This window comes from Bacillus sp. UNC69MF (assembly GCF_000746035.1).
GTDB classification, from domain to species: Bacteria; Bacillota; Bacilli; order Bacillales; family Bacillaceae; genus Bacillus; species Bacillus velezensis.
Map to the genome: position 1 here is coordinate 56,681 of NZ_JQKM01000009.1, position 57,671 is coordinate 114,351.

Here is a 57,671-nt window from a genome sequence, read left to right on the forward strand (position 1 = left end):
GCGCCTTTTGGCGTCATATGATTTCCGGAGGGATCTATCAGTCCGGATTGAATCAGCGCCCGGTCTGTATCTTTGCCGCCGTCCGCGCGTATAAAGTGTTTCCAGTTATCCACCAGCGGCACTTTCAACTCAGCTGCAACCTGCCTCGTAACGCCGTTATAGGAATTATGCCATTTTCTCGCGCCGCCTTTTTCTTTAAAGGCTGAGGCTTTATATCTCGAATAGTAATAGAGATGATGCGTTCCGTTTCCTTCTATAACCGGGATGCACGTCATTAAAATCGGCTTTATGCCGTGATTTCTGCTTTCGTTTATGAAATAAGTCAGGTTTTCTTTAAACCGTTTCTTTGATACCCGCGGCTGATCGCCCGTCAAAATGCCCGCATCATTTGTTCCGAACATGATAAATAAATATTGGGGCTTACGGTCCAGCACGTCGCTTTGAAAACGCAGGCGCGCATCCTCAGTCGTCTGGCCGCCTATTCCCGCATTTATAACCGTAAGACGGCCGCGTTCCGCTGTTTTTAAAATGTTTACCCACTGCTGCGCCTTCGGATAATCACGATAATCCCAGTTGGAACCGCGCGTATTGCTGTCGCCGAACGCGACAACACTTTTTTCTTTGCCCGCGGCGCATCCTGATAACAGACAGATTATCGTAATAAAAAGAACAGCAAACTTCATTTTCTCTCCCCCCAAACCTTACCTCCTATGGTACACATCTCTTTGGCGGCTTTCAACGCGGCGCTCTCTTTACTGGATATGAAAAGGACCGGAATCCTGTCCGATCAAATCCGAAACCTTAACAAACGTGTAGCCCTGCTTTTTCAGCTTTGGAATGATTTCTTTCAAAGCCTCAACCGTCTGGCGCCGGTTTCCTCCGCCGTCATGCAGAAGAACGATATCTCCATCTCTGGCATGTGAAACAACGTGCCTGACGATTTTTCCTTTCCCTGGCCTTTTCCAGTCCCTCGGATCTTGGTTCCATGACCACATGATGATATGATAGCCCTCTTTTAAGATGCTTTTGAAAGCCGTATGATTCAGCGACCCTCCCGGCGGGCGGAATAACTTGTCCCCTTCCGGCTGCAGCGATGTGATATGATGCGCTGAGCTGTGAAGCTCTTGTAAAATGTCTTTGCGTTTCAGTCGGTGAAAATAAACATGGTTCATCGTATGGTTGCCGATTTCATGCCCTTCTTCAACGATGCGTTTTGCCGTTATGGGGTATTTGTCTATACGGCTCCCGACACAAAAAAAGGTTGCTTTAACATTGTGCTGTTTCAGCACGTCTAACACAGCCTCCGTATAGACAGGATGGGGGCCGTCATCGAAGGTTAAAGATAGTTTCTTTTTTTCAGACCTTTTATCCCAGTACACGTTTCCCGTTTTCTCCATGTCACTTCTTTTTAAAGATTTCGCATCGGCGGACACGGCAGTGAGACTCGTGAGGACGCATATCATGATGATCAGATGAAAGCATCTCAACGTTTACACCTCCAGTAAACACTACTGTTAACGTGTCCCCTTTTATAAAAAATCATTCTCTGCATCAAATGATGCACATCACCCGCTTGTTTTTGTCCAAATCCGGGTGCAGCCGTTTCTCATCAAACGGCAAATGCTGATAAATCAAATACGCTTATCGGACAGCTTATTTTAATAGAAGGAGATAGATTTGTGCTGTATACTAATTGAAAAGAGGTGAACGTGCAGATGATAAAAAAGGGATTCAGTCTTGCCGTCATCATTGCTGTCGTGATGATCGGCTTTTTGCAAAAAGACGTCTGGCTCAGCATGATTCGCGCGGGCGGCATGTACGCCGTGCTTATGAGTATCCTTCTGGTCGCAGCTGACGTATTTTTTCCGATTGTTCCATTCGCCATTATCGCGGCCTTAAACGGAGCGGTTTTCGGGATTGTAAACGGGGTGTGGATTACATTGTCAGGCGCGATGCTCGGAACAATGGCGTTGTTTTTTCTCGTTCGGTACGGATTCAGAGACTGGGCCAGAAAAAAGCTGCTGGCTTACCCGGCAGCGGCCCAATATGAAGATTCATTTCATCAGCACGCGTTTACGGCGGTGCTTTTCGGGCGGCTGATTCCGATTATACCGTCGCTTGCCATGAATACCGTCTGCGGGCTGAGTAATATCCGATGGCCGATCTTTTTTTCTGCGTCGGTGCTCGGCAAAATTCCGAACATTGTGATCGTGACCGTCGCAGGCGCTTCATTTACAAGCAACAAACTGCTGTCTTTCGGGATTTATGGAATGTATATGCTCGTCTTAATGGCGGTCATTTATAAGAAGTTTCCCGGCCTTTTAAAAACAACGAAAAAATGAAGCGCGTACCGCCACTATTCCGGCGGTACGGCTCCTCTCATTCTGAGAACTTTTCCGTTACATTCTGAACCGATCACTTCCATGTTTTTCTTTCTGTAAAATGACAGAGCCGCTTCATTGCCCGGCGAAACTCTCAGGTGATATTCCGAAACACCGTTCGCTCTGAAAAACTGATTCGCGTATTGATGCAGTTTCGTTCCGCACCCCCTTCCCCTCTGCTTCTCAGTCATATAGTAAAGGTGCACATAACCGATTTTTTGGCTGCGGTAAAATTTGATGGAAGCTTCTAGCTGTCCGATCGGCTGTCCGTTATGAAAAAGCAGCATAAAACCGTCGGGAAAGCATTTGATTTGGGATGACAGCCATCTGAGATATTCATCCCTATTAAAATGATCCGCCGTGCCAAAGCTGACGAAAAACGAATCCTCACGAAACGAAACGACCGTCTCTTTATGTTTGTTTAAATTGATCCGCTTGAAATACATCAGGAGTCCTCCTTTTTGCGGACGCAAATAAGAACGAGCATAAAACGGCTGCCAACGCCAGCATAACAGCAGCGCCTGCGATGACAATGCCGCGGACGGAAGAACTGACAGAAGCCGCTCCGAAAACCGCCGTTACTACTATAATGAAGACGGCTTCGACTAATGAATAAAAGCTCCCCACTCTCCCCATGATGTCCACCGGAACATTCTTTTGATAAAACGTCAGAAAGCCTGTATTGGCAAACGCCAGAAAAAAAGCGAGAAGGAAAAATCCGAAAGCAGCCGTCCAAAAAACGTCAGAAAACGCATAAATCATATATCCGGCCGCTGTGAATAAAGAGCCCATTCCCATCAATAAAGAAGCCGGCATTTTTTTATTAAAGAACACATTGACAAGCGCCCCCGCAATAATGCCTGCCCCTGAGATACTGACGAGAAAACCGTAATCGGCATCAGTCAGCTGAAGAACCTCTTTTGCAAAAGCGGCTTCAAGCGAATCAAGCGCGGAAAGCATAACGTTCATGACCAGACTGAATAAAAAATAAATGATCATGACGTTTCGCGCCGTTCGGCTGAAGCGATAGACGAGCTTCCAATCTTCTTTGCACACTGCCAAAGAAAGCTTCTGTGCGGGAGAATGTACGTGAGGCCCATTTTCAAGGTTCGGCAGCATCATCGTGATGAAACCGGACAGCACTAAAGCCGCCGCATTCACCCAAATCGCAAAAATCGGCGTGCCGGCGATAAAAAGCAGTCCGGCCGCAGCCGGCCCGAGGAGAAAAGCCCCTGATTCCGACAAAGCCCTTAGTGAATTGAATCGTTTTCTCCTTTCAGCCGGAATAAGCATCGTCACATACGCCATGGAACACGGACGAAACATCGCATTGGCCATTTGAATCAAAAACACGATACAATAAACGGAAAATAAAGACCGTGCAGTAACCATCAGCGGCAGAACGGCAATGAATGCAGCCCGGGTGAAATCAAGCGACATCATCATATTCCGTTTGTTACACCGGTCGATGATGCTGCCCGCCCACCCATTGGTCATTAAAACAGCGGCAGGCCTGATTAAATAAAGGATGGAAACCGCAAAAGCAGACCCCGTTTCTTTTAAGACAATAAGATTAAGAGACAAAAAATAGATCCATTCACCAATATTTGCTATCCCGATTCCGGTTAACAGAAGCAACGGGTACCGCCAAGACTTCAGGTTTTTCATCTTATCCCTCCCTTAGAAATAAAAAACGCCCTCAAGACAATAAAGTCTTGAGGACGGGAAACAGCCCGCTATGCCACCTCAATTCGGTTTGGTGCCGGCCTTGCCGGGTACAAAGCTTACTCGGTAACAGGAGTATCCGCCGCATCATCGTCGTGTTGCATGATTCCGATGCGAAGCTAAGAGGTTTGTTTCAACACATCCATTCATACTCCTTCACAGCTCCCGGAGCTCTCTGTCATGAATGATATCTGTCTACTCGTCTCTTCAGCGCTTTTCGGTTATATTGTTTTCACCCTTACTTTTTTTAACAATATACAGGCTCAATCAGCAAAAATCAAGAGGCTGTAAGAAATAAAACCCGATTTTGATTAATTTCCCTGTACAGACACAAACAGCCTGACTGCCACATACAGTTACATATAGGCTTTTGCCTACATAACTTTGTGGAGGTGAGGATGGTGACAGGTGTTTTTGCAGCGCTCGGGTTTATTGTGAAAGAACTCGTGTTTTTAGTATCATACGTGAAAAATAATGCCTTTCCACAACCGCTCTCAAATAGTGAGGAGAAAAAATACTTAGACCTTATGGCTGAAGGCGATGAACACGCCCGCAATATGCTGATTGAACATAATCTCCGTTTGGTCGCCCATATTGTAAAAAAATTCGAAAACACGGGAGAAGACGCAGAAGATCTGATCTCCATAGGTACAATCGGGCTGATTAAAGGAATTGAAAGCTACTCAGCCGGAAAAGGCACGAAGCTTGCCACATATGCCGCACGATGTATTGAAAATGAGATTTTAATGCATCTGCGCGCATTGAAAAAAACGAAAAAAGACGTCTCCCTTCATGATCCGATCGGCCAGGATAAAGAAGGGAATGAAATAAGCCTGATCGATGTCCTCAAGTCGGAAAGCGAAGATGTGATCGACACCATTCAGCTCAACATGGAACTTGAAAAGGTCAAAAAATATATCGACATTTTAGACGACCGCGAAAAAGAAGTCATCGTCGGCCGCTTCGGGCTTGATTTAAAAAAAGAAAAAACGCAGCGCGAGATCGCAAAGGAGCTCGGCATTTCAAGGAGTTATGTGTCGCGGATTGAAAAACGCGCATTGATGAAGATGTTTCATGAGTTTTATCGGGCGGAGAAGGAGAAGCGGAAGAAGAAGGGAAAGTGAGCGAAAAGCCGGATCTGACATCCCGGCTTTTTCTGCATTTTAGGACATTGCTCTTCAAGTATAACTTCAGGATTTAAAGATAAAACATAACAAATGAATAGAATTGGTACAATCGTTAACCTTTTTAATAATTTTTCATTGATATTTAACCCCTTCAACATAGCCCTCCCTTTTTAACAATCCATTTCATTTGGGCTACACCCCCATCATTGAATGTATTTCCTATGAAAAATGATTTTGAACCTCATAGGAACCCTTACATCACAGGGTTTTTGTTGTTTTTTCATTGTTTATCAAGACCTAAAGCAAAAGAACTTGCTAATTCTCAAATACATCCACCAAATTTTCAATGTTAGTTTGTTTTTCATACATACTAATAATAAAAATAAAACCTAGTTGAAACTTTACAAGACAAGCTGAATTGACTATAGTCTAATTAGACTAAAATATTGATGTAAAGAAGTGAAAAATTAGATGATAAAGTCTTTTTTAATGTTGGGGCAGTCGAATATGGCGGGCCGTGGATTTTTGAATGAAGTAGACCCTATCTATAATGAAAAAATTAAAATGCTGCGCAATGGACAGTGGCAGATGATGACAGAGCCGATTAATTACGACCGTCCGGTTTCAGGCGTTGGCCTGGCCGCATCTTTTGCAGATGCATGGTCGAAAGCTCATCCCGATGAAGAAATTGGCTTGATCCCGTGTGCGGAAGGCGGCAGTTCATTGAATGACTGGCATCCGGAAGGCATCCTTTTTCAGCATGCTTTGTCCGAAGCCCGCTTCGCCCTCCGATCCAGTCAAATTTGTGGAATCCTTTGGCATCAAGGTGAGAGTGACAGTTATCGTTCGCTGCATGAAACTTATTACGAGAAATTAACTCTTATCATCGAGACGCTAAGAAACGAGTTGGAATTAGATGAGCTACCGTTGATTATTGGAGGGCTTGGTGACTTTCTTGGGAAGACCGGTTTTGGACAGCACGCGACTGAATTTCGACAGGTTAATGAACAATTGCTGCGTTTTGCTGATGAACAACAGAATTGTTATTTTGTTACTGCGGCAGGTTTGACTGCGAATCCTGATGGCATTCATTTAGACGCAGCTTCACAACGCAAATTCGGTTACCGCTATTTCGAGGCTTTTTCGAAAAAGCACCATATCCTGAAACCCATTTCGAGAGAGGAGCAATCACTGAAAGTGAATGGTGACTATTCTAAAACAGAACAGATTTACCTTCATAGTATGGATTTGGCTTCGGGTAAAATCACGTACGCGGAATTTGAAGCGCGGATGGCGAAGGTGATGAAACCATGATTCCCTTACTTATCCTTGGCTTGCTCATCCAAAACCCCGGAGCTCACGGCTATGAACTTCTGGCCTTAATGGAAAAACGTCATTACAAGTACATCGTTAACTTCACGAAAGGTTCATTTTATTACAATCTGCAGCAACTTGAAGAAAAGTGTTTGATTGAACAGATTCAGCAGAAACCCTCAACCAGCGGGCGTGAAATCCGTAATTTTAAAGTCACAGATTCGGGAAGGGCAGAATTCGAAAGATTAATGATCAAATACGGCACAAAATCGGAATATGTGAACCTGCAATTTTATGGGGCGTTACTCTTTGCCGATGAATTCGACAAAAATAAATTACTGGATCTGATCCAATCACAAATCGATCAGACTAAAACTCGAATCGAGCTCCTTGATGAATACCTGTCCATCACTCAAGAAATTCCCGGCACAATCAATTACTTTCGCCGTATGAACGAAAATTCCCGTTCACATCACTTGGTTAATTTAGAGTGGTTCGAAAAATTGAAAGCAGAAATGGAGTGAACTATTGCATAATAAAAATGCAATGTTACATATATAAGAATATTAGTTACCTGCATATAAAACCTGTGTCGCAGATATCTCGTAACATCATTGATACAGGTTTTATACTCCTTCTTTAATTAAACAGTAATAGGGTTGTCAACACTTGCCCCCCCAACAAGAGTGAGTGAATCTGCTGCGTGTTCTTCTTTTTCAATCCTTCGTATTAAAAACCACTTTTTACACCTATTTATTATTCAAGGAAGTCAACTGATTTTTCTCCATCTTCCGCTAAACTGCTGCTTTCGTCGAATAAGAAAAAGTGATCTCCCTTAAGGAAGAACACTTCCTCTAATTGAACAAGCAGTGAAGGTGAACATTGTTCTCGACATTTTATCTACCTCTGCGTAAGCAACTTTCAATTGATTGATAGTAAACCCCTCCAACAAGAAAACTCCGTCTTTTTCTGTTTTTTTTTCAATATAAAACAATGATAACTTCTTTCATCTTATGAAACCCAAGCAGTTATTAGGTGGTTTTCTTTATCTGTACAAATACAGTTGAATCACTTAATTTATTACATATAAGTTATCCTGCAAAACTGTGCACGAAATGTCGGGTAGATACATTTCGCTCCTGTTATTCTTTTGTTAAAGGAGGTCAAATAAATGGATTCGCTTAAAAGGATGAACAGCGCATTAACGTATATTGAAGAAAACCTCACGAACGATATTGATTTCAAAGAAGCAGCAAAGCTTGCTTTCTGCTCTGAATATCATTTTAAAAGGATGTTTTCCTTCCTTACAGGTATTTCATTATCGGAATATATTCGTCGACGACGTCTTACTCTTGCAGCTTTTGAACTTAAAGACAGCAGCGTAAAGGTGATTGATCTTGCAATAAAATACGGTTATCACTCACCAGATTCTTTTGCACGAGCATTTCAAAATCTGCATGGCATAAGCCCATCAGCAGCTAAACATAATGGCCATTCACTTAAAGCTTATCCGCGAATGACCTTCCAGTTATCAATCAAAGGAGGAAATGAAATGAACTATCGCATTGAAGAAAAAAAGGCATTTCGCATCGTCGGCATTAAAAAAAGAGTCCCTATTTTATTCAAAGGCGTGAATCCTGACATTGCATCGATGTGGGAAAGTTTAGATGAAACAGCAATCAAACAACTAAAAGAGCTTTCTAATGTAGCGCCTATAGGACTCATTAGTGCATCCACGAACTTTTCTGAAGGCCGGACAGAGGAAAACGGAGAGCTTGATCACTATATTGGCGCAGCCACAACGAAACATTGCCCAAATCACCTATCACAGCTTGAAGTCCCTGCCTCAACATGGGCTGTATTCGAAGCAGCCGGATCATTTCCGGATGCACTGCAGGAAGTATGGGGGCGGATTTATTCCGAATGGTTTCCATCGTCACATTATGAACAAATTGAAGGCCCAGAAATCCTGTGGAATGAGCATAAAGATGTAACATCGCCATCTTTTAAAAGTGAAATTTGGATACCCATTTCAGAAAAGTAATATACCTTACAATGAAATTAGAGGAATTAAGGGTTTTAAGGAAGGGGGCTCATCCCTTCCTCTTTTTGCACCGACTCGAAGACTTTAATGAACATCGACTATAAAGTCTGAGTTCTTTCCCATAAGTCCGCATGTTTTTTTACGATATTTATAAATTCAGCCATCGCTAAGGAATGCCATCTTTTTTTATGATAAGCCACCTGCATTAAAATACGTGTTTCATTCAAAATCAATCCACTTAATTTGTTTTCTTTCAACTCTTTTTGTACAGTGATCAACGGTAATAACGAAACTCCTAATCCGCACATCACACACTGCTTAATTGCCTCAACACTCCAGAATTCAAAGGTATTCTCCGAAACCAGTCCTTGGTGTTTCATATACTCTTCAAAGTAAGTACGGTAGCTGCACCCATGTTCTGTATATAGAATCACTTCATCAGATGAAAAATAAAAATCATCAAATGGAATATTTTTTAACTGATGATGTTCAGGGAATATCAATATCATTGGCTCAGTTATCAGTTTTTCTATATATAAATCAGCTTCCTCTTGTTCGTACCCCAAAAGAAACGCTAAATCCACCTTCCCATTTCGGAGATCTTTTTTTAATTCCCAGCATGTCGATGATTTTAATGTTATTTTAACTTTAGGAAAGAGCTTTTTGAATTCGTGAATAATCGGAGGTAAACGGTAAACCGTTAAAGATTCCGGAGCACCAATAACGAGAGTCCCGATCGGTTCATCGTTTGATTGTATTTGTTTTACTTTTTCAGAAATTCTGATCATTTCGTTTGCATATGGCAACAAATAATCTCCCGCTTCAGTTAACAGCATTTTCTTCCCAAAACGATTAAATAACGGTTTTCCTATTTCTTGCTCAATATCTTTAATATGTGAAGTTATAGTCGATTGGGCATAACCCAAATATTCAGCTGCCTTTGTAAATCCTCCCTTTTCCACAATTGTTATAAATGTTTTTAAGTGCCGTATTTCCATCATCTCTCCCCCTTTAAACATCACTAATTCCGATGGAAAAGTTCATATATATCTATTTTACCGATGAAAGGAAACAAATTACAATTAAATTATGATCGTAAAACACGTTTAGGAAAGGATGGAATGGAAAGTGAGAGAAAGAAAACTCGGCCCCGTACTTTTAAGCGGATTAATTGTCGGACCTATTTTGGGATCTGGGATCATGTTACTCCCACCAATCATTTATGGAAAGACTGGGGATTATGCTGTTTTAGCATGGTTTATGATGATGATCATTAGTTTTCTATTTGCTTCATTGTTTGGAAAATTGAGTGTTTTATTTCCGAATGAATCTGGTGTTGCGCATACAGTCGAACTTGCATTTGGACAACATATAAAACAATTAACTTCTGTATTTTTTATTATTGCGGGCAGTGTCGGGCCAGTTGCCGTTCTCATGACAGCCAGTCAATATCTAAAGGCTTTGTTCAAAAGTAATGGTTGGCCACTAGAGACATATGGAATCATTCTGATGATGATTTGTTTATTCGTTCTATTATTGAATATCTCTTCTGTAGGAAAAGTGTCATTTATGTTCTCCACAGTTGCTACAGTAGTATTGTTAAGTGGAGGAATTAGTTCAATTCCCTTTATGAGGGATAAAGCTTTTATTAAAACACCATTTCATCTTGATGATTTTGGTTATAGTATTCTTTTGCTTTTTTGGGCTCTAGTTGGTTGGGAAATTATAGGTAATTATAGTTTGGATGTCAAAAACAGAAAAAGAACGATTCCCCAAGCAATAGTAATAAGCTCGGTGGTCATCACAACGGTTTGTATTGTTGTAGCTGCCTCTTATCAATGGATTGATTTACATCACACACACACATTAACGATTATTTTAATTCCATTGCTTGGAACGTTTGCTTCACCGACAATGGCTTCCATCACAACAATATTATGTATGAGCACTTATTTATTGGTTACTGGCGGAGTATCACGTCTAATAGCCTCAGAGAATAAAAAAACAACCTTGATTTCTTTCCGCTCCAAAACAAACATACCAATTGGAGCCCTAGGCTTATTAACATTAATTCATGCAATCGTTTTTATTCTTTTATTTATAAACTTCATTAATGTTGAACAAATTGTCGGCATAGCAAATGCTTTCTTTATTAGTAATGCGATTTGCGGTATTTTGTCTGCATATAAACTGCTACCTGGTAAGTTCTCAAAGAGTTTATCATTAATGCTTATTATCAGCTTTTTGATTATCCTTTCTTTCTCATCAATATGGATTTTATTAATGATTGCCCTTATAACTGCTTTTTATTTGATCCGACACTTTATTTGGATGCGTCAATTAAAGAAATCCGCTACTAATTCTCAAGACAAATTACGTTTTTAAGAATTTCTCACCCAAGCTTGGATGTATAAACAAAAACGGGAGATTTTACAGTTCGTATAGGACATAGTTATTTCTTTTACAATGATTACTTACGGGACACCTTCCGCTCATTTACATCAATTTATATTCATTTTGGCCAGAAAAAGGGCACTGTTTTCAGTCCGTCCAAGTAAAAAAGGAAGGGGTCTTCCCTTCCTTTAGTCCTAACTTGATCTCCTGCCATTTTGAAACCAACATTTGAAGCACTGTCTGCATCCACAAAGTGAGTAAAAGGTAAGATGCTACTTGATCCATACTGTCTGTCAATGAAAAATTCGACTAATCATCACTAATGATAAGTTCAGTCATTGCAGATAACTTGAGTTTTCATCAATCATTAAGATTCAAAGTCTGATGTTCAAGCAGTATCCACCCCTTGGGTAATGCTATGTAACAGCCGCTTGTCCTAATAAAGTTATTTTCATTACACTCCTTTTATTCATTTGCCATCATTCCTATTTATCAATTATAGTTAAAAAATGATGAGGAAAAAACAATAAACGTCCGTCCTAACTTTTTTATCTTATTTATTAAAAATTTTAATCTCTTCCTTGTAAAATAAAGAAGCAATCTCATTTCCAGACAGTTCATGTCATGTCCTTGGGACAAGTACCGATATCAATTTTTTTAATCTGTTCCAGTTCTCATTCACAATTAGGACTTTTCAGTGGCGTATCGGTATAAAGTGAACTAATTTATTAATGTTCAACAACAGAATTTCGTCTATTGACAATAAAGAATGCACAAATCATTGCAAGAATGGCCATCGCCCACCAGAACGTTGAGATCGCCTGATCATGATCGATGATAATCAAACGAATGACAGCCGTGATGCCAATATAAATAAAGTAGGGAAGCGGGAAATGAAAGTCTGATTTGAAGTATTTGATAATCAAAGCAATGAACTCAAAGTACATGAAGAATATAAGCAGTTCCCCAAGCATCTCATAATAGCTGTCCACTTTGTTGAACAATGACTTGTATACGAATTGCACAATGTACCATGTCTCGCTGATCAGAAGTCCGCTTAAGGCTATCGCCAGGAAGAACAGACAGACATTGAGAAGCGCTTGTAACAGGTAAGGCGCCTTTTTAAAATTGTTGGAAAATCTCATCTTGTTGTCTCCTATTACAATATTTTCGTCGTTTTGATTCACACCCTACATCTTTGTGTTCCAAAATCGCAGCACGATGCAGTACTTGGAATTCTTTTGTATACTGTGAAACTGCCCCTGCATGCGGGACATCATTCGCGCAATGCTTCTTTCACCGAGTCCGTTGCTTTCCGGTGTTACATCCGCAAGTTTAATCGTATTGCTGATATGAATCTCAAATATTTCTTGATCCGATACAAACGTGATGCTGATTTCTTCTTCCGGATCTGCGTATTTAAATAAGTTTGACAACACATTATCAAATACACGACCAAGCTCCTCCAAATTCACGTTAATATAGGTTTCCGGCAGCTCGCCTGAAATATGGACCCGTAAATGCTCCTGATGAAGGATAGTAATCTGATCTGATATTAGATCGTAGATCACTTCTTTCACTGCAACGGTCTCCAGGTCGTCCCCATGTTCCTTGTTCAGCAGGAAATGCGCAAACAGATTGTCAGACAAGTTTTTTAATTGCAGTGCTTTACCATAAGCATTGGCTACATAACGATCTTTGCTGGTACCCGCTTCGCCTCCTTCTTTTTTGGCAAACTCCAGATTCATGATCAGCGACGTCAGCGGTGTCCGCATATCGTGCGACATTTCTGTAACCAGGCTGTGGCTCTCTGCTTGCAATTCCTCGATAGCTTTAAGTTTGTCCAAGAAAGCTTTCCGCAGATCCTCAATGCTCTTTGCAATCATCGCTAATTCATCATGCCCTTTTATCGTCATCTCATAGTCCAGCCGGCCCCCTTCAATAATATGAATCTCTTGGTGAAGCGTTTTAAGGTAGCGAAGACTTTGGCGAATGCCCAAGAGAACAATGATTAAAAAGATGAGGGTTGCACCGAGCAAATCCAATGTAAAGGCCAGATCATAATATCGGGAAGAGTAGAAACCGTCGATAATGACTCGTCCTTCACCATGGCTGAACTTGACAGGATGTGAATGATTTTGAGCATACTGAGTCAGTTTTTCCTTTCCATAATCCGATTCGGAATAAACGGAATCATATTGCAGCTCCTGATCCTTGAATATGGTGAGGTTAATGTAATTTTCTTTTTTGACCCACTCGCCAAACGCTTTTCTATCAGGGCTTTAATTCGGTCTGAAAATGAGATGGAGAATAAAAATAAACAAAGAAATAATTAATTAGGTGATGAACGATTTATACGAATTTTAGAGAAATACTCCAACGGAGAACTTAACGAAGAACAAATCACTTCTCTATTGTGGGATACTGCCGAAAATAAATCACTTCACAACAGAGAAACTGAAAGCGGTATAAAAAAACAGCTCCGTTAAAATGGCCGGAACTGTCTTTGAATTTTGGTTTTTCAGTTATCTCCATCCGTTAGTTTAATTAGAATTCAGATAATCCAAGACACGATCAACTCTTTCATTTACTGAGTAATCTCCTTCAATTTTTAGCAATGGACAAGATAAATCCGCCATCCAATGTTCGTGTAAAGCTTTGCTTCTAACTTCCATTCCGGCATTATCATATAAAGAAGCCCACTCTAAAAATGTTTTTGATTGTTCATATTTACTGCCGCCGGCTAACACTTCGTTTCCATAACGCTGAAATTCCCTATGCCTTAATCTCTCAAGCCGTATATCTTGCGGGATCCATAAGAAGATGACAAGGTCAAAATAACTTTTTAGATCATCGCCCCAGCCGCACACTGCGCCAGAAAGAATCCATTTCTCATTTATTGTCAAGTCTTTTTCAAGCAACTCTCTCCTTTCAGAAATTTCTCTTTTTTTAGTGAATTTATCTGTCCAATAGTAATCATCAGTATCAAGATGCGTATGAGGCAAATGCTTTGATAATGCAACTCCCAATGTTGAAGTTCCGACTCCGGAGGCTCCCAGTATGTGAATCTTATTTTTCATCGTTCCCTCTCCTTATGAAGCAACGAAACTCTCTGTCCGCTGCACAAGGTTCTTACTATTATTTTAACATAAATCCCCAAAAACCTTTACTTTGTCAGGGGAATCCAGATGCGTGTTAAAACCATACTGCTTACGAACTTCATGGTCATTTTCAAACAGAATGATTAACTTTCTCTCCGGCCTATTTTAATATCCTCATACACTTTCTCAAAAGTCCCGATTGGCAGTGAACTCCCCTTTCATTGATCGACAAAAGCTTCCGGAATAAGGAATCTCCTCAAAAAAGGATCAAAACTTTTATCAAGTTTGATCCTTTTCCCTTTTTAGTCATTTCTTTGCGAACGTTTATAGACATTCATGGTTACCAGCCAGCTCATAACGATGATTCCTGCAAAAAGAATGAGCATATTACTGTACAAATAAGCGGAATGATCAGCGTTAACAGGCAGTAGCCTTTGATCCAGCAAGCGGGTCGATACTAAACCGCCTGCAATCGAAATACCCGTTCCCTCTGATAAAAAGCTCGTAAAATTAAGCAGACTCATTCCGGCGCCGGCTTCCTTTTGTTTCAAACTGCCAGATACCATTGTAGATATAACCGTTTTTGTGAAGGAGAGCCCCCCAAAAACAAAAACGATGATAACGGTCATGAGCCAAGGTGCCGCATCTATAAAAAAGGCAGCAATTAAAAAACTGGAAGACATCAATGCAATCCCAATGGTCAGCACATATAAAGAACCTTTCCGATCAACAAGCCACCCTCCAATGTAACCGAAGATGATGACGCTCATCGTTCCGGGAAACATAATCCCGCTTCCAATTGCCGCAGTACTTAAATGGTGAACATCTTTCATCATATAAGGAACCATAGACACAAATCCTGCAGCAGTGCCGAATATCAGGCCTCCGCAAAGGACGCCCATCATAAACAAGACATTTTTCCCCAGTGCAGGGTCAACAAAAGGATCTTGAGTTTTCCTAATATGTTTCACAAATATCAGGAAAGCTAGAATACTGATGATCAGAAAAGATAGTCTATATGACGTTGTAAACAGCAGAAAAAATACGATGCCTGCAGACATTAATATAATCCCCGCCATATCAAAGCGCCCGCTGATTCTTTCTTCCTTTTCCAGCAGTTTCATCAGGAATGGAACGGTGATAACTGTTGCTGTCGGAATAAGCAGCAAATATGACCAGTGAATATAATGAGCGATCATTCCGCCAATAGCTGGTCCGGCACCTTCCCCCATTGCCACCAGCGACCCGATCAGACCAAATGCTTTACCCCTGTTTTCTTTCGGAATATAGCGTACTACTGCAACCATCACAAGAGCCGGGAATGCGGCTGCACCAGCCCCTTGAATAAATCGGGCCAGAATGAGTACAGGAAAGACAGAGTGTCCGACAAATCCAATGATCGACCCGAAGCCATTTACCATAATTCCAAATAGGAGCAGCTTTTTGATCCCCAGCTGATCTGATAACTTTCCATACAGAGCAGTTCCGATGGAAAAGGTTAACATAAAGGCCGTGTTCACCCAGTTTGCACTCGCTGGCAGTTTATGAAAATCGTTGGCGATATCAGGTAATGATACGTTCAAAACCATTTCATTTAATGCGGTGAAAAATGACAGAACACAAAGCCAAATGAACACTTGGTTGTGCCGTAAAGCTGACTGTGAATAAGGCGTATTCACAAATTTCCCTCCATTAATGAGGGCAGACGCAGTTTATAGGGCCATTGATACGCTTCCCTCTTTTAATTGGACCCTGTTCATTTTTTTGCACTTCATACATAACTCCCCCTGCATTGATTGATATACCTTATTATAAATCCTCAAGCCGATGTTTTGAATGCTTTGCGACACACACCCGCAAATGACGAAACATCAAATACTGTTATATTTAAAATTTACAGTACCAAAAAACCGCAATTTCATTTGCTGTTGAAAAATTGGAATAAAGCATTGTATCGACCGCTCCTATGACAAAGTTATTTTTGGCATAAAAATGACAAGCTGAAACATTAATATCTTGTGTTTCAAGCATAAGACCGCATAAATGATTCTCCTTTGCCCACTCAATCACTTTATGCAATAAAGCCGTCCCGACACCATTTTTTCTATAATCTTTTGCAACGGCAATGTCTTCAATCAGTGCGTATCCATTCCAATTAGAACGAAGCTTACTCCGGCCGACACAGTCGTTCTCTGCGTAATAAAAAAAGACAACTTTATCCTCTTCTTCAATATAACTGACATCAATGTCTTCATCGTCATATTTTTTGACATAAGGTTCAGCAAATTTCTCCTCTGTATATGTCCAAACATTGTCCTCAAATGAAGGGATGATTCTCCCTGAAACTACGAAAGGTTCGTTTGGTTTATTGAAGTCTTTCATATTGAATCGCGTCATTTTAGTTATCATCATAATCACCTTTCTGCATTTATTGACCTTAATTTACATCTATTGAACTGTTGATTCGTCTGCATGTCATGGATACCGGTTTAATCACTCTAAGACTAAAACAAAAAAGATACCAACATCGATTGGTATCATCTATTCATTCGAGCCCTTACAACAATATCCTATTTCGGAGCTTCCAAACCGAATTTAATCCATTCCTCTTTTGCCGGACCGTAAATACCCGGAACAGGTAAACCTGCTTGTCTCATAAGGACAGTCATTTGTCCTCGATGATGGTTTTGATGTTGAATTAAAAACATCAAAAGTGAACCATTTGGCAATTGCTGACCAATAAAGTTGACACATTCTTGAAGTGTATCGTCAGTCCATTGCGTTTTTAACGCCTGTACAAATGCATTACTGGCTTGATGATAACTCTCAGCAATAAACCGCGCCGATGCAGGAACAGGATAATCTTCGGCCGGAGCGTGAAACGTTAAATCTGTGTTTGAGGTAATGATGTGAATGGCAGCGACAGTATGCCAAGCAATACGGCCTAAAGTCCAATGTTCTGAAGTGATTTCTTGTTTAAGTGATTCATCAGTCAGATGATTCAGCAGTTTTTGTGTCGCATCGGCTTCGAATTCCCAAGATTTCAAAAAATGGTCTAAAGTTTGAAACATAAAAATCCTCCTTATCCTTTTTTGTTTATCTATATATCTGCAGTTCAATTATAGTGCTCCGTTTAGTTAAAAAAGAACAAAACGATAGACAGACATTTTTAACAGAAAGCCCGAACTGACAACAACAGACAAAATATAAGAACATAACGGATACCTCTATACTTCTTTTTCTTCAATCGACAAAAAAAGGATAGCTGTTCAAACAGGATTCTTCTGTCTAATATTTTCTCTTTGCAAAAGTCCATATCGTCTTAGTGATTGAACCGGAGACAAAACAGCTCCCCGTCATCATAGCCACCCAAATGAAAAATGTCGGCTCGGCACCTATTACAATAAACATAAATATCAAGGACAAAATGAATACAATAGCAACCATCATCCATACTTTTTTGAAAATGAAATATCCTAAAATCCCTAACAGAAAAGAAGCTGCCGGAAGAAAAATAAGAATGATATACGCGGGGCTCAACAGCGGGCTAATACAAACACCTCCCAATTTCAAAACGAGGCAGTTCCTACTTTTTGTCTGATATGAAGTGATTTTTTTCATCTTGATATTACACCGCTTCATTCATTTTATACATATTATACCAATACCATCGAGTCAAATATAGATATTTATTCATTTTTAACATACTTTAGGAAAATCAGGAGTGAATTAAAGTCTGAGGATAGCCCGCTTTTTCTATCCCTAGTAAGTCATGCCGCATTGATTTTAGCCCATCATTGTTTTTGCAGCGCTAATATTCTCATAATCGTGTGCATGACGCTGCTTTCCTCATTTGATTTGATGACAAAGTGCGCCGCATCTTTTATTTCGTCAATGGCATTCTTAACCGCAAAGCTGTAGGATGCCGCTTCCATCAATTCTTTGTCATTGCGGCCGTCTCCGAACGCCATTGTTTCATCAGCCGAAACCCCTAATAATCGCTGCAGTTCTTGTACTGTTGATCCTTTATGTATTCCGATATTTGATATGTCCATCCAGGTATCCTCTGATGCTACGATATATAATTGGTGAAAAAATTCATGCAGCTTTTCTCTCGTTTCCGGACAGTTGGCGTCGGGGTCATGAACCGTAATCTTGATAAAATCGTCTTTTATCTCAGTAAAATCAGTTATTTTCGTTACATGTGCATAAGAGGCATTTACATATTTCATTTCACTTTCAGACAGATTTTCTTTTACGATCGCGCCATTTTTTGTGCATGCGATAATGCTATGCCCGCAGCTGATTTTTTCTAAAGCGCCTATAATTGACAGTCCCGCTTCATTGCTGATCAAAGATTCATATACGAACTTGCCGTTCTTTTTTATACGTGCGGCACTGTCTCCTAAAATCCAAAAATCGTTCGCATCTTCTCCGAATAAAGCTTCCACCCTTTCACACTGCTTCCCGGTGCAGATGGCGAAAGCGACATGCTGTTCCTCCATTACTCGTTTTGTTTTTTCAAATAACGTTCTGTCAAAATCGCCTTGATTATTTAAAAATGTACCGTCTAAATCCGTAATCACTAATTTAATCATCGTTCAGCACCTCCGCAGTTAAAACGTCTTTTTCAGACAAAGGGTTTTTCACATTTGAGGATGGAATCAATCGCATTTAAGACCCCTTCTTCATTGTTTGATTGCGTGATATGCGCCGCAGCCTGTTTAATGCTTTCATGTGCATTATCCATGGCGACTCCATATTTCACGGCAGACACCATCTCCAAATCATTGCCGCTGTCTCCGAAGGCCGCACACTCTTCATCACCCATCCCCCATTGTTTCTGGAGAAGCTTAATCCCGCTTGCTTTATGAAGCCCCGGTATGATCAGATCTATGTCACCGTGCCCGCTTGATACAGGCGTGACGAAAGACCCGATGGCGTTTTTTAAATGGCTCAGAAGTGCGGAACAATGTTCGGCGGGAAAGCTGATGGAAAATTTTAAAATGTCATCATCGATGTTTTCAAAATGCGGCACCCTTTTTAACACATAATAATACTTACTGGCATGCAAATATTCATCTTCACCGGCATTTTCATGAATATACGCGCTTTTTTTTCCGCAGACAATGACGTTATTCGCCTCATACTGCTCTAAAGCAAGGATCACTGCTTTTGTAGTGTCTTCAGACATGTTACCCGCGAATAATTCTTCTCCGGCATTCACGACGAAAGCGCCATTCTCGGCAACGAAAGCGATTTCACTTTCGATCTCCGGAAAAAAGGATGTAAGCTGCGCATACTGGTTTCCGCTTGCTACGACAAATTTAATCCCCCGCGCTTTTAATTCACGATACTGATTCATAAAACGCTCTTTATTATATGCCATTTCATCATTCAAAAACGTTCCGTCCATATCAACCTCTATCAGTTTGATACTCATATTGTCCTCCTTTTTTCGGCCGCTTTTGTCAGAGACCCTTGAAGAGATCATGCATAACGCGTATGAACGAATTATATCCGCAGTTGTTTTGCGCCGTAAATCATTGGCTGACGTCTTGTTTTGAATGACACAAAAAGTGATTTGTCACATAAATATAACACTATGTTTCTTTTAAAAATGATATGTTACGATTAGATGTACATTCACCATTCTCATAAAAAGGAGAATCCCCCTGCATGTTCACACACGAAATGATTGCTTCATTTAACGAGCTTGAAACTTCTTTATACAACTACATCTCCCAAAATAGCGAGAAAGTCGTCTATATGCGAATCCGTGAATTGGCAAATGAAACCCATGTATCTACGGCTTCTATTTTACGTTTCTGCAAAAAAATAAACTGTGAAGGGTTTTCGGAGTTTAAGGTGAAGCTGAAAATGTATACGGAGGCAAATAAAAAAACGATTTTAAAGAGTCCCCATCATTCCGTTGCCGAGTTTTTTGAAAGAACAGTAAACGGAGAGATGGAAGAAAAGCTGAAGGAAGCAGCAGCCCTTGCGGCCGATGCAGAAAGCGTCATTTTTATCGGAGTGGGAAGTTCAGGAATTCTCGCCGAATACGGGGCCAGATATTTTTCGTGCTTAGGGAAACTTTCAATGTATATTAAAGATCCTTACTTTCCGGCCCATTCCCATTTCCGTCATAACAGCATAACAATCGCATTATCGGTTTCAGGTGAAGGAGATTCTACGGTGACTCATCTGAATCAGCTGAAACAAGAAGGCAGCCGGGTCATCAGTATTACAAATCATAAACATTCAACCATTGCCAAAATGTCCGATGTGAATATTTCATATTACGTGACGGAAGAATGGGTTGAAAATGCGAATGTCACCACCCAAATCCCCGCTATGTACATACTTGAATCAATGGCTCGGGAGATATACAAATTGAGAGAATAAATTCAGGAACGAAAACACTGATACACTGGAAATTCCGTCCTTTTTGTAAAAATAATAAAAAACCCTTCTCTGATGCTAGAGAAGGGTTTTGAGGATCACAGATGAGACACAATACAATTTGCATGGCCTGCCAGTTTATATTCTCCCAAACCGGAAGGCAGGAGAATATGATCTCCTTTTCTAAAGGGATATTCATGTCCGCCTGCACTCATTATTCCGTCTCCTTCGATCACGCTGACAAGAAGGAAGGGATGATGCTGGAATAGATTTGCTTCACCTTTTACATCCCACTTTTCGACTGAAAAATAAGGGCATTCTATTAAAACAGCTGCCAGCAGATCATCTGTTTGTTTATATTGAACGGTCGGCCGTTCACGGACAGATGGAATGTCTATCACTTCTATACTTTTTTCCAAATGGAGCTCGCGCATCCTGCCGTCCGCATCTTTTCTTCCGTAGTCATACAATCTGTAAGTCGTATCTGAATTTTGCTGCGTCTCTAAAATAAGTGTGCTCTTTCCAATCGCGTGTACGGTGCCGCTTGGGACAAAGAAGAAATCTCCCGGCTTTACCTTAACTCTGTTCAGGAGCCCGTCCCATTCTCCGCGCTCAATCATGGATATCAGTTCTTCTTTTGTTGTTGCGTTGTGGCCGAAAATGATCTCCGCATCTTTTTCACAATCAATGATATACCAGCATTCGGTTTTTCCAAGTTCCCCGTTTTCATGCATTTTGGCAAAGTCATCATTCGGATGCACCTGAACGGACAGGTCTTGGTCCGCATCCAAAATTTTTGTAAGAAGAGGAAAACGATCTCCTTCAAGGTTTCCGAATAAATCTCTGTGATGCTCCCACAATTTACCGAGCGTACATCCTTTATACATGCCGTTTCGAACTGTGCTCTGTCCATTTTGATGAGCGGCGAAGGCCCAGCACTCCCCTGTCCGCTCGGACGGAATATTATAGTGAAAATCACGCAGGGCGGCGCCTCCCCAAATCCTTTCTTTGAAAACCGGATTGAAAAACATCGGTTCAGTAGACATGATCATCCCCCGCTTTATTCGATTTCTTCCAGAAGCTCATACGCCTCTTCTTTTGTCTGAACGGAGAGCAGCCTTTCCCGATAGCTGTCATCCATCAGTTTTCGGGATAACATCTGCAATATTTTCAGATGCTGATTTCCGCCGCTTTCCTTCGGTACGGCAATCATAAAAATCAGTTTTGCATCAGAACCATCAAGGCTGTTCCAGTCAACACCCGAACGTCTTATTCCGAATGCGACACCCGGCGTTCTGACGGCTTCAGACTTTCCGTGCGGAATTGCGATATTCATACCTATCGCCGTGGTTCCCTGCTGTTCACGGCTCAAAATGGCCTGCTTAAATCCGCTGTCAGACAGCAGCATACCTTTACGGGACAATTTCTCGATCATTTCATCGATAATGTCATCCCTCGTTTCTCCGGATAAATGCGGTTCAATCAAGTCCGTACTGATAATGTCAGTCAGTTTTTTGATTTCGGTCATCCCGGCTTTTCGGCTGTCAGCCTGAGATGGTTCCTTTGTTTCTTTTGCCGCTGCAGCTTCATTTGGTGCGGCAGACGGCAGCACCTCACCGGGCGCGGGGGATTTCGCCATATCTTTCTTCAGTACATTAACCAACAGAGCGGTGACAAGAGAGCCTGCTGTTACAGCGATAAAAAACATCAGTACATGATCTACTGCTCCAAGTACAGCAACGATGGGTCCGCCGTGTGCCACTCTGTCCCCCACATGGCCGATCATCGCTATCACCGAGCCGGTCATAGAACCCGCCATAATACTCGGGATCACACGAAGGGGGTCTTGGGCCGCAAATGGAATGGCTCCTTCCGTGATACCGAAAAGGCCCATCGTAAATGATGCTTTTCCCATTTCTCTTTCTGCGGCTGCGAATTTTCTTTTTCCTAAAAACGTTGCAATCCCAAGCCCTATCGGCGGTATACAAATGGAAACGGCAATCGGGCCCATAATTTCATAATTTCCTTCTCCGATCATTGCCGATCCGAAAAGAAAGGCCACCTTGTTTACGGGTCCTCCCATATCAAAGGAGATCATCGCTCCTAAAATCAATGCCAGGAGAATTGAGCTCGAACCTTTCATTCCCGCAAGCCAAACCGTTAATGATGCGAAAATATGAGCGACGGGGGCGCCGATCAGAAAGACAAACGCCAAACCGACGATCAGTGAAGCAAACACCGGAATAATAATAATCGGCATAATCGGCTGAATTGCTTTAGGAACTTTACATTTTTTGATTCCAAGCGCCGCATATCCCGCCAAAAATCCCGCAATGATTCCTCCAAGAAATCCTGCGCCGCTTGCACTGTCGTAAAAGCTGCCGGATGCCGCAATATATCCGCCGATCATTCCGGGGACAAGACCCGGCTTATCAGCGATGCTGAACGCGATGTACCCGGCTAAAATCGGGATCATGAATGAAAAAGAAGCACTGCCGATCTGTTCAATCGTTTTCCAAAAAGACTCGTCCGGAATGACTAAGCCCTTTGGTGTTTTTTCTCCTCCAAGCGTCAATGCAACCGCTATCAATAATCCGCCGACGACAATGAAAGGAACCATAAAAGAAACGCCGTTCATTAAATGACGGTAAATCGGGTTTTGTTTTTTGCCCTGCTGACTTGCGGATTCAGCTTTTGAAGCAGATTGATAGACCGGCACTTCACCGCTAAGCGCTTTTTGAATTAATTCTTCCGGTTTGCGGATGCCTTCCTGAACCCCGACGGCCAGCAGCTTTTTTCCCGCGAATCGGTCTTTGTTCACCGAGCGGTCCGCCGCGATAATGATTGCGTCTGCTTCCCGGATTTCCTCTTCGGTCAGCCTATTTTCCACCCCGATTCCGCCCTGGGTTTCCACTTTGATCTCAACGCCTAATCTGCCGGCTGCTTTTTGTAAATTTTCAGCAGCCATATACGTATGGGCAATGCCGTTCGGACATGATGTAATCGCTAACAGTTTCATATAAATCCTCCTTTGCAGTCTGAATTTCAAGATCTTGTCTCAACTTTATACTGAAATCAGCCTGTGATAAGCGCGTTTTTTTACCATAAGTTCCGGAAATAACGGCATTTTTTCCTATAAACTGAAACAAAGCAGGGAGCCATTCCCTGCTTTTAATAGTTTAAATACGATAAAAACGTCATCACATTTTTTTCTTCCGTCAGTTTTTGAATAAATGCCGGCTGCTCGCTAAGATAGGAAAGCTCACTGAATAATTGCTTTACCTTGTTTTGATCTTCGTGTTTAACGGCAAGCATAAAAACGAGCGACACCTTTTCTGTCCCCCATTCAATCGGCTCTTTTAAGGTGGCGATTGCAATGGCTGATTGTTTGATATATTTAGAGTTCGCGTGAGGGATGGCAATACCCGCCCCGATATTTGTCGCCGACATTTTTTCTCTCATTACTGCATGAATGCCATACTCTTTTTCTACATAGCCTTTTTCATACAAAGCCTGCGCCAGCTTTTCAATGACCTGATAACGATGCTCTGTCTCTTGCTGTAAAAAAACGAGAAACGGAGTCGTATCGTTCAGCATTTTAAACGTTTTTTGCTCCCGGCGGTGTGATATATCAAGCTGTTGCAGAAATGCGCTGAGCTTCTTTTCATCAGCAGACTCCAAAAGCGGTGATACGACAATATGAGGGATCGTTACATTTCCAAGCCTTATCGTAGAAATGACGAAATCTATATCTTTATGCTTTTTGATATACTCTGTCAGCTCCGCTTTTGCGATACAGTCTTTTACCGTAATGTGATGAAATTTGCGTTCAATTTTAGTCCGCAGCAATTGTGACATGCCAATGCCCATATGGCAGACGATGATCGTCCTTTTAGGGTTATGCCTGCTTCGGCGCAGCCGTTCGATCGCTGCCTGAAAATGCAGCGTCAAATAGGCCGCCTCTTCTTCAGGAATATAAAGATCAAATGTTTGATTGATGTCTTCTAAAACGTCAATGATAAGATGAAACAAATAAGGGTACATTTTTTTGATGTCGTGAAGCATGGGGTTTGAAACAGAGAGATCATAGCTCAGCCGCTTCAACACCGGATCGAGATGAATGTTCAATCCGTTGATCAGTTCCTGGTCTTTATGAAAATCCAGCATTTTCAGTTCTGAAACACGATTGATCAAATGCCTGACGACTTTGGAAAGCTCAGAATCTTCAAGATCAAGCTTCTTTTCTTGCTGCGATGGATAGCGGACTTTCCCGCCTATTATATGTAAAGTTAAATAGACGGCTTCTTCCTCAGGAAACCGGATGGCAAATACCGGCTCAAGCCGTTTTAAACAAGCCAGTGTCCATTCATATTCTTTCTTCTTTTTTACCGCGTCCAGCTGTCTTGCAGAAATGGCGACCGGCTGTTTCATTTTGATACGGCGGATAGTCAGCAATGTATGCAGCAGCAAACTTTCAAATGTTTCATCCGTAAAATAGATAGAATGTTTTTTTTGTAATAACTTGATTTCTTTTCTCACAAAGTCCGCTTCATAACTTAAAAACTTACTTTTTATAAATTGGCTTGTAAATTCCGCATTATCAATCAAATCTGAAATTCGCGCCAATGCTTTTCTTTTGTTTTTTTCGTCCCCTTCAATCTTTAAGCCGAGCCGCTGTTTAGAAACCAGCGTGAGATCAAATCGCTTCAGCCACTCTTCAACCGCACTTACATCCTTTTTAATGGAAGCTCTGTTTACAAAATGCTGTGCGGCAATTTCTTTTGCGGAAACGGGCTTTGAATTCATTAATAAATCATAAGCGATGTGAAGTATTCTTTCTTCATCGGTCTTGTGCCTGCACGTAAAGTGCTCATTATAAATTTGCCGGATTAACCGTGACCTTTCCTGTTCAGATATATGTAAATAGACGCCTAATCCCGGTTTGCGGATCAGCTGAGCTTGAGCATGTTCATTCAGGAAATCTTCAATCGTTTTCAAATCATTCCTGATCGTTTTTTCAGAACAGCGGACCCTGTCTGCGAAATCTTGCACAACTAAGTAGTCATCAGGTTCAGATAACAACAGATACAAAATCTTTTTCTGCCTTGAATTCATGTATTTCATCTGTTTTTCTATCCTTCCTGTCCGTTTCTGCTGGAGCAATTGTGATAGGTTAAATATACTACACATACGAAACCGTTTTCATTTTATAATGAAACAAAAGAGTAAAAAGTTTTGTTTTTTACCGCAGATTCCGGAAAAATCATGTTTTATACTAAAGCTGTTCACCTTTGGTTGACAACAAAACACCAACCGTTTTTAAACGATTGGTGTCGGCAGCGAAAACCTGCTGTTACAGCCAAAATGTTTCGCCAAGCGCTAATGCTTTCAGGTTTTCAGGAGGTAATGCAAGCCGATCCCACTCGCCGTGCAGTCTGCTTAGTGCTTCCGGGCCTGTATCATCAGCAAGCCGGAATGCCCCGTAATGCATGGGAATGAAGCTGTCAGCCTTCAGCTCCAAAAACGCTTTCACGGCGTCTTCCGGATTGATATGTGACACTTGCATAAACCATTCCGGTTCGTATGCTCCGATCGGCATCAGAGCCGCCTTAATACGAAACCTCTCTCCGATTTCTTTAAAGCCTTCAAAATAGCCTGTATCTCCTGCAAAATAGATGGACTCGCCGTTTTTGCTTTCTATGACCCAGCCTCCCCAATGAGAGGTATCGGTATCCCAAAGCGTTCTCCGTGTCCAGTGCTGGGCCGGAACAAATGATATGTTCACCCCCCGCATCTCAAAACGATCCCACCAATTCATTTCATGGACCTTTTTGCGGTCTTTTTTGTTGAACAGCTTTTTCAGTCCCGCAGGCACGTAAAAATCCGGGTTTCCTCTCAGTTTTTTTATACTCGGAAAATCAAGATGGTCATAATGCCCATGTGAGATGAGCACGGCATCAATGTCAGGCAGTTCGCTCAATTCATATCCCGGCTCTGTCAGCCGTTTTTGAAAACCCATCCTCCGCGCCCATACAGGGTCGGTCATTATGTTAAACCCCTGTATTTGGATCAGAAATGAAGAATGGCCGATCCATGTTATGGCGGTTTCCGTCCGATTGACGGCAACATCACGGACATCCCTTGTGACCGCTTTCGGAATGTTCACGCTTAAGTCTTTACTTTTTTCTCTTCGTTCTTTCATCCATTTCCACATGTCCCTGAATCCATGTTCATTCTTCACGCCATTCAAGTTTTCATATCTTTTTTTCATTATCATTCTCCCTTGAAACGTGTATTCCATTAGATTCACCGGACATTTATACAATGTCTGTAAATACCGCCCCGCTTGCTTCGGCTAAATCTCGAGGCGCTGCTTTCAGCTGCATTCCGATTTTCCCCGCACTGACAATCATAAACTCCAGTGTTTCAGCGGATCTATCAATAAAAGTCGGAAACCTTTTTTTCATTCCGATCGGAGAGCAGCCGCCGCGTATATAGCCGGTCACTCCCAAAAGGTCCTTCATGGCAATCATTTCTATTTTCTTCTCACCTGCCGCCTTCGCAGCCTTTTTCAGATTCAGTTCTTTTGCAACGGGAACGACAAAGACGTAATAATGATCAGTTCCTGCAGATGCCACTAAGGTTTTATAAACATATTCGGCAGCGTATCCGATTTTTTGTGAAACGGAAAGACCGTCTGCGGGCTGTCCCCCTTCTGTTTTGTAACCTAATAGCTCATAGGGAATGTTTTGCTGCTCAATGATACGGACAGCATTTGTTTTCACTGTTTTTTTCGCCATGGTTTTCCTCCGTTTTCTGTATTTCTTTCTGCTTTATTTTCAACTTTGATTTTAATAAAATGACCGCTCAGTTGCGTGCTTTGTAATACTCAAGTGCAAACTGTTTAAAACGCTCAGCAGCGGGAGAGAGAGCATGGTTTTTCAGCTGGGCTAACGCTATGGTGCGTTCGCATTGGTAATCTGCAACCGGAAGAAAAACGACCGGAAAGTATGAATGCTCCGCGGTTTTCGGCAGCACTGCAGCCCCCAGACCCGCGGCGGTCAGTCCTAATATGGTTGACACTTCCTCTCCTTCAAATGCGAGATGCGGGTGTATATTCAAATCCCGGCACATCAGATCAAACATATACCTCAGCCCGTATCCCGGTTTAAAACCCACAAAATCCTCGTCCTGCATCTCTTTCATTTGAATGCTTTTATTTCCTGCAAGCGGGTGGTTCTCAGGTAGCACCGCATAAAGAGGCTCTTTCTCCAGCACTGTCCATTGTAAAAGCTCGCTGGGAAGCGGCGGAGAGCTGAGACAGATATCCGCATCTCCCGTTTCCACCATTTTGCGAAGCGTTTCATTTGCGCCTTGATAAAGCCGGAAGGTCACGTTTGGGTATAGCTTTTTAAATTCGGCAATCAGCTGAGGCATTAAGCGCAGCCCGAGTGTATGAAGAAATGATACAGATATTTCGCCGTGCTCCAGGCTCATATTCTTTTTCACTTGTTCAACGCCTTCATTTAAAGCTCTTCTCGCTTGTTTTGCTTTTATTAAGAACTGCTCTCCGTGTCTTGTCAGCCGGACGGCTTTTGTCTCTCTGTAAAATAACGGCGCGCCTAATTCTTCTTCGAGCCTGATAATCGATCGGCTTAATGCCGGCTGAGAAATCATTCTTTCTTTTGCCGCATTTGTGAAATGCTGATGAGCTGCCGCCGCAATGAAGTTGTCAATTTGATGAAGCTCCATTTTCTCCTTCTCCCCTTTCTTCATAACCTACACGCATTAATTCTATAGTTATTATAAATTAGACACATTGAAATGAAAAGCGTACGATACATATATAACCAACAGTGAGAAAAGAGGGACATTCATGACGTTTATTCAGCCTCATACAAAGGCTTACAGAAAGGCCAGCTTGGCTCTGTTTATCAGCGGCTTTGTGACCTTCGCCACGCTTTACACGACACAGCCGCTTATGCCTTTGTTTTCGGAAGAGTTTCATATTTCCGCTGCGGCTGCCAGCTTAACTTTATCCATCTCAACAGCCGTTTTGGCATTTTCATTATTGGCCGCCGCTTCGTTGTCTGACGGATTCGGCAGAAAAAAATTAATGGTGCTGTCGTTAACAGCTACTTCTGTTTTAGGTCTATTAACAGCGTTCAGTCCGGCTTTTCCCGCGCTTTTGGCAATGAGGGCGCTGCTCGGTATTTTCCTGGCAGGAGTTCCGGCTGTCGCTATGACATATGTAGGCGAGGAGTTTGATCCGAAGGGCCTCGGGAAAATGATGGGCTTGTATATCAGCGGCACAAGCATCGGGGGAATGAGCGGCAGGCTGTTAACGGGGCTTCTGACCGATGTATTCGGCTGGCGGCCGGCGCTTGCCATCATCGGCATTCTTTCTATTGTATTAAGCTATTTGTTTTGGCGTTTTCTTCCGGCTCCGCGCCATTCATCTCAGCGGCATGCGGGCGTAAAAGCGGCATGTAAGGAATACGGAGCGGTCCTGCACCGCAAACGGCTGCTTTTGTTAATATCTCTGGGATTTATATTAATGGGGAGTTTTGTGACATTATATAATTATATCGGCTTTCATTTAATGGCGGCTCCTTATCATTTGTCGCAGACTGTGATCGGTTTTATTTTTATTGTCTATCTCGCGGGAACGTTCAGCTCGGTCTATATGGGGAAAAAAGCAGATCTTTTCGGAAGCGGAAAAATGATTAAGATTGCGATTTTTGTTATGCTTGCCGGCGCAGCGGTGACACTTTTGCCCCAGCTTGCGCTCAAAATCGCGGGGATTGCCGTCTTTACCTTCGGCTTTTTCGGCGCTCATTCGATCGCAAGCGCCTGGGTCGGCCGCGCAGCCGGTGATCAGCGCGCGCAAGCCTCTTCATTATATCTGCTTGCATACTATATCGGTTCAAGCGTGGCCGGGTCTTGCGGCGGTTTCTTTTGGACGCATTTTCATTGGATCGGTATCATTTCATTTATTTCGGTTTTGCTATTGCTGTCTTATCCGGTTTTATTTCTGGCGGAATTCAGAAAAAAGGGACATAGCCGCCTGCATGTAAATCAATAAAAACATTAAAGATTTGTGCCTTTTGTCCGATACTAAAGATAAGGCCGGCACGATACTCCCTATAACTATTCCTTTTGATTCAGTAGATTTCAAATATCGTGCCGGCTTTCTTCAATTAAAAAACATTCTTCAGTTGTCTCACTCTTCTGTTACATACCTGCCCAAACATCTTTCGCATATCTTCCTTCCGCCTGCAGCTGTTCAAGCCACTCCAAGGAAACTTTTGAATCGGTGTTATGCACCTTTTCATACGCCTGAAGCAGTACATTTTCCACGGCCGGAGCCATTTTGCTTCCGTCGCCGCATATATAGAGATGGCCGCCTTGGTCAAGAAGGGCAATAATTTGTGCAGCCTCGCGAAGCAGGACATCCTGTACATATACTTTACAGTCCTGATCTAACCTGGAATACGCCCGATGCACGGTGACAAGGCCGTTTTTCTCCGCATGGTCGAATTCATCTTTGTACAGATCGTCTTCTTCAGGATGCCGGCAGCCGAAGTATAAATGAGCTTCACCCAGGCTGTTACCGGACATTTTTTCGGCAGCCCGCGCCTGGATAAATCCCCTGAACGGCGCAATTCCTGTGCCTGCTCCGACCATAATGAGAGGCGTTTTCGGATTTTCAGGCAATGCGAAACCCGACTGCGGCGAGCGGATGAAACAGACGGCAGAATCGCCTTTTTGTAATCCGGCTAAATAGTTCGAAGCCACGCCCCGGTATTCCCCACGGCCGCTCCATGCCGGAGCCGTCACAACGCCGACCGTGATACTGAGCTCCCCGCTGGTTGCCTTCGGTGAGCTTGAGATTGAATAATAGCGCGCCTTTAAGGACGGCAGAAGTTCTAAAAAGCGCTCAAACGGCAGTTCACATGCAGGATAATCTTCCAGCAGGTCCAGCATGGTCATTCGTTTTTTCAGCACGTTTTCTTTATATGCCGCATCATCAGAATAAAGATGCTCCAATTCTTTTTGGTGCGGCGGGCACACGGTATGTGCGGCAAGTTCGCGAAGCTGGGCTCTCGTTGCCGGCTCCTGCAGCTCTACATAGGACGCCAAAAGCTCCGGCGCATTAACCGGCCGGTCCATCGGCAGATGAGGCAGCTGCCGGCCCTTGATCTTAAAGTGCTGGTTCGGATCAAGACCGAATCGGCGAATGACACGGCTGATCAGTTCCCCGCTGTTTTGCGGAAGCACCCCGAGATGATCTCCTTCCTGATACGTTTCTGTTTCGGGGAGACGCAGCTCAATATGCCGGACTGAGCGCTTGCTGCTTTCGGTATGAAGCTCTTTGTTCGTAATGACCTCCGCCTCAAATGCTTTGTACGTTTTGGCAATCGGCGTCTCGGCTGCTTCACTTACGTATTCGATTGATAACTGTGATTTGTTTGTCTGTTTTGGAGCGGCCTCTATATGAAAAGCCTTCATGATGTCCTTCCAGAATGAGTCTTCCCAGACTTCCTGACTGTACTCAAAATCATCGGCATTGTCGCCCTCCCCGATAGAGGTCAGCCGTTTTGCCCCTTTTTCTTCAAGCACTTTGTCTATCAGGCGGGGGATCCTTTGGTAAGTGGCGGCCCAGTTGCGGTCTCCGCAGCCGAAGACGGCGTAAGAAACACCCTTTAATTCCTGATCTTCAAGGGTTTCCATCCATTTCACAAAACCCGCCGCATTATCAGGCGGCGCCCCGTTATAAGAAGCCGTAACAATAACGACCGCGCCTTTTACAGGCAGTTTCCCGGCATAATCATCGAGCGGGCCGGTTTCAGTTGAAAATCCTTTGCTTCTTCCGATATCAGCCAGCTCTTCCGCGATTCCTTCCGCAGTCCCTAAATTTGATCCGTAAAGAATGAGAAGCGGCGTTCCGTGGGACGGGATTTCTTTCGTTTCTTCTTTGTGACCGCTTCCTTCAGCTTTTTGGCTTTGTACGGGCTGATGATTGGACACGTCCTTGTTTTTCACACGGATTTTAAAATCACCGGGCTTAATGGTTAGAGCTTCTTTAATCGTAAGCTCATAATCATTATGATCAATCAGTTCAAAGTGTTTCAGGACAAGGCCGAGCACCATTGTCGCTTCCTGCAGGGCAAACTGCATCCCGATGCATGCGCGCTGTCCGTTTCCGAACGGCTTATATGCATCAGCCGGAATTGCCGCGGGATCACTGAACCTTTCCGGGCGGAATGACTCGGCATCTTCTCCCCACGCGCTTTTATCCCGGTGCAGCTGCGGAGTCAGAATCGTCACCGGCTGTCCCTTCGCAATCGGATATTTCCCGCCGAGAACCGTATCTTCCTTCGCGTACAGAGAAAATGCCGGGGCAGTCGGATACAGCCGCAAAGTCTCGTTTAGCACCATGCGGATATATGTCAGCTGCTGAATCTGCTTATATTCAGGGGTCTCTCCCGTCAGCACCCGCTCGGCTTCCTGAACGGCTTTTTTCAATTTATCTTTATTTTTCAGCAGGCAGTATATCGCAAAAGAAAGCAGCCCGCTTGTGGTTTCATGCCCAGCGATCAAAAAGGTAATGATTTGATAACGGATATTTTCATCATCCAGCCTTTCCCCCGTTACAGGGTCTTTCGCTTCAAGCATCAATGCTAAAAGGTCAGACAGATTCTCATCCGGATTTTCCCTCCGCTCAGCGATGATCCGGTCTACAAGCGAATTCATCTCTTCAATATCCTGCTGGAACTGATGTCTCGTTTTGATCATCAGCTTGTCCTGCAGGCTGTGTCTCTGCGATTGGCGCATTGCCTCCTGCAGCGCACGAAGCATACTTGTGATAAAAGGATGCTGTGTGTCGCGGTAAAAGCTGTTAAAGCGGTAATGAAATCCGCACAGGCCGATTGTATCCAGCGTCAGGCGCGTCATATCTTCGGCAACGTCAATTTCTTCATTCGGATTTAATCTGCTCCACTTCTGCACGAGCTGCATGGCAATATCCAGCATCATTGAATGATAGCCTTTCATCGCCTTCTGGCTGAAGCTCGGCAATAAAATCCGATGCGCTTTCTGCCAATTCTTTTCGTGAGTCCAGCTCGTAAATAGTCCGTCACCGCCAAACTCACGGACCTTCAGCAAAGCTTTGCTGAGATTTTTGTCAAATCGCTTTTCATCGCAGACTTCTGCCGCGAGCTCGCGGCCTGATACGAAGACCCCGACAGAGCTCGGAAATTCAAAACGAAAGATCGGGCCGTATTCTTCGGCAATTTTCCAAAGCGATTGTGACAGTTTTTCTTTTTCCAAGTGAGGGAGATTTTTCAGAGGCCCGTATGTTTTCGGCTGCGGTATAGCGCTTAGCTGTTTCATATCGATCTTCCTTCCTTCGGCGAATAATTAATGAGTTCTGATGGCATCCCAAGAACATTGCTCCAATTCTTTCAAAAACGGTTTTGTTATTTCGACGCTTCCCGTCCGGACAAGCTGATAGAGTTTGAGATATGCCCCGAGCAGCAGCGCCATCAGCACATTGGACGGCAGATTGCGGAGCACGCCTTCAGACTTGCCGCGCTGAAAAAAGACGTCAAGCATCTGTGTTATTTCATCAAGAAGCTTACGGCTCGTTTCATTCAGAAAGTAGGCGTCCTTATTCGTTTCAAGAAAAAACAATGCATACTCACTTTCCTTCGTAAAATCAATCAGACAATAAAACAGGTGATGAAACCCTTCTCTTACAGATATCCCCTGAAAGTCCGTTTTGACTTTTTTCATAAAACGCTGCGCACTTTCCTGATACAGTACGTTCACAAGTGTCTCTTTACTGTCAAAGTAACGGTAAATTGTGCCGGTTCCGACATCGGCCTGAGCGGCAATCATCGGAATCGTCGTGGCGTCAAATCCTCTATCTGTAAACAAAGTAAGCGACGCTTTCATAATGAGTTCAACCTTGTTTGAAGCTGTCATTTCATCCCCCTTTCTAAATGCGGAATGAATATTCATTCCGTTTGTTCAAAATATTTAAAATGTACGGTCATCTGATTACCATTGTATAAGAAAAAAACTTTTTTTAATATAAAATATATGTGAAATAACCAAAAATAAGGAAATATGCCCAATTCCACAAAAAGAGCTGCAGTGACTTAAGCAGCTCTTTTTATTTCCCAAGAAATATTCTATTTAATGGCAGTAATAAAATGGAATGAATCTCTGCTGACAACTGAAATGTCTCTGAAATGCTGATCATAGAGCACCTCAATCACATCCTTTTCACTCATCCGCGAAGGTTTCAAAACCATATAGAAACACCCGTCAATTTGAAGAACGCGGTACACTTCTTTACATGCCGTCCGGTAATCGCTGACTGTTTCAGCAGTATGTAACGAGAAGACTTTATGAAAACTGCGGTCGCGGAACGGTATGCTTTCCGGCCTCCCCTGCTGAATGTTTCCGAGCCCGGCTTTTATAACCGAACGGTTTGCGCGCTGTGTTTTCCGTATTTTACGTTTCGATGTTTCTATGCTTTTAAGACTGCCCTTTTCAAGCTGTCCGATGATTTGTTTAAACATTGAGCCGTTTCCGGTCCCGATTTCCAAAATGCGGTCGTATTCCTGTATGTCCATCAAGATTTGCTGAATGACTGACTCTGCCGGTTCTGATGCAGCAAAGTATTTCGCGCGCATTCGTTTTAATGCTGAAGATGTATGTTGCAACATTGTATAACACCCGCTTTTCCATTCCTGTGATTTATTATTCAGAAATAATATTACCTCGTATTAGTATGAGGTACTAACTAGACGCACTTCTCTTCATGAACGTTTCGATTTATTTGAAATTTATATTTGTTTTCATAAAAAAAGACGGAAAACGTAGGTTTTCCGCCTGCTCTAGTACCAATAATACGGTGCTATATATCTTGTCTGCCGGGAAAGCGCCGCCATTCTCTGCCGGCGATACGGGTTGCCGTAGCCGTGTTTAAATGAATGGGGCATTGACGCATACCCGTGCCCGATGGATGGAATTCTGTTCTGACCGCCTTGCATGCTATCACCCGCTTACCAGTTTTTCTTTCTTTACCATGGTATGCAGGCCGTCTGCGACGTGACAGCAACATCCTCGCTAAACCTGGTCCTTCTCCATTGTGTAATGATTCAGCAGTTCAATTCTGAACATGATGATCTCCTCCTTCTCCTCCGTTTTGGCCCTTCGTGTCCGTTAGTTCATATAAAAGTGTTTCAGCTGGCGTTCTTTCGCTTCATTATAAAACTCTTCGACCTGCTGTTCTCGTTCATACTCTTCCGCACTTTTAAAACGCTTTGAAATGGTCAGTGTTAAAAAGAAAAGATTAATGGTCATTATCGCTCACCCCCTTTCAATATCCGCACAAGCGAAAATAACCCGCAGCAAAGTTCATATGCGCTGCGGGCAGACTAAATCCGCAGACAAAAGAAGACTGTGCTTCTTTCCCTGCGGGGAGCTGCGAATGTCCTGATACTCCGAAATTAACGTGCTTGACGGGCAGAGGTTAAGGAAGGACACGAACTCTTCCACAGGCTGAATCGGTTCAATTGTAGATTTTGATTGCCGTTTAACGTCGTCATGTGATTCAACCTCCCTTTGCTTTTTTCTTACTTTGTAAGTATATCCATCAGCTTCCATTTTGTAAACATTTTTTTCAAGATTTGGACGGAAAATGTGCTGGCATTCTGCTTCAATTGTCCGTGTTTTCCGGCATCTTTCTTACCTCAGGAAACTCTTTTCATCCCTTGCTTTTTCTGATCTTTTTTTGAATATGCAATAAAATAAATAAGACCGACAAACACTGCCCCGCCGATGACATTCCCGATAAAGGCCGGAATGAGATTGCCAATCAGATCACCCCACGAAAAAGAACCTGCAAATATCGCAGCCGGGATGATAAACATATTGGCTACAACGTGCTGAAAACCAATTGCGACAAACGCCATAATCGGAAACCATATACCCGCGATTTTTCCGGCTCCGTCTTCTGCGCCGAAAGAAAGCCAGACAGCCAAACAGACAAGCCAGTTACAGCCGATCGCCGAAACAATGACTTTTCCAAACGGCATATCCAATTTGCCTTGTGCGACCGCAATCGTTTTTTCCAAGTAAGGTCCTGTTTCGGTTAATCCGACAACATGTCCGAAAAAGTAAGCGACAAACAGTGCGCCGACAAGATTCATCAACGTCACGATCACCCAATTTTTCACTAATGCACCGGCGGATATTCTTCTGGAAAACAGCGCCATGGATACCGACATCATATTTCCCGTAATCAGCTCCGCGCCGGCAAGAACAACGAGCACCAATCCGATGGGAAACACGGACGCCCCGATTAAACTCGACAGGCTTCCCCATTCTTTCGGAAGGTCGCCGATGACACGGATATCAAGCAAATAACCGAGTGCGATAAACGCTCCTCCCAAAAATCCTAATACAATCAGTGCTGAAAGCGGTGAATGCACCTTTTTTACCCCTGATTCGACCGCAAGCTCCGCTATTTCGTCCGGTTTACGAAAAGCCATAATAACCCCTCCATTTATCATTTCAGCCCGCAGTTTCCAAAGACGCCTAACAAAAAAGGCAGCATTCAACTAACCCGTCTGAAAAAACGGGGTTTGAATGCTGCCTAACTTGTATGCATACCCATACAACAATATCAAGCAGAATGAAAATATGCGGTATAGAATATGTACAGATCATGCACACATTCCATAAAAAATCGTCCTTAGGCCACTGCTGGCAGTTCATATCATATCAAATGTGACAATTTCGTGTCAATTGAATATTGTCAGCTTTTGATTTCTTCTTTATGCTCTTCAATTGAGCGGTCAAAGACAAACACCGATACGGCAATATTTTCCTCTATTTTAATATCTGAAAACAGATGCACAAGCTTTGCTCCGATGAGCTCTTCCATTCCGTCAGGCGTTTGTTTTGAATACAGTTCCTGAATTAAGCTGGTACGCGCCGCATGAACCATTTCTCTTCCTTCAGGCGTGCGTGCGATAAACTGCTCACTTGCGCTTAGATTGCCGTAAAGTGTAGATACCGCCATGTTATCCACAAAAACGGTGTGAATTCGTTCAGGCCCCTTTCCAAATAATTCTTTGCGCAATTTCCGGATAATATCGTTAAATTCATGAATTTTTTTAGACATATTGTCCCCTCCGATTTTAGCCTATGAAAGACATTCCCGGTTCCCCTTTGTGACATTTCACCTGGTTAAAGTTTTCCTTTCGTATTGTATTATAATAAATATCACCTTATAATAAAAGCAGTGAAGATGGATTTGTAATAGGAAACGTGTTATGAGTCTATCGTTTTATACAAATAGGATTGGTCTGTTAGTAAGACTTGCTAGTGAACTATTCCGCCATGCGTATTTATACCGTTTTCCGTACAGGAGGCCGGTATCTATGTGCATGGCTTTTTTTCGAGTTTAAAAGATGGAGGGGAATTGGAAGTGACAGACGTTCAGTCTATCCGTGTCAAAATTGACGGCACGGAGTATGAAGCACCAGAGGGGTCTAAGATTTTAGATATTTTAAACCAAAACGGAATTGAGATTCCGCAAATATGCCATGTACCGGAAGTGGATCCGATTCAAACATGTGACACCTGTATTGTTGAAGTAAACGGGAAATTGCAGCGCTCTTGTTCCACGGCTGCAGAAAACGGGATGTCCATCTCGCTTACGTCGGGAAGGGTAAAAGAGGCTCAGACAGAGGCCATGGACCGCCTGCTCGAGAATCACCTGCTTTACTGTACGGTATGCGATAACAACAACGGCAACTGCACACTGCATAATACAGCGGAAATGATGGGAATTGAGCATCAGAAATATCCGTATACGCCGAAAGATGATTCAAAGTGCGCGGTTGATATGTCTCACCCGTTTTACCGCTATGATCCGAACCAATGCATCGCCTGCGGCCAATGTGTGGAAGTGTGTCAAAACCTTCAGGTGAATGAGACCCTTTCAATTGATTGGGAGCGCGACCGCCCGCGGGTCATTTGGGATGAAGGCGTCGCCATTAATGAATCTTCCTGCGTCAGCTGCGGCCAGTGTGTCACTGTCTGTCCTTGTAACGCACTGATGGAAAAATCAATGCTCGGCCAAGCCGGATTTATGACAGGTATAAAAGAAGATGTCATGGAACCGATGATTGATTTAGTGAAAAATGTTGAACCCGACTATACAAGCATCTTCGCCGTGTCTGAAGTGGAAGCGGCTATGCGCGATAAACGGACGAAAAAAACGAAAACAGTCTGCACGTTCTGCGGCGTCGGATGCTCTTTTGAAGTATGGACAAAAGGACGTGACATCCTTAAAATTCAGCCTGTTTCCGATGCTCCGGTTAACGCGATTTCCACTTGTGTGAAAGGGAAATTCGGCTGGGACTTCGTGAATTCGGAAGAACGGATTACAAAACCGCTTATCCGGAAAAACGGCGCATTTGTTGAATCGTCATGGGAAGAAGCTCTTGATCTTGTCGCTTCAAGACTCGGTTCGATCAAGGACGAACACGGAAATGGTTCTGTCGGTTTTATTTCTTCTTCTAAAATTACGAATGAAGACAACTACGTCATTCAAAAATTGGCACGTCAAGTATTTGAAACCAACAACGTGGATAACTGCTCACGCTACTGCCAGTCACCGGCAACGGACGGCTTATTCCGCACCGTCGGTATGGGCGGAGACGCCGGCACAATTAAAGATATCGCAAAAGCGGGCCTCGTGCTCATCGTCGGCGCCAATCCGGCGGAAGGACATCCGGTTCTGGCCACACGCGTGAAACGCGCCCATAAACTGCACGGCCAAAAACTGATTGTTGCCGATCTGCGCAGAAATGAAATGGCTGAACGGTCCGACCTCTTTATCAGCCCGAAACAAGGGACTGACCAGGTCTGGCTCATGGCAGTAACGAAATATATGATTGACCAAGGCTGGCACGATCAAGCGTTTATTGATGAAAATGTCAACTACTTTGATGATTATAAAGAAACGCTGGAAAAATACACATTGGAATATGCGGAGCGCATCACCGGACTTTCTCAGAATACGATCATCCGCATTGCCGAAATGATTCGTGATGCAGACGGCACTTGTGTTCTTTGGGGCATGGGCGTTACTCAAAATACAGGCGGCTCTGATACATCAGCGGCGATTTCCAACCTGCTGCTTGCCACAGGAAACTACCGCCGTCCGGGCGCCGGAGCCTATCCGCTGCGGGGACATAACAACGTTCAAGGCGCTTGCGATATGGGAACTCTTCCAGGCTGGCTTCCGGGATATCAGCATATTACCGATGATGCGGCACGCGCTAAATTCGAAAAAGCTTACGGTGTTGAAATTGACGGCAAGCCGGGTCTTGATAATATCGAAATGCTCCATGCGATTGAAGAAGGAAACATGAAAGCCATGTATCTCGTCGGTGAAGATATGGCGCTCGTCGATTCAAACGCCAACCATGTTCATGACATTTTATCCAGCCTTGATTTCTTTGTTGTGCAGGATATTTTCCTTTCAAGAACGGCGCAATACGCGGATGTCATCCTGCCTGCGGTTCCATCTCTTGAAAAAGACGGAACATTTACAAACACAGAGCGGCGTGTGCAAAGATTGTATCAGGCGCTTCCGACACTCGGCGATGCAAAACCCGACTGGTGGATTATTCAGGAAGTCGCCAATCGTTTAGGCGCTGATTGGAATTACACGCATCCTAGCGACATTTTCTCAGAAATGGCGAGCCTTTCTCCGCTGTTCGGAAAAGCAAGTTACGACGTTCTTAGCGGCTGGAACAGCTTCTTGTGGGGAAGCTTTACGGGAGAAAGCACTCCGCTTCTTTATGAAGACGGCTTTAACTTCCCGGACAAAAAAGCCCGTTTTGCGCTGAGCGATTGGGTGGAGCCTGCTGTATTCCCTGAAGAATATGACCTGCATATTAACAACGGACGGATGCTTGAACATTTCCACGAAGGAAACATGACAAACAAGTCAAAAGGCATTCAGTCTAAAGTTCCGGATGTATTTGTTGAAGTATCGCCGGAGCTCGCGGCTGAACGCGGAATTTGCGACGGAACAATGATCCGGCTCGTCTCTCCTTTTGGGGCGGTTAAATTGAACGCGCTTGTGACAGACCGCGTCCGCGCAAATGAGCTTTATCTGCCGATGAACTCTACAGATAAAGATTCTGCGATTAATTTCCTGACCGGGCCTGCGTATGATTCACGGACACATACACCTGCCTATAAGCAGACAAAAGTCCGCATGGAAGTGCTTGGTTCCTGTGATACTCCGCCGCTTCCGAAAACAAATCCGCGGAACAAAAAACGTCATCCGCAAAACGGTGTGGAAGCTCAGCGAAAATGGAACCGTCCGGGCTATGTGCACTTAACTGATTAAGGAAAGGAGGAAACATTATGGCAAGCCCAATTACTGAAATTCAAAAAGAAACGAAAACAGAGGAACAGCTGAAAGCTGAAAAACTGGAAGAACTGAAGACGCTTCTCGCAGAAAATGAAGAAGCTGTCGCGAAAACGATGTCCATCATGGCAGAGCTGAATGGCTTGGGCATTTTTGATGCCGCCGGCTATATGCTCCAGGCAAAAGAGGAGATTGCCAAAATCGCACTCGGACAGATTTCCCGGGAACCTGTCACCAATCTCCTGAATACGATGATGGCCGCGGGAGGCGCGCTGTCAAAAGCTGATCCCGAATTTATGGGCAGACTTTTAGAAAGCGCCATGGCCGGGACGGATCAGGCGCAAAGATTTTTAAAAGAGGACAGGAAAGTCAGTATGTTTGAACTGATGAAAGCCGTCGGTGATCCTGATATTAACCGCGCGCTCGGCTTCGGGCTGCAGTTTTTAAAAGGGATGGGAAAAGAATTACGCGAAACCCCGTCTGAATAAGAAACGAAAAAGCCATTGTCAAAAGACAATGGCTTTTTTTTATTCATCGGCCTCTTCCAGCCTCTTTTTATAAATAAGTGAACGGTCAACGCAGAAATAAGCGCCCGCTAAAAATACACAATCCGTTACAAACATCAGCATTTTCTGGCCCGCAGTCAGCCCTTGTCCGGGAAGAACCGCGCCGATATAAATGAAGGTGCTGACTGCAAGCAGAATAAATGCGTAATGCTTAAAATCTTCTATTAATGATTTCAGTCTTTTCTTCTCCATATAAGGTCACCTGCCAGTTTTATAGTCTACCAACATTATAATACAAGCTGACAGCCGACAGAGAATGTAAATCTATCCATTCTTTATAAAAGTGAATCAAGCGCCTGTTTCACATCCGCCGTTAAATCCTCAGTATCCTCAATACCGACCGAGATCCGCACGAGCCCGTCGGTAATGCCAAGCGCAAGCCGGCGGTCGCGCGGGATCGATGCGTGCGTCATTCTGGACGGCACGGAGATTAAGCTTTCAACCGCTCCTAAACTTTCCGCGATCGTAAACAGGTTCAATTTTTCTAAAAACGCGTCGACGCGTTCGCTGCTGCCGACATCAAAGGAAATCATTCCGCCGAAACCGGAGCTTTGCGCTTTTGTCAGCTCATGGCCCGGGTGTTTCGCTGATCCGGGATAGTAGAGCGTCTGAACGGCATCATGTGCTTCAAGCAGCTCGGCGATTTTTCCGGCGCTGTGATTGATGGCATCCATTCTGAGTCCCAGCGTTTTAATCCCTCTCATCAAAAGCCATGAATCCTGCGGTCCTAAAACGCCGCCCGTTGAGTTTTGCACATAATGAAGCTTTTCGCCCAGTTCTTTATCAGCCGTGACAACTAAGCCGCCGACGACATCACTGTGGCCGCCGAGATATTTTGTCGCGCTGTGAAGCACGATGTCCGCGCCGAAGCTGAGCGGCTGTTGGAAATACGGCGTGTAAAACGTATTATCGACGATAAGCAATACGCCCGCTTCTTTTGCGATGTCAGACATCAGTTTGAGGTCAGTCACTTTCAATAGTGGGTTTGTCGGTGTTTCGATATAAATGGCTTTCGTATTCGGACGGATGGCTTTTTGGACTTTTTCTTTGCTGCTCGTATCGACAAAGTCCGCTTCAATGCCGAAGCGGTTCAGTACGCCTGTCATCACCCGGTAAGTGCCGCCGTATACATCATCCGTCATAATAACATGATCGCCGCTGTCAAACAGCATCATGACGGCAGTAATCGCAGCCATGCCTGAGCCGAACGCATATCCTGCCGCGCCGCCTTCAAGCTCCGCAATTAAGCTTTCAAGCGCCGTCCGCGTCGGATTGGCCGTTCTTGAATATTCATAACCCGTGTGCTCGCCCGCTTTCGGCTGTTGGTACGTGCTTACTTGATAAATCGGTACGGAAACCGCTCCTGTTTTTTCATCTCCCGTAATTCCTCCGTGCACCATCAGCGTTTTTTTCTTCATCTTACTGGCCTCCTTGAAAAATGTTTTTGCTTATATATCGATCGCTGCCGTCAGGGAAAATAGTGACGATATTTGATCCGGCGGGCGCTTTTTTCGCTTCTTCAAGCGCTGCATAAAGAGCCGCCCCTGAAGAGCTTCCGATTAAGAGGCCTTCTTTCTCAGCCGCTTCTCTGACAAGCGAAAACGCCGTATCGTCTTCCACCGTGTAAATGGCGTCAAAATGGTTCTCGTCCATATAATCCGGGATAAACTCCATGCCGATGCCTTCCGTTTTATGGGCATGCGGCTCTCCTCCGTTCAGGATCGAGCCTTCCGGTTCAACGATCACCGTTTTGACGGCAGGATTTTTCTCCTTTAAATAAGCTGCCGTACCGGCAAAGGTGCCGCCGGAACCCGCTCCTGCGACAAAAGCGTGGATATCCCCGCCGAGCGCGTTCCATATTTCAGGTCCGATCGTTTTGTAGTAAGTCAATGGATTTACTCGGTTTTTAAATTGCAGAACGGCATAAGAATTATTAATCTCTCTCTCCAGTTCAAGCGCTTTTCGGATGGCTCCCTGCATGCCTTCTTCTCTCGGCGTATGCACGATGTCCGCTCCGAGAGCTTTCATAATTTGCTGCTTTTCTCTGCTGAAATGCTCCGGGACGCAAAAAATGGCGCGAAGCTGATGCTTTCTGGCGCACAGAGCGAGTCCGATCCCGGTGTTTCCGGCAGTCGCCTCAATGATAACGCCGCCCGGTTTCACCTTTCCCGTGCGAAGCGCATCTTCAATGAGCATCCCGCCCAGCCTGTCTTTAATGCTTCCGCCCGGATTCATCATCTCAAGCTTAGCATAAACCGCTGTTCCCTCCGGTATATCAAAATGCTTGAGACGGAGCAGCGGTGTATTTCCGATCAGTTCTGTAATATCTGTTATCACGTTCAATATATGTCCTCCTCCTGGAAAAGCGGAGGAGAACGAGAATCCCCCGCTTAGTGAATTCGTTTGATGACATTCAGGACAAGCTCAGTTGAATGAACGGCAGCCTGTTCTAAAAATTTATCAAATGAAACGTCAGATTCTTTTCCGGCAATATCAGATAAAGCTCTGATGACAACAAAAGGCGTTTTGAACTGGTGGCACACCTGTGCGACAGCCGCAGCTTCCATCTCAACCGCGTACAAATCCGCAAATTTGGCGCGTACGTCTTCAACCCGCTTCGGATCATTCATAAAAGAATCTCCCGTAGCGATTGTGCCTTTGGCGACTTGAATGCCGTTCAGTTCAGAAACCGCTTCCTCAGTAATACTGATCAGCTTTTCATCAGCTTTGTATGCTGCCGGAAGACCCGGCACCTGTCCGTATTCATAGTCAAACGCCGTCACATCTACGTCATGATGGCGGACATCTGTTGAGATGACGACGTCGCCTACATTCAATGTATGATGAAAACCGCCCGCTGAGCCTGTGTTAATCACATAATCAGGTTTGAAACGGTCAAGCAGAAGCGTCGTGCTGATCGCCGCGTTGACTTTCCCGATACCTGATTTCAGCAAGATGACTTCGACGCCTTCATAGCTGCCAGTTGTAAACTCACAGTGAGCGATCATCTCTTGTTTTGCGTCTTTCAGTTTGCTTCTTAAAATCGTAACTTCCTCTTCCATTGCTCCGATGACTGCCAGTTTCATTTATACACAATCCCTTCGATTTACCGTTTAATCGCCTCCATTATCCAGACAAAGTCATTTTGCTGCGTAAACCGCGCGGCAAATCCCTCTTCTGAAAAGATGTTTTTCATTGTCCCGAGTGTCGGATAATGTTCCGTCTTTAAATCGTCCGCTAATTGATGATAGCCGTTTCGGATTGCTTTTTTAATGGCTACATCATAAGCTTCATGATCTTTAAAGACTGTATCGGCAAACACTATTTTATCATGCTTCTGAAGGATTGCGCCATACTGCTTTACAGCCGTTCGCTTTTCTTCATCGGTTAAATGATGAAAGGCGTACGAGCTGACGATGGTATCTATTTGAAAAGGCGGAGCGGGAAACTCCAGAAAATCTCCGTCACTGAACACGGCTTTGTCAGAAAGCTTGTCAGCCGCCAGTTTTCTCATTGACGGAGACGGTTCTACACCAAACACCTTTTTGTTCGCGGCGGCTAATTTCGCCGTTAAATTCCCCGTTCCCGGTCCGAACTCTAAAACGTTTGAACCTGAAAGTGCGACAATGCTGTCAAGAATGCTGTCATATCCTTTAAAAACAGCGGCATATTGTTTGTCAGCCCCGTGCACTGTGGCATCATAAGTCGCTGCCCAATCTTCAAATAAAGGAATAAATTCACGGCCCATATTTTTCACTCTCCATAATTTATAATTCCTATGAGTATAGTATGGATTAATCGTGGAACAGTTCCTATCCTATCACAAAAAAGAATGGAAGGGTACTAAAATACTTTGGGATTATTGCGCAATTACGGCAGAAAGGCTTATACTTTCATTGACTCAGAAGAAAAATCAGGAGGATCTGTACTGATGAATTTTCAATTGGATTTAATCAAAGATAAAGTAGAATTTTTCGAAGCGGCATCTTTGCAGGAGCTTGAAAAGAAAATAAACGTTCAGATTGAAAACAACCAGGCGATTATGCTTCGCGTCCGTTCCGTATCCCATCAGGTGACGGCCGTTGACGGCAGAATCCTTTACAGCGCGTCGGTGCATTTTTCAGCTGACGTATGACAGAAAAAAGCAGCTGAATAATCAGCTGCTTTTTTGCGGTTATTTTAAGGTTTCTACTTTTGTCGGCTTCCAGCCTTTTTTGTCTTTCCAAGTGATGGTGACCTGATATTTTTTGCCGTTCGTTTTGTCTAAAACTTTACCCTTCGCATCTTGCGGGCTTCCATTGTTTCCGAGCCACAGCACTGTCATATGATCTTTTGACACGCCTGTTGCGTAAGAGATGGCGTCAAGCATTTCGGACCAGTCTTCAGAGCTTGAGTCATACGTCGCCGTATGTTCTCCCGTCTGCTTTGTGCCGACCGCTTTCCATTTTGGGTTAACAATTGTTTTCTCGACATCGCTTGATGAGCCGCCCTCTGTTATTTTTGCGCCTTTAAAAGGATCGCTTGAATCAGAGTCTTTTTTGCTGCTGTCATCACTTTTCGATGAATCATCTTCTTTTTTGCTGTCAGAGTCTGAAGATGAATCAGATGTGTCCTTATCCTGTTTATCTTTTTTGTCATCGTCTGATGCCGTATCTTTTTTGCTGTCTTTTATGTCTTCATCGGATGTCTGCTTCGTCTTGCCTGATGCAGGTGTTTCCTGCTTCTGGCTCGTGTCCGCTTTTTCGCTCACGTCGCTCGACGGACTGTTAATGAAGAGGCTGACGGCAACGACGACAATAAGAATAGATACGATAGCAATTAAAATGTTAAGCACCATATTTGCTTTTCTGCGCTTATCACGGTTTTCAAAACGAGATTGTTTATTGCTCAATCATTCTGCACTCCTTTATCCCTCTTGCTCAGCATATATTTTAACATGGGCTGAGCGGTTGTTCTATGTCTGATTTATTTCATTTTCATGTACCTTTTTAACAATATCATAAAACACTGTATTTGTCAGAGCCTTATCCCCCGGCGTGTCCATGTGCAGCACCACGAGAGCGTATTTCGGCTTGTCCGCGGGAAAGTATCCCGCAAACCATTTGTGGTAAAGCGTCTGTTTTTCTTTTGTGAACATTCCCGTCTGGGCCGTTCCCGATTTGCCTGCTATCTCATACGGCAGGTCCTGAAACCTTCGGCCGGTTCCTTTCGGTGAGGTGACGACTTCTCTGAGAATTTTTTGAAGCTGCTGCGCCGTATATTTGTCGATGTTTTCCCCTTTTAACGGCTGATCTTTGAATGACGCCATTGTCGTTTTGTTTTTGTATTCAATTTTGTCCGCGATTTTGACTTGTTTTTTTTCACCGCCGCGCGCGATCGCCGCCATCATATTGGCGACTTCAAGAGGCGTGACTTTCACGTTTTTTTGCCCGATCGCCGTCTGTGCGACGGCTTTTTTTACGGTTTTGTCTTTGTCATCTCCCCAAATGACCCCGCTTTTTTCATTATACAGCTGCCTGAATCCGTCTTCCCGGTACAGCTTGCCTTCCCACCCCGCCCGCTGGGTGAGACCGAGTTTTTCCGCCATGTTTTCAATAACGGAATCATCTTTTTTGATCAATTTTTCCGCAAGGCTTGTAAACGTATAATTGCAGCTTTGGGCAAAGCTTTCTCCAAAACTGAGCGTGCCTTTGTCATCCCCCGGCTCTCCGTACAGGTTGAGATTGCAGTTAAAGGATGTGCCCGGCTTCACTTCGTTTTGTTCTATTGCGGCTGCGGCGATCACCGTTTTAAATACTGATCCCGGATAAATCGGCGTCAGCATGTAATTTTGCAGTGTCTGCTGCTTTGACATGTCGGCGTCAGGCTTTGATACCATTCCGAGCACACTGCTTTTTTCAATGTCTAAAAGGACGGCTCCCCCCTTTTTTAACCCGCGGTCTTTCAATACATCTTCCATTGCTTTTTGAATATTGCGGTCGATGGAGGTTTTGACTTGCAGCGGATAAAACGCGTTTGCTTCAGCCGTATATTTGACGTCCATTCCGAATAAAGGGTTTCCCCTTCCGTCGACATGATACAAAAGTTTTGTGTCCTGATCCGCCAGTAAAAACTCATCAAACGTCCGCTCCATCCCGCTTGTCCCGATCTTTGCCGTGATCGGCAGTTCCTTCCTGCCGGGGTATTTCTTTTTCAAAAGCTCAGGGTCCTGGTTTGTCGCGCCCAACAGATGAGCGGCTATGTTTGTTTCTTTGCTGTCTTTCATATATACGCCGTAAATGCCGGGATATTTCAAAGAATTGATATTTGACACGGATTGTTTCGTCAAATGTTTTATTTTTCTGCTGTTCAGGACCACCGGTTTTTTCGCTTCCGTGAGCAGCTGCCTGAGCTCCCCCTGTTTCATTCCGAGAATGTCTGATACCCGGTCAACCGGCCAATCCTGCGTCACGAGAAAGGGAAACAGTATGACGGCAGGCTGCTTTTTTCCGGTCAGTTCTTTGCCGTTCCGATCAAGAAAAGAGCCGCGTCCGTCTGAAATAAGGACTTCTTCCGTCCGCTGCTTGACGCTTTCCTGAATCAGATTAATATTGGATTTTGAAAAAGATTCTGTGAAAAACAGCTGAATTTCAGCCAGCCTCGCAAGCAGAAAGAAAAACACGAGCAGAAAACAAATCACGGCCGTTTTCAGCCTTTTTGATACGATCATAAAAAACACCTCATCCACATTTTGGACGAGGTGTTTCAATGTTAAACGGATCTTATGAAATTTTCACAATTTTCACGAGCATTTCTCCGCCCGGCGTCTGAACTGTCACTTCTTCGTCCACTTTTCTGCCGAGCAGGCTTTTGGCGATTGGCGAGTCGTTTGAAATTTTCCCTTCAAACGGATCAGCTTCAGCGCTTCCGACAATCGTGTAAGATTCTTCTTCACCGTCCGGCAATTCGATGAATGATACGGTTTTTCCCAAACCGACTACATTTGAACCGCCGTCGTCCTCGATGATTTTCGCATTGCGGATCATGTTTTCAAGCGTCGTGATGCGCCCTTCCACAAATGCCTGTTCTTCTTTTGCAGAATCATACTCAGAGTTCTCTGACAGATCTCCGAAGCTTCTTGCGATTTTAATGCGTTCTACTACTTCTTTACGTTTAACCGTTTTCAATTGCTCTAATTCTTGTTCAAGTTTTTGTTTTCCTTCGTGAGTCATCGGAAAAACTTTTTCTTGTGCCATGTTCCTTCACTCCTTGGTGGTTGTCCCTCAACAATAACGTGTGATTATGTATGAGAGCATAAACGAAAAAATCAAGAATGAGAACACAGGGCAGTCCTCGTTCTTCTCTCCCATATAGGTACTGTTTATCTTAAACTGAATGTGTGTTTTCTGCAAATGTTTCGGTTTATAAACAGGGAAAGAAGGGAACTGTCTCATTCCCTTCCAGCCTATACATAATATGGTCTGAGTTATTTATGTCTATGCTATGGTATTACAAAATTGCATTTTGTTCAAGGATCGTTTGAATCTTCGTGACCATCAGATCAATCGCGACGTGGTTTTGCCCGCCTTCCGGAATAATGATGTCCGCGTAGCGTTTCGTCGGTTCAACAAACTGATTGTGCATCGGTCTGACGACGGACACATACTGCTCAATGACAGAATCGATTGAACGGCCTCTTTCGTTAATATCTCTCATAATCCGTCTGATGATACGGAGATCCGCGTCCGTGTCGACATAAAGTTTCATATCCATGAGGTCGCGAAGTCTTTTATCTTCGAGAACGAGAATGCCTTCCAGAATAATGACATCCTTCGGCTCAACCGGAATGGTTTCCTCAGAACGCGTATGCAGTTTATAATCATAAATCGGCTTTTCTATCGGCCGGTAATTCAAAAGCTCTTGAATATGCTCGATTAAATAGTCATTATCAAATGCGAGCGGGTGATCATAGTTTGTGTTCAGCCTTTCTTCAAACGGAAGATGGCTTTGGTCTTTATAATAAAGGTCTTGCTGGATCATTAAAATCGAGTGTCCTTTAAACTGTTCATAGATGGAACGGGTGACGCTTGTTTTTCCTGATCCGGAACCTCCTGCGATGCCTATAACTACAGGACTCTTACCCATTGGTGATTACTTCCCCTTTCTCATCATGTTGCTCGGATAAATCTTTTTGTCTACTTTAAATGTAACGATTTGCAGGGGATGGCGGGCAGCATCAAGCTCGTTTCCGTCTTCGTCCCAAATAGTGCCGATTGTGAATGTGAAATTGTCGATTTCAGGACCGAAAAATTCCACTTCGTCACCTTGTTTAAAGAAATTGCGCTGCTGGAGCGTCACCATTTGAGTTTCCTCGTTATACGCGAGCACGAGACCGGCAAAATCAAATGTTGTTTTCTTTCCGTGTTCGCCGAACATCTGCTCTTCATACCCGGGCGTGCCTTCAAAGAAAGCAGGCGCGGTATCCCGGTTTGCACATTTGTCCAGCTCATCCAGCCATTCTTTTTGAATGACAAAGTTTTCAGGATCAGCGCAGTATGCGTCGATGACTTTGCGATACACGCTGACAACCGTCGCAACGTAATGAATCGATTTCATCCGGCCTTCAATTTTCAGGCTGTCGATGCCCATCTCGATCATTTGCGGAATGGATTCAATTAATTTTAAATCTTTCGGGCTCATCGCAAACGGAGCGTCTTCTTCGTCATAGAGCGCGACCGCGTTTGCACCGTCTGTCTGATACAGGTCATAATCCCAGCGGCAGGACTGACAGCAGCCGCCGCGATTGGAATCCCGGGCCGTCATGTGATTGCTCAGCACGCATCGGCCTGAATAAGCGATACACATGGCGCCGTGGATAAAGGTTTCAATTTCAATATCCACCTTTTCCTTCATTTCTTTAATTTCCAGTCCGCTCGTTTCACGGGCAAGCACCACGCGGTCAAGCCCTTCTTCTTTCCAGAACTGCACCGCTTTCCAGTTGGAAAGGGACTGCTGTGTGCTGAGGTGAATTTCTACGTCCGGGGCCACTCTCCGGCATGTTTCAATAATCAGCGGATCAGCGACGATAATTCCGGCAACTTTTGCGTCTCCCAACGCTTTTAAGTATTCTTCCAGACCGTCCATATTTTCATTATGGGCGAAAATGTTTGTTGTCACATATATTTTTGCCCCGTATTTTTTGGCAAATTCTACGCCCTCTGCAATTTCTTCTATTGAGAAGTTATCCGCATTTGAGCGGAGTCCGTATTCCTGTCCTCCGATAAAAACCGCGTCCGCTCCGTAATGAACGGCAATTTTTAATTTTTCAAGGTTTCCTGCCGGAGCAAGGAGTTCAGGTTTTTTCGTAATGACGCGTTTTCCGTTTACGACTTTGGAAATGGTTTGATTTACGGCTGTCATCCGTTGCACCCTCCTTTTTAATAGACCGTTTCTTTAAAGAAGAATCCTGTGTCGATGCTTCTGTTCACAGGCTGAATGCTTTCAATCCGCTCTATCCAGCTCTCTTTTTTCTCTTCGTATGTCTCTCGGCTTTCGAAGCACAAATCGATTGCTTCTCTGTACATGCGGGTCACTTCAGTTAAGTATTCAGGAGACTTCAAAACTCCGTCGATTTTGAAAGAATCGATGCCGGCGTCCATCAGGTCCTCTAATTCATCAATCATGCACACATCGTTCGGGCTCATGATGTGCGTGCCGTTTTCATCTTCAAAAATCGGGTATTTATTGCCCCGTTCCTTGTCATGCAGAAACATCCCCGCTTCTTTTTTCTTCTGTTCGATGTCCATGACTTTACCTTGGTATTCGAAGTAATGGCCCACTAAAGAACGCTTCGATTGGAACATGCACGTCATGCCGTGGATTTGAATTTCAATTTCCACTTCGGCGTTTTCTTTTATGTCAATGATGCTGTCCATATTTAATTCCTTAGCCAGCACTGCCCGCCGTGCGCCTTTGCGTCCCCAGTAATTGCAGGAATAGTAGTTGGTTCCCGTTGTTTCCGTGCTCCAATGCAGTTTAAGCTCGGGAGCCGCTTCACGCGCCGCCATTAAAACGGCCGGGTCACCGAAAACAGCCGCATCAACGCCGGCCTCCTGCAAAAAGGCAAGATAGCCGTTCAGCTCGTCCACTTTTTCGTTGTGAAAAATAGCATTGACGGCGGCGTACACTTTCGCGCCTTCCTGATGAGCTGTCTTTACGGCTTCTTTTATATCTTCTCTTGAAAATTCACCGGCCAGTCTCAGGCCGTATCTCTGTTCTCCGACCAACAGGGCCGTTGCGCCCGCTTGAATGAGCGGAAGAATATCCTGTACAGAAGTCGGAGTCACCAAAAGTTCAGGTTTTTTCATGATCCTTCACCTCTTCTTTTTACTGATGGCGATGCCGTCTCCGACCGGCAGTATGACCGTTTGATAGTCAGGCCGGTTCATCAGCCATTGGTTATATTGATCAATTTTTTCAACAAGCTTCCGTCTTCTTTTCGGCTCAATGTCCGAGTGATTTTGTGCCACCAGTCCTTTAAACAGAACATTGTCCGTAAAAATGACTCCATCCGGCGCAAGCATCGGTTCATAGAGCTCAAAAAAGTTCGTGTACTGGCCTTTGGCCGCGTCGATAAAAATGGCATCATAAGGAGCCGTGACACGGACAGACTCAGAAAGTTCCAGCGCATCCCCGTGCATTACGTGAATCCGGTTTTCCATTTCAAAGTCTTTTATATTGTTCACAGCTTCTTCATAGCGTTTGTCGTCCCGTTCAATCGTGTAAATATTCGCACCCGGAAGCTCAAGCGCCATCCGTATGGCGGAATATCCGATTGCCGCGCCGATTTCCAAAATGTTTTTCGCCTGTTGAATCGACAGCATTTGAAGCAGCACTTCAATGCCCGCTTCTTCCATAATCGGAACATGGTGCTCTTTTGCATAGGCTTCAAGCTTTTTCACTTTATCAGGCCGAGGCTTCAGCATCGCGTTTATATACTCGTTTATTTGTTCATACCGATCATTCACGGCAAACAGCCTCCGTTCTAAAAAGGAGTGCCCCTGACGAATCCGCGGGGACACTCTCTTAAGACACTTCTTTATCCATAAGTAAACAACCCGATATATTTTATCATAAAACCTTTCAGAATGGAATAAAAGGAGAGCTTTTGCCCTCCTTTTATTCGCTGTCTTTTTTGGAAATATACTTTTCCTTCGCTTTATTATGGTCTTTTAATGTTTTGGTGAAAACGACCTCGCCGTTTGATTTTGCAAGGAAATAGAGATAATCCGTTTTGTCAGGGCGGAGAGCCGCTTCCCATGATGAATCACCGGCATTTGCAATCGGTCCCGGCGGCAGCCCCTTATGTTTATACGTATTAAACGGAGAATCAATTTTCAGGTCTTTGTAGTAGACCCGGCTTTTATGCTTACCGGCCGCATATAATACCGTCGGATCAGTCTGCAGCGGCATTTTTTCTTCGAGCCTGTTGTAAAAAACGCTGGCGATTTTGTGACGGTCAGCTTTGGCGGTGGCTTCTTCTTCAATTAGCGATGCCATTGTCAGCGCGTTATGGACGGAAAGTTTCTTTTTTTCCAGTTCAGATTTATACGTTTCGATACGGGTGTTTGTTTCCTGAACCATTGCCGTCAAAATCGTGTCAAGCGATGCATCCGGATCATTAAACGGATATGTGGCCGGATACAGATAGCCTTCGAGCGGATGCTTGAGCTTCTTGTTTGAAAGTGCGTCCGTTATCGTATCAGGAAACTGTTTCTTCAGTTTGCCGATGAATGTTTTGTCATCCAGTTTCGCCATGATCTCTTCTTTTGAATATGATGTTTCTTTTGCGATCGCATCCGCAATCTGTGTAAGCTGTTTTCCTTCAGGAACGGAGATCTGAAAGGCATATCCCGTTGATCCCACGGTCAGTTTTTTGATAATCGCATCCGCATCCATTCCTTTATTCAGGTGGTAAAATCCCGCCTGAAACCCGGAAGCGCCTTTATACTTCACATACAGCTGAAATGCTTTTTTGCTTTTGATGACATGCTGATCCTCAAGAATTTCAGCGATTGCCGAAACGGAAGAACCGCTCGGAATATTAATATTGACTGCCGTTTTGCTGCCTTTGTCAACCGGGGACAGCAGAGATTTTCCATAGAAAAAAGCACCGCAAATGATGATAAGCAGAGCGATCACGGAGGACAGTATTATCGTCGTTTTTTTGTTTTTACGCGGAAATGAATGTTTAGTCTGATTGATATTCATACAAGTATTTTCCTCCCAACAGCTCTTATACTACATGATTCATGTGCATTCGGCAATTTATTACAAAAAAAAGCCGAAGCGCATATGCGCTCCGGCTTTTTCCGTTCATTTTATTCTTCGTCTTCTTCCGCTAAAAACGTGTTCAGCGTTTCTTCGATCATTTCCCACTCTTCATCGGTTTCAATCGGCATCAGTTCGCCGTCTTCACCGTTTTCGTTCGGTTCGAAGCTTGAAGCGTGAATTTCGATTTCATCATCGTCTTGAGCATCAATCGGATAATAAAGTACGTAAGATTTGTTGAATGTGTCGTTTTCAAATGTGAACAGCACTTCGCAAAGCTGTTCGTTGCCTTGATCATCGACAATTGTAATGTGTTTTTCGCCGTGTTCCATTTTTTTCACCTCTTAGTTTAAACTGTCCAGATATCCTTGAAGGATCATGACAGCCGCCATTTTATCAATGACTTTTTTTCGTTTTTGCCTGCTGACGTCAGCCGCGATCAGCATTTTTTCAGCCGCCATCGTCGTCAGACGCTCGTCCCACAGCACAACAGGGACATTGTACGCTGTTTCAAGCAGTTTCGCAAATGTTTGGCTGGCTTCGCCTCTCGGACCGATCGTCCCGTTCATGTTTTTCGGAAAACCGAGCACGATCTTCTCTACATTATAGTCTTTCATCAGCTCGGATAAACGGTCCAGACCGTAATCTCCTTCAGCCTCGTTTATTTTTATCGTCTCAATGCCTTGAGCGGTCCAGCCCATTTCATCGCTTAAAGCTACGCCGAGTGTTTTCGTTCCAAGATCAAGTCCCAATATTCTCATGAATGTATTTACGCCTCTTTATGCTGTTCTAGATAGGATTTTACCAATTCCTCGATTAATTCGTCACGTTCCAGTTTGCGAATTAAGTTCCGGGCGTCGCGATGCCTAGGAATGTATGCAGGATCTCCAGACAGCAAGTATCCGACAATCTGGTTGATAGGATTGTACCCCTTTTCCTGAAGCGCATCATATACCGTATTCAGCACTTCTTCGACGTTTGTTTCAGCAGAATCATCGGAGAAATTAAATTTCATCGTTTTATCAAACGAGCTCACCGTTTTGCACCTCTTTCCCAAATTCGCAGGCAAAGTTCAGCCTGAGGTCCTCATCTTATCATCATTCTACACTACTTGAAAGGATTATAAAACGGATTTTATCCAATCTTCCGCAGATGCCAGCGCCTCTTCCAATTTTTCAGGCTGCTTTCCGCCGGCCTGCGCCATGTCCGGACGGCCTCCGCCTCCGCCTCCGCAGACTTCAGCCGCTTGTTTGACCATTTTGCCGGCATGAAGGCCTTTTTCGATCAGGTCTTTCGTCACGCCTGCTGAAAGGTTGACTTTCTCATTTTGCACGGCGCCGAGAATGATGACCGCAGAACCGAGCTTCGCTTTCAGATCATCCACCATAGTACGAAGGTGGTTCATGTCTTTCGCATTTACTTTTTCAGCCAGCACTTTTACGCCGCCGATGTCTTTTACTTTAGACAGAATGGCTCCGGCTTCCACATTGCCGAGTTTGCTGAGCAATGATTCATTTTCTCTTTGCGCTTCCTTCAGCTCTGCTTGAAGAGACTGGATTCGCTTCGGTACGTCTTTTACGTTTGATTTCAACTCGTCCGCAGCGTGCTGCAGAAGGGTGAGCTGGCTGTTCATTTCCTGATAAGCGCCTTTTCCTGTTACGGCTTCAATTCTTCGCGTCCCTGCGCCGATCCCTGATTCGGATACGATTTTAAACAGGCCGATTTCAGCCGTATTCGTGACATGGCATCCGCCGCAAAGCTCAAGGCTGTAATCTCCGACTTGTACGACGCGGACGATATCGCCGTATTTCTCGCCGAACAGGGCCATCGCGCCCATTTCTTTCGCTTCATTGATCGGTTTCAAATCAATCGCTACCGGAATGCTCTCCCAGATTTTTTCGTTGACGATTCCTTCAATGCGTTCAAGTTCTTCTTTCGTCACTTGACCGAAATGAGAGAAGTCAAAACGCAGGCGATTTTCGGTAACGAGTGAACCCGCTTGGTTGACATGTGTGCCGAGAACGTCTTTCAGCGCCTGGTGCAGAAGGTGGGTAGCCGTATGGTTTTTCACCACGCCGCTTCTCATTTGATCTTCAACTTCAGCCGTCACGCTTGCGCCTTTTTGAATCGTGCCGCTATCCACCGTGCCTTCGTGTACATGCTGACCGTTCGGAGCTTTTTTCACGTCTTTAATGGTTACGACAGCCTGCTCGCTTCTCAGCACTCCTCTGTCACCGATCTGTCCGCCGCTTTCAGCATAGAAAGGCGTTTTGTCAAGAAGGATTTGGACGGTATCCCCTTCATGCGCATCGCTGATTAATTGCCCGTCATGAAGAAGCTCGATCACCTTCGCTTCAGCTTTTACGGCACTGTAGCCGACAAATGTGCTTTCTGCGGTAATGTCGCGCAACGCGCCGCCCTGAACCTGCATGCTTCCTACATCTTGGCGCGCATTTCTCGCCCGTTCACGCTGTTTTTCCATTTCGGCTTCAAAGCCTTTATGGTCAACCGTCATTTGCTCATCTTCCGCGTATTCCTCCGTCAATTCAACCGGGAATCCGTACGTATCGTACAGTTTGAATACGTCTTTTCCGGAGATGATGCCGCTGCCTTTTTCCTTCTCTTTCTTTATCACGTCGGATAAAATGGCCAGACCTTCGTTTAATGTTTCGTGGAAGCGCTCTTCCTCCGTTTTGATGACTTTGGCGATAAACTCTTGCTTTTCTTTCACCTCCGGATAGAAAGCGTCCATAATTCCTGCAACAGTCGGTACCAGCTCGTACATAAACGGACGGCTGATACCGAGGGTTTTCGCGTATCGCACTGCCCGGCGCAAGAGGCGTCTCAGTACATACCCGCGCCCTTCGTTCGAAGGCAGCGCCCCGTCGCTTACCGCAAATGCGACCGTTCTGATATGATCGGCGATCACTTTAAAGGCCGTATCCTTCACTGCGTCCTTTCCGTAAGCATCTCCGGAAATGCGCTCTGTTGCTTCAATAATCGGCATAAACAAATCAGTGTCAAAGTTTGTCGGGACATCCTGAATCACGGAGACCATCCGTTCAAGCCCCATGCCCGTATCAATGTTTTTCTTCGGAAGCGGTGTGTACGTGCCGTCCGGGTTGTGGTTGAACTCTGAGAATACCAGGTTCCATACTTCAAGATAGCGATCATTTTCGCCGCCCGGATACAATTCAGAATCTGACGGGTCATTGCCGTATTTCTCGCCGCGGTCATAGAAAATTTCCGTATTCGGTCCGCTCGGGCCTTCGCCGATATCCCAGAAGTTCCCTTCCAGACGGATGATTCTTTCTTCCGGAACGCCGATTTTTTCCGCCCATAGCGTATAAGCTTCTTCATCCTCAGGGTGAACCGTTACAGACAGCAGCTCCGGATCAAAGCCGATCCACTTTTCGCTCGTTAAAAACTCCCATGCCCACGTGATCGCTTCTTCTTTAAAATAATCACCGATGGAAAAGTTTCCGAGCATCTCAAAGAACGTGTGGTGGCGCGCCGTTTTCCCCACATTTTCAATATCATTTGTTCGGATTGATTTTTGCGCGTTTACAATTCTCGGATTCTCCGGCACAACGCGGCCGTCAAAGTATTTTTTCAGCGTCGCAACGCCGCTGTTGATCCATAATAAAGACGGATCTTCATGCGGAACCAATGAGGCGCTCGGTTCAACGGCATGGCCTTTTTCTTTAAAGAAATCTAAAAACATTTGACGCACTTCAGCAGAAGTTAAGTGTTTCATCTATATTCCTCCTTATCACTACCCGAAATTCTCTTTTGCGACAGCAAAAAAGCTCTCTCCCTATGCAAACCATGCGTTCACACAGGGACGAGAGCTGTCTCGCGGTACCACCCTGATTACAGGCCGAAAAAGGCCTGTCACCTTTCATCCCGTAACGCAGGACTGCGGCAGCCTTTAACTGCACTCAGGATTAGCTTCCGCCGATCTTCTGCTGAAGCTCCTTTCAGCGTATCGGAGCTTCTCTCTTAAACAGGGCTTCGGCGTACTCATATCCGTCACTCGAGATTCGTATGTATTCTACTCGAAATTATAGACAAGCAGAACCCGAATGTCAATGTTCCGTCCTGATCCGCAAAAAGTGTATGGCCGTCACTTTTAAAACGGCTGCCGCCGGAACAGCGAGAATCATGCCGGGAATGCCCGCGAGCTCTCCGCCGGCAAGGAGCGCCAGCATGATCACGACGGGGTGCATTCTGAGACTGCGCCCGACAATAAGCGGGCTCAAAATGTTTCCTTCTATAAATTGCAGAATAAAAATCGTGACGATTACGATGATCACAGCTTTAGCAGAAATCGCCAGCGCAAGGAGCAGCGCCGGTACAGCGCCGATAAACGGACCGAAATACGGGATGACATTCGTAATCCCGATGGCAAGGCCCAAAATCAGCGGGTAAGGAAGCCCGAACAGCCAAAATGAAACGCCGGCTATTAGCCCGAGCAAAAAACAAACGAGAAGCTGACCGCGGATGTAATCACCGAGAGAGTCGTCTACATCCCGCAGAAATTCACTCCCCCTTTTTCTCCAGGACTTCGGCGTCAAATACCAGACTGTCTTTTTCATGACGTCTATATCCTTCACCATATAGAACACGAGAAAAGGAATCGTCGCCGCGATCAGGATATAATCAAGCACGAAACGGATGCTTCTGATCGTGCTTTCAATCGTGCCGGCAAGAAACGTTTCTGTCTGCTGAATCATTTTGTCCATTCGATGGTGCATGCCGTCAGGCCAATGATCCGTGTGATTATGCAGATGCTTCAGCATGCTGTTGTAGTTTTTGGCAAGACCGGGAATGC

56 protein-coding genes, 1 pseudogene and 1 other annotated feature (2 of these 58 running past the window's edge) are annotated in these 57,671 nt (G+C 44.2%); of the genes and pseudogenes, 11 read left to right on the forward strand and 46 right to left on the reverse strand.

The genetic code is table 11. The features are described 5' to 3' along the window. Both BR62_RS0108510 and BR62_RS0108515 read right to left on the reverse strand, forming a co-directional pair. Nucleotides 1–683 carry the 5' portion of an SGNH/GDSL hydrolase family protein gene (locus tag BR62_RS0108510; protein WP_007408253.1) on the reverse strand. It extends 49 nt beyond the left edge of the window, so the window shows 683 of its 732 coding nt (coding positions 1–683); it begins with the start codon at nt 681–683; its stop codon lies beyond the left edge, outside the window. A gap of 69 nt (nt 684–752) precedes the next feature. After that, on the reverse strand, nt 753–1,487 hold the full coding sequence (locus BR62_RS0108515; protein ID WP_007408252.1) for a polysaccharide deacetylase family protein: 735 nt from the start codon (nt 1,485–1,487) through the stop codon (nt 753–755). A 228-nt stretch (nt 1,488–1,715) separates the two neighbouring features. Between BR62_RS0108515 and BR62_RS0108520 the strand changes: the two genes are divergently transcribed. Then, nucleotides 1,716–2,342, forward strand: coding sequence for a TVP38/TMEM64 family protein (locus BR62_RS0108520; RefSeq protein ID WP_007408251.1), 627 nt, complete (start codon nt 1,716–1,718; stop codon nt 2,340–2,342). 14 nt (nt 2,343–2,356) lie between these two features. Here the strand turns inward: BR62_RS0108520 and BR62_RS0108525 are convergent, their stop codons facing one another. Beyond that, a complete protein-coding gene (locus BR62_RS0108525; protein ID WP_032870488.1) occupies nt 2,357–2,827 on the reverse strand; it encodes a GNAT family N-acetyltransferase in 471 nt (156 codons plus the stop codon). Then, on the reverse strand, nt 2,793–4,049 hold the full coding sequence (locus tag BR62_RS0108530; protein WP_032870490.1) for an MFS transporter: 1,257 nt from the start codon (nt 4,047–4,049) through the stop codon (nt 2,793–2,795). Before BR62_RS0108530 ends, BR62_RS0108525 begins: the two co-directional genes overlap by 35 nt. A 455-nt stretch (nt 4,050–4,504) precedes the next feature. On the opposite strand from BR62_RS0108530, the gene sigK reads away from it, so the two are divergent. The 4 genes from sigK to BR62_RS0108550 all read left to right on the forward strand — a co-directional run bounded on the left by sigK (nt 4,505) and on the right by BR62_RS0108550 (nt 8,591). Next, the gene (gene sigK / locus BR62_RS0108535) at nt 4,505–5,230 is read left to right on the forward strand and encodes an RNA polymerase sporulation sigma factor SigK (RefSeq protein ID WP_020956104.1); all 726 of its coding nucleotides are present in this window, start codon (nt 4,505–4,507) and stop codon (nt 5,228–5,230) included. A gap of 474 nt (nt 5,231–5,704) precedes the next feature. Then, complete coding sequence (locus tag BR62_RS0108540; protein ID WP_032870493.1) at nt 5,705–6,547, forward strand: sialate O-acetylesterase; 843 nt, start codon at nt 5,705–5,707, stop codon at nt 6,545–6,547. Next, nucleotides 6,544–7,071, forward strand: a complete 528-nt coding sequence (locus BR62_RS0108545) for a PadR family transcriptional regulator (RefSeq protein WP_032870495.1) — start codon at nt 6,544–6,546, stop codon at nt 7,069–7,071. The genes BR62_RS0108540 and BR62_RS0108545 overlap by 4 nt, the downstream gene beginning before the upstream one ends. A 647-nt stretch (nt 7,072–7,718) precedes the next feature. After that, nucleotides 7,719–8,591: an AraC family transcriptional regulator gene (locus BR62_RS0108550; RefSeq protein ID WP_032870498.1), complete on the forward strand. Its 873-nt coding sequence runs from the start codon at nt 7,719–7,721 to the stop codon at nt 8,589–8,591. Between the two features lie 98 nt (nt 8,592–8,689). Here the strand turns inward: BR62_RS0108550 and BR62_RS0108555 are convergent, their stop codons facing one another. Continuing rightward, nucleotides 8,690–9,589 carry a LysR family transcriptional regulator gene (locus BR62_RS0108555; RefSeq protein WP_032870500.1) on the reverse strand — a complete coding sequence of 300 codons (900 nt, stop codon included), beginning with the start codon at nt 9,587–9,589 and terminating at the stop codon, nt 8,690–8,692. Nucleotides 9,590–9,719: 130 nt separating this feature from the next. On the opposite strand from BR62_RS0108555, the gene BR62_RS0108560 reads away from it, so the two are divergent. Next, on the forward strand, nt 9,720–10,976 hold the full coding sequence (locus tag BR62_RS0108560; protein ID WP_032870502.1) for an APC family permease: 1,257 nt from the start codon (nt 9,720–9,722) through the stop codon (nt 10,974–10,976). 737 nt (nt 10,977–11,713) lie between these two features. On the opposite strand, the gene psiE is transcribed toward BR62_RS0108560, so the two are convergent. From psiE to BR62_RS0108605, 10 genes and pseudogenes are all read right to left on the reverse strand, one after another. Beyond that, a complete protein-coding gene (gene psiE, locus BR62_RS0108565) occupies nt 11,714–12,130 on the reverse strand; it encodes a phosphate-starvation-inducible protein PsiE (RefSeq protein WP_032870503.1) in 417 nt (138 codons plus the stop codon). Nucleotides 12,131–12,175: 45 nt separating this feature from the next. Then, nucleotides 12,176–13,261 (reverse strand): annotated as a pseudogene (locus BR62_RS0108570) (histidine kinase dimerization/phospho-acceptor domain-containing protein); the annotation flags it as partial. 267 nt (nt 13,262–13,528) lie between these two features. Continuing rightward, the gene (locus BR62_RS0108575; protein WP_020956122.1) at nt 13,529–14,065 is read right to left on the reverse strand and encodes an ATP-binding protein; all 537 of its coding nucleotides are present in this window, start codon (nt 14,063–14,065) and stop codon (nt 13,529–13,531) included. Nucleotides 14,066–14,388: 323 nt separating this feature from the next. Then, a complete protein-coding gene (tet, locus tag BR62_RS0108580) occupies nt 14,389–15,765 on the reverse strand; it encodes a Tet(L)/Tet(K)/Tet(45) family tetracycline efflux MFS transporter (RefSeq protein ID WP_032870505.1) in 1,377 nt (458 codons plus the stop codon). Between the two features lie 33 nt (nt 15,766–15,798). Next, nucleotides 15,799–15,861: a tetracycline resistance efflux system leader peptide gene (locus BR62_RS20050; RefSeq protein WP_134816631.1), complete on the reverse strand. Its 63-nt coding sequence runs from the start codon at nt 15,859–15,861 to the stop codon at nt 15,799–15,801. 112 nt (nt 15,862–15,973) lie between these two features. Beyond that, nucleotides 15,974–16,495 carry a streptothricin N-acetyltransferase SatA gene (gene satA / locus BR62_RS0108585; RefSeq protein ID WP_032870506.1) on the reverse strand — a complete coding sequence of 174 codons (522 nt, stop codon included), beginning with the start codon at nt 16,493–16,495 and terminating at the stop codon, nt 15,974–15,976. Between the two features lie 161 nt (nt 16,496–16,656). Continuing rightward, a complete protein-coding gene (locus tag BR62_RS0108590; protein ID WP_007408241.1) occupies nt 16,657–17,157 on the reverse strand; it encodes a DinB family protein in 501 nt (166 codons plus the stop codon). A 217-nt stretch (nt 17,158–17,374) separates the two neighbouring features. Beyond that, nucleotides 17,375–17,728 carry a DUF2651 family protein gene (locus tag BR62_RS0108595; RefSeq protein WP_306461081.1) on the reverse strand — a complete coding sequence of 118 codons (354 nt, stop codon included), beginning with the start codon at nt 17,726–17,728 and terminating at the stop codon, nt 17,375–17,377. 152 nt (nt 17,729–17,880) lie between these two features. Further along, nucleotides 17,881–18,684 (reverse strand): HAD-IIB family hydrolase, encoded by an 804-nt coding sequence (locus BR62_RS0108600; protein WP_032870508.1) that lies wholly within the window; start codon nt 18,682–18,684, stop codon nt 17,881–17,883. A gap of 32 nt (nt 18,685–18,716) precedes the next feature. Further along, nucleotides 18,717–19,529 (reverse strand): Cof-type HAD-IIB family hydrolase, encoded by an 813-nt coding sequence (locus BR62_RS0108605; protein WP_032870510.1) that lies wholly within the window; start codon nt 19,527–19,529, stop codon nt 18,717–18,719. A gap of 236 nt (nt 19,530–19,765) precedes the next feature. Between BR62_RS0108605 and BR62_RS0108610 the strand changes: the two genes are divergently transcribed. Continuing rightward, nucleotides 19,766–20,491 (forward strand): MurR/RpiR family transcriptional regulator, encoded by a 726-nt coding sequence (locus tag BR62_RS0108610; RefSeq protein ID WP_032870512.1) that lies wholly within the window; start codon nt 19,766–19,768, stop codon nt 20,489–20,491. 95 nt (nt 20,492–20,586) lie between these two features. On the opposite strand, the gene manA is transcribed toward BR62_RS0108610, so the two are convergent. The 6 genes from manA to BR62_RS0108640 all read right to left on the reverse strand — a co-directional run bounded on the left by manA (nt 20,587) and on the right by BR62_RS0108640 (nt 28,240). After that, on the reverse strand, nt 20,587–21,534 hold the full coding sequence (manA, locus tag BR62_RS0108615) for a mannose-6-phosphate isomerase, class I (RefSeq protein WP_032870514.1): 948 nt from the start codon (nt 21,532–21,534) through the stop codon (nt 20,587–20,589). Nucleotides 21,535–21,548: 14 nt separating this feature from the next. Further along, nucleotides 21,549–23,507, reverse strand: coding sequence for a fructose-specific PTS transporter subunit EIIC (locus tag BR62_RS0108620; RefSeq protein WP_032870516.1), 1,959 nt, complete (start codon nt 23,505–23,507; stop codon nt 21,549–21,551). Between the two features lie 152 nt (nt 23,508–23,659). Next, complete coding sequence (locus BR62_RS0108625) at nt 23,660–25,612, reverse strand: mannose transport/utilization transcriptional regulator ManR (protein WP_032870518.1); 1,953 nt, start codon at nt 25,610–25,612, stop codon at nt 23,660–23,662. A gap of 229 nt (nt 25,613–25,841) precedes the next feature. After that, nucleotides 25,842–26,759: an MBL fold metallo-hydrolase gene (locus tag BR62_RS0108630; RefSeq protein WP_032870520.1), complete on the reverse strand. Its 918-nt coding sequence runs from the start codon at nt 26,757–26,759 to the stop codon at nt 25,842–25,844. Between the two features lie 46 nt (nt 26,760–26,805). Further along, nucleotides 26,806–27,288, reverse strand: a complete 483-nt coding sequence (ybaK, locus tag BR62_RS0108635; RefSeq protein ID WP_032870522.1) for a Cys-tRNA(Pro) deacylase — start codon at nt 27,286–27,288, stop codon at nt 26,806–26,808. 67 nt (nt 27,289–27,355) lie between these two features. Continuing rightward, entirely contained in the window at nt 27,356–28,240 is an 885-nt protein-coding gene (locus BR62_RS0108640) for a LysR family transcriptional regulator (RefSeq protein ID WP_015240269.1), read from the reverse strand. Between the two features lie 124 nt (nt 28,241–28,364). Here BR62_RS0108640 and BR62_RS0108645 point away from each other — a divergent pair, with 124 nt between their 5' ends. After that, nucleotides 28,365–29,573, forward strand: a complete 1,209-nt coding sequence (locus tag BR62_RS0108645) for an MFS transporter (protein WP_007408230.1) — start codon at nt 28,365–28,367, stop codon at nt 29,571–29,573. Between the two features lie 149 nt (nt 29,574–29,722). Here BR62_RS0108645 and BR62_RS0108650 read toward each other — a convergent pair whose 3' ends face one another. The 7 genes from BR62_RS0108650 to BR62_RS0108670 all read right to left on the reverse strand — a co-directional run bounded on the left by BR62_RS0108650 (nt 29,723) and on the right by BR62_RS0108670 (nt 36,692). Beyond that, nucleotides 29,723–32,884, reverse strand: coding sequence for a bifunctional cytochrome P450/NADPH--P450 reductase (locus tag BR62_RS0108650; RefSeq protein ID WP_032870524.1), 3,162 nt, complete (start codon nt 32,882–32,884; stop codon nt 29,723–29,725). A gap of 27 nt (nt 32,885–32,911) precedes the next feature. Continuing rightward, nucleotides 32,912–33,478: a TetR/AcrR family transcriptional regulator gene (locus tag BR62_RS0108655; protein ID WP_014418456.1), complete on the reverse strand. Its 567-nt coding sequence runs from the start codon at nt 33,476–33,478 to the stop codon at nt 32,912–32,914. A gap of 209 nt (nt 33,479–33,687) precedes the next feature. Further along, on the reverse strand, nt 33,688–34,227 hold the full coding sequence (locus BR62_RS0108660) for a class I SAM-dependent methyltransferase (protein WP_007408228.1): 540 nt from the start codon (nt 34,225–34,227) through the stop codon (nt 33,688–33,690). A gap of 171 nt (nt 34,228–34,398) precedes the next feature. Then, entirely contained in the window at nt 34,399–34,554 is a 156-nt protein-coding gene (locus tag BR62_RS19700) for a hypothetical protein (protein WP_007408227.1), read from the reverse strand. Nucleotides 34,555–34,726: 172 nt separating this feature from the next. After that, nucleotides 34,727–34,867 carry a YrzI family small protein gene (locus BR62_RS19140; protein ID WP_003152787.1) on the reverse strand — a complete coding sequence of 47 codons (141 nt, stop codon included), beginning with the start codon at nt 34,865–34,867 and terminating at the stop codon, nt 34,727–34,729. 389 nt (nt 34,868–35,256) lie between these two features. After that, nucleotides 35,257–36,057, reverse strand: a complete 801-nt coding sequence (locus BR62_RS0108665; protein ID WP_007408225.1) for a formate/nitrite transporter family protein — start codon at nt 36,055–36,057, stop codon at nt 35,257–35,259. 266 nt (nt 36,058–36,323) lie between these two features. Beyond that, nucleotides 36,324–36,692 carry a Na-translocating system protein MpsC family protein gene (locus BR62_RS0108670; RefSeq protein ID WP_007408224.1) on the reverse strand — a complete coding sequence of 123 codons (369 nt, stop codon included), beginning with the start codon at nt 36,690–36,692 and terminating at the stop codon, nt 36,324–36,326. A 306-nt stretch (nt 36,693–36,998) separates the two neighbouring features. Between BR62_RS0108670 and fdhF the strand changes: the two genes are divergently transcribed. Together fdhF and BR62_RS0108680 are read left to right on the forward strand one after the other, a co-directional pair. Next, on the forward strand, nt 36,999–39,941 hold the full coding sequence (fdhF, locus tag BR62_RS0108675) for a formate dehydrogenase subunit alpha (RefSeq protein ID WP_156097776.1): 2,943 nt from the start codon (nt 36,999–37,001) through the stop codon (nt 39,939–39,941). Between the two features lie 17 nt (nt 39,942–39,958). Beyond that, nucleotides 39,959–40,450: a helical membrane plugin domain-containing protein gene (locus tag BR62_RS0108680; protein ID WP_003152780.1), complete on the forward strand. Its 492-nt coding sequence runs from the start codon at nt 39,959–39,961 to the stop codon at nt 40,448–40,450. Nucleotides 40,451–40,489: 39 nt separating this feature from the next. On the opposite strand, the gene BR62_RS0108685 is transcribed toward BR62_RS0108680, so the two are convergent. The 5 genes from BR62_RS0108685 to BR62_RS0108705 form a co-directional block, all read right to left on the reverse strand. Continuing rightward, nucleotides 40,490–40,720, reverse strand: a complete 231-nt coding sequence (locus tag BR62_RS0108685) for a YrhC family protein (protein WP_012118061.1) — start codon at nt 40,718–40,720, stop codon at nt 40,490–40,492. 83 nt (nt 40,721–40,803) lie between these two features. Further along, nucleotides 40,804–41,946 carry a bifunctional cystathionine gamma-lyase/homocysteine desulfhydrase gene (locus tag BR62_RS0108690; protein ID WP_032866647.1) on the reverse strand — a complete coding sequence of 381 codons (1,143 nt, stop codon included), beginning with the start codon at nt 41,944–41,946 and terminating at the stop codon, nt 40,804–40,806. A 1-nt stretch (nt 41,947) separates the two neighbouring features. Beyond that, nucleotides 41,948–42,871, reverse strand: coding sequence for an O-acetylserine dependent cystathionine beta-synthase (locus tag BR62_RS0108695; RefSeq protein ID WP_032866645.1), 924 nt, complete (start codon nt 42,869–42,871; stop codon nt 41,948–41,950). Nucleotides 42,872–42,918: 47 nt separating this feature from the next. Further along, nucleotides 42,919–43,614: a 5'-methylthioadenosine/S-adenosylhomocysteine nucleosidase gene (mtnN, locus tag BR62_RS0108700; RefSeq protein WP_003152774.1), complete on the reverse strand. Its 696-nt coding sequence runs from the start codon at nt 43,612–43,614 to the stop codon at nt 42,919–42,921. 20 nt (nt 43,615–43,634) lie between these two features. After that, nucleotides 43,635–44,276: a class I SAM-dependent methyltransferase gene (locus tag BR62_RS0108705; RefSeq protein ID WP_020956135.1), complete on the reverse strand. Its 642-nt coding sequence runs from the start codon at nt 44,274–44,276 to the stop codon at nt 43,635–43,637. Nucleotides 44,277–44,459: 183 nt separating this feature from the next. Here BR62_RS0108705 and BR62_RS0108710 point away from each other — a divergent pair, with 183 nt between their 5' ends. After that, nucleotides 44,460–44,663, forward strand: a complete 204-nt coding sequence (locus BR62_RS0108710; protein WP_003152771.1) for a YrzA family protein — start codon at nt 44,460–44,462, stop codon at nt 44,661–44,663. A gap of 39 nt (nt 44,664–44,702) precedes the next feature. On the opposite strand, the gene BR62_RS0108715 is transcribed toward BR62_RS0108710, so the two are convergent. The 13 genes from BR62_RS0108715 to BR62_RS0108775 all read right to left on the reverse strand — a co-directional run. Then, nucleotides 44,703–45,419, reverse strand: a complete 717-nt coding sequence (locus BR62_RS0108715) for a YrrS family protein (RefSeq protein ID WP_015240279.1) — start codon at nt 45,417–45,419, stop codon at nt 44,703–44,705. Nucleotides 45,420–45,482: 63 nt separating this feature from the next. Continuing rightward, on the reverse strand, nt 45,483–47,237 hold the full coding sequence (locus BR62_RS0108720) for a peptidoglycan D,D-transpeptidase FtsI family protein (RefSeq protein ID WP_015417895.1): 1,755 nt from the start codon (nt 47,235–47,237) through the stop codon (nt 45,483–45,485). A gap of 52 nt (nt 47,238–47,289) precedes the next feature. Then, nucleotides 47,290–47,763 (reverse strand): transcription elongation factor GreA, encoded by a 474-nt coding sequence (greA, locus tag BR62_RS0108725; RefSeq protein ID WP_003152766.1) that lies wholly within the window; start codon nt 47,761–47,763, stop codon nt 47,290–47,292. A 253-nt stretch (nt 47,764–48,016) separates the two neighbouring features. Next, the gene (gene udk, locus BR62_RS0108730) at nt 48,017–48,652 is read right to left on the reverse strand and encodes a uridine kinase (protein WP_003152763.1); all 636 of its coding nucleotides are present in this window, start codon (nt 48,650–48,652) and stop codon (nt 48,017–48,019) included. Nucleotides 48,653–48,658: 6 nt separating this feature from the next. Beyond that, nucleotides 48,659–49,927 carry a peptidase U32 family protein gene (locus BR62_RS0108735; RefSeq protein ID WP_003152759.1) on the reverse strand — a complete coding sequence of 423 codons (1,269 nt, stop codon included), beginning with the start codon at nt 49,925–49,927 and terminating at the stop codon, nt 48,659–48,661. A gap of 17 nt (nt 49,928–49,944) precedes the next feature. Continuing rightward, nucleotides 49,945–50,874: a peptidase U32 family protein gene (locus tag BR62_RS0108740; protein WP_007408214.1), complete on the reverse strand. Its 930-nt coding sequence runs from the start codon at nt 50,872–50,874 to the stop codon at nt 49,945–49,947. Nucleotides 50,875–50,880: 6 nt separating this feature from the next. After that, nucleotides 50,881–51,534, reverse strand: a complete 654-nt coding sequence (locus BR62_RS0108745; protein WP_015387906.1) for an O-methyltransferase — start codon at nt 51,532–51,534, stop codon at nt 50,881–50,883. 151 nt (nt 51,535–51,685) lie between these two features. After that, the gene (gene mltG / locus BR62_RS0108750) at nt 51,686–52,777 is read right to left on the reverse strand and encodes an endolytic transglycosylase MltG (RefSeq protein WP_032870526.1); all 1,092 of its coding nucleotides are present in this window, start codon (nt 52,775–52,777) and stop codon (nt 51,686–51,688) included. A gap of 110 nt (nt 52,778–52,887) precedes the next feature. Continuing rightward, nucleotides 52,888–53,169 (reverse strand): DUF1292 domain-containing protein, encoded by a 282-nt coding sequence (locus BR62_RS0108755; RefSeq protein WP_003152751.1) that lies wholly within the window; start codon nt 53,167–53,169, stop codon nt 52,888–52,890. Nucleotides 53,170–53,181: 12 nt separating this feature from the next. Then, complete coding sequence (gene ruvX, locus BR62_RS0108760; RefSeq protein WP_003152750.1) at nt 53,182–53,598, reverse strand: Holliday junction resolvase RuvX; 417 nt, start codon at nt 53,596–53,598, stop codon at nt 53,182–53,184. Nucleotides 53,599–53,606: 8 nt separating this feature from the next. After that, a complete protein-coding gene (locus BR62_RS0108765) occupies nt 53,607–53,873 on the reverse strand; it encodes an IreB family regulatory phosphoprotein (protein WP_012118070.1) in 267 nt (88 codons plus the stop codon). Between the two features lie 84 nt (nt 53,874–53,957). Further along, nucleotides 53,958–56,594 (reverse strand): alanine--tRNA ligase, encoded by a 2,637-nt coding sequence (alaS, locus tag BR62_RS0108770; protein WP_032870528.1) that lies wholly within the window; start codon nt 56,592–56,594, stop codon nt 53,958–53,960. A gap of 80 nt (nt 56,595–56,674) precedes the next feature. After that, nucleotides 56,675–56,882, reverse strand: a binding site (T-box leader). Nucleotides 56,883–56,925: 43 nt separating this feature from the next. Beyond that, nucleotides 56,926–57,671, reverse strand: partial view of an AI-2E family transporter gene (locus tag BR62_RS0108775; RefSeq protein ID WP_007408210.1) — the 3' portion only. 316 nt of this gene lie beyond the right edge of the window; the window shows 746 of its 1,062 coding nt (coding positions 317–1,062); its start codon lies beyond the right edge, outside the window — the gene reads right to left on this strand; it ends in the stop codon at nt 56,926–56,928.

Coding starts and splice junctions, on each gene's coding strand:
- BR62_RS0108590 (WP_007408241.1), bottom strand. CDS start 17,157: ATGTTTCAAACTTTAGACCATTTTTTGAAATCTTGGGAATTCGAAGCC.
- BR62_RS0108755 (WP_003152751.1), bottom strand. CDS start 53,169: ATGGAACACGGCGAAAAACACATTACAATTGTCGATGATCAAGGCAAC.
- BR62_RS0108685 (WP_012118061.1), bottom strand. CDS start 40,720: ATGGAGAAGAAAAGACTGAAATCATTAATAGAAGATTTTAAGCATTAC.
- BR62_RS0108735 (WP_003152759.1), bottom strand. CDS start 49,927: ATGACAGCCGTAAATCAAACCATTTCCAAAGTCGTAAACGGAAAACGC.
- BR62_RS0108620 (WP_032870516.1), bottom strand. CDS start 23,507: ATGAAACTGTTAGCGATTACATCATGTCCGAACGGCATTGCCCATACG.
- satA (WP_032870506.1), bottom strand. CDS start 16,495: ATGATAACTAAAATGACGCGATTCAATATGAAAGACTTCAATAAACCA.
- BR62_RS19140 (WP_003152787.1), bottom strand. CDS start 34,867: ATGACCATTAATCTTTTCTTTTTAACACTGACCATTTCAAAGCGTTTT.
- BR62_RS0108610 (WP_032870512.1), top strand. CDS start 19,766: ATGTTCACACACGAAATGATTGCTTCATTTAACGAGCTTGAAACTTCT.
- BR62_RS0108630 (WP_032870520.1), bottom strand. CDS start 26,759: ATGAAAAAAAGATATGAAAACTTGAATGGCGTGAAGAATGAACATGGA.
- BR62_RS0108555 (WP_032870500.1), bottom strand. CDS start 9,589: ATGGAAATACGGCACTTAAAAACATTTATAACAATTGTGGAAAAGGGA.
- BR62_RS0108680 (WP_003152780.1), top strand. CDS start 39,959: ATGGCAAGCCCAATTACTGAAATTCAAAAAGAAACGAAAACAGAGGAA.
- BR62_RS0108530 (WP_032870490.1), bottom strand. CDS start 4,049: ATGAAAAACCTGAAGTCTTGGCGGTACCCGTTGCTTCTGTTAACCGGA.
- BR62_RS0108660 (WP_007408228.1), bottom strand. CDS start 34,227: ATGTTGCAACATACATCTTCAGCATTAAAACGAATGCGCGCGAAATAC.
- BR62_RS0108640 (WP_015240269.1), bottom strand. CDS start 28,240: ATGGAGCTTCATCAAATTGACAACTTCATTGCGGCGGCAGCTCATCAG.
- BR62_RS0108595 (WP_306461081.1), bottom strand. CDS start 17,728: ATGAAGCGGTGTAATATCAAGATGAAAAAAATCACTTCATATCAGACA.
- BR62_RS0108670 (WP_007408224.1), bottom strand. CDS start 36,692: ATGTCTAAAAAAATTCATGAATTTAACGATATTATCCGGAAATTGCGC.
- ybaK (WP_032870522.1), bottom strand. CDS start 27,288: ATGGCGAAAAAAACAGTGAAAACAAATGCTGTCCGTATCATTGAGCAG.
- BR62_RS0108550 (WP_032870498.1), top strand. CDS start 7,719: ATGGATTCGCTTAAAAGGATGAACAGCGCATTAACGTATATTGAAGAA.
- mtnN (WP_003152774.1), bottom strand. CDS start 43,614: ATGAAACTGGCAGTCATCGGAGCAATGGAAGAGGAAGTTACGATTTTA.
- BR62_RS0108720 (WP_015417895.1), bottom strand. CDS start 47,237: ATGATCGTATCAAAAAGGCTGAAAACGGCCGTGATTTGTTTTCTGCTC.
- manA (WP_032870514.1), bottom strand. CDS start 21,534: ATGTCTACTGAACCGATGTTTTTCAATCCGGTTTTCAAAGAAAGGATT.
- BR62_RS0108655 (WP_014418456.1), bottom strand. CDS start 33,478: ATGACAGCTTCAAACAAGGTTGAACTCATTATGAAAGCGTCGCTTACT.
- BR62_RS0108605 (WP_032870510.1), bottom strand. CDS start 19,529: ATGAGTATCAAACTGATAGAGGTTGATATGGACGGAACGTTTTTGAAT.
- ruvX (WP_003152750.1), bottom strand. CDS start 53,598: ATGAGAATATTGGGACTTGATCTTGGAACGAAAACACTCGGCGTAGCT.
- BR62_RS0108575 (WP_020956122.1), bottom strand. CDS start 14,065: ATGAAAAATAAGATTCACATACTGGGAGCCTCCGGAGTCGGAACTTCA.
- greA (WP_003152766.1), bottom strand. CDS start 47,763: ATGGCACAAGAAAAAGTTTTTCCGATGACTCACGAAGGAAAACAAAAA.
- BR62_RS0108710 (WP_003152771.1), top strand. CDS start 44,460: ATGAATTTTCAATTGGATTTAATCAAAGATAAAGTAGAATTTTTCGAA.
- BR62_RS0108650 (WP_032870524.1), bottom strand. CDS start 32,884: ATGAAACAGCTAAGCGCTATACCGCAGCCGAAAACATACGGGCCTCTG.
- BR62_RS0108665 (WP_007408225.1), bottom strand. CDS start 36,057: ATGGCTTTTCGTAAACCGGACGAAATAGCGGAGCTTGCGGTCGAATCA.
- BR62_RS0108740 (WP_007408214.1), bottom strand. CDS start 50,874: ATGAAAAAACCTGAACTTTTGGTGACTCCGACTTCTGTACAGGATATT.
- BR62_RS0108545 (WP_032870495.1), top strand. CDS start 6,544: ATGATTCCCTTACTTATCCTTGGCTTGCTCATCCAAAACCCCGGAGCT.
- sigK (WP_020956104.1), top strand. CDS start 4,505: ATGGTGACAGGTGTTTTTGCAGCGCTCGGGTTTATTGTGAAAGAACTC.
- BR62_RS0108520 (WP_007408251.1), top strand. CDS start 1,716: ATGATAAAAAAGGGATTCAGTCTTGCCGTCATCATTGCTGTCGTGATG.
- BR62_RS0108525 (WP_032870488.1), bottom strand. CDS start 2,827: ATGTATTTCAAGCGGATCAATTTAAACAAACATAAAGAGACGGTCGTT.
- BR62_RS0108705 (WP_020956135.1), bottom strand. CDS start 44,276: ATGGGCCGTGAATTTATTCCTTTATTTGAAGATTGGGCAGCGACTTAT.
- BR62_RS19700 (WP_007408227.1), bottom strand. CDS start 34,554: ATGCAAGGCGGTCAGAACAGAATTCCATCCATCGGGCACGGGTATGCG.
- BR62_RS0108625 (WP_032870518.1), bottom strand. CDS start 25,612: ATGAAATACATGAATTCAAGGCAGAAAAAGATTTTGTATCTGTTGTTA.
- BR62_RS0108540 (WP_032870493.1), top strand. CDS start 5,705: ATGATAAAGTCTTTTTTAATGTTGGGGCAGTCGAATATGGCGGGCCGT.
- alaS (WP_032870528.1), bottom strand. CDS start 56,594: ATGAAACACTTAACTTCTGCTGAAGTGCGTCAAATGTTTTTAGATTTC.
- BR62_RS0108690 (WP_032866647.1), bottom strand. CDS start 41,946: ATGAAGAAAAAAACGCTGATGGTGCACGGAGGAATTACGGGAGATGAA.
- BR62_RS0108645 (WP_007408230.1), top strand. CDS start 28,365: ATGACGTTTATTCAGCCTCATACAAAGGCTTACAGAAAGGCCAGCTTG.
- mltG (WP_032870526.1), bottom strand. CDS start 52,777: ATGAATATCAATCAGACTAAACATTCATTTCCGCGTAAAAACAAAAAA.
- udk (WP_003152763.1), bottom strand. CDS start 48,652: ATGGGTAAGAGTCCTGTAGTTATAGGCATCGCAGGAGGTTCCGGATCA.
- BR62_RS0108600 (WP_032870508.1), bottom strand. CDS start 18,684: ATGATTAAATTAGTGATTACGGATTTAGACGGTACATTTTTAAATAAT.
- psiE (WP_032870503.1), bottom strand. CDS start 12,130: ATGAGATTTTCCAACAATTTTAAAAAGGCGCCTTACCTGTTACAAGCG.